Origin of the sequence: Rhizobium sp. BK602, from assembly GCF_014195095.1 — a bacterium.
In the GTDB taxonomy this organism is placed as follows: domain Bacteria; phylum Pseudomonadota; class Alphaproteobacteria; order Rhizobiales; family Rhizobiaceae; genus Rhizobium.
Genome location: NZ_JACIBC010000006.1, coordinates 447,225 through 504,188, shown reverse-complemented (window position 1 = coordinate 504,188; position 56,964 = coordinate 447,225). Strand labels below are relative to the sequence as shown.

Genomic DNA, 56,964 nt, shown 5'->3' with positions numbered 1-56,964 from the left:
AATCCCGACCGCCGACATAGAGGAAACTGCGCCCGTCGAGACTGGATTTTCCGGAAGCTTGCGCCGGCGCCTGCACCTCACGGCTCTCGCGGCCAAAATCCTTCTTCCCCTTACGCGCCATGCATCACCCGTTCGCTGGTTGCTCTCTCGCGCCCGATTCCGTCGAGCGCGAGGCGACCATATTAAACATGAGTTTTGGAGTAAAGTATAAAGTTGAGGATTTTTATCATATTTTGTCGCAGCTACACTGTCGTGCGACAATCAAACTCAATCAGCCGCCATTTCGCCAAGGCGATCCCCCGGTCGCTGAGAAACAGACGAAAACTATCGCCCCGTCACCTGCACTTCTTGGGTGAATGTCCAGCTCGGCTTGCCCCATTCCGGAGGCAATGGCGGGAATGGCGCAGCACGCCGAACGCCGCTGGTAACAGCCTCATCCAGCTCCGGAACGCCGGAACTCCGCGCGACGGAAAGCGACGCCAAATCACCGTTTGCACCGATCGTGAGACGTACGCGTACCGTTATGCCCTTTTCATATTTGGATGACAGACGCACAGCGCGACGAATACGAGACTGAATCTTTCCCGGATAGTTGGCGACGGCTGCGCTACCTGAGCCCATGCGGCTGGCAGCAGACTGCGAGTTGGTGTCAGACTGCGCGGTTTCGGTTCCTTCGACGGACCCCTTCTTCGAATCCTGCTCGTTCTCACCGTTCGAACCCGACTTCGCCTTTGCCACCTTCGGCACCGGCTTCTTGACAACATCCTTTGGTTTGGCGACCGGCTTCGGCTTTTCGACTGGCGCCACGGCCTCCGGCGTCGGCTCGACCGGCTGCACGGCTTCCTCCGGCTGTACCACCGTGGTTTCGGCAGGAGCCTGCGTTGCCAATATCTGCGGCTTGTCGGTGGGCTGGATCGTTTCCGCCATTTCAGTCGGCTGTACGTCCGTCTCTGCCGGCTGAACGGCTTCCGCCTCGACCGGCTGAACGTCCTGCGGCGTGATTTCCGTCGGTTGCACCGTTTCCGGCTGCACCGCCTCTGCCGTCACCTCTTCGGGACGCTGCTCCGGGCTCTCCTCGCCCGCCGCCATCTGATCGGCATCGGAATTGCCGATCATGACGACGCTGACCGTATCACCGGCTTCCTCCTGCGCCTCCTCCGGCGTTGCAACGATTGCCACGAGCAAGATCGCGACGACAGCGGCATGAAACAGAAAAGAACCAGCGCCGGCGAAAGCCAACCGCCCCATACCGCCGGCGACCACCTTCTGCGGTCGGTCAAGCGACGCCTCCATCGGCGGGGGCTCCGCCGTTTCGGCTGGCGCCGGCTCGCTCGGATGCTGCGGAAAGGAGCCGATCTGCGTGAAGCGGCTGTAATGCGACACCGCCTCGGCGGTCGGAGGGCGCGGCAGGCCGTCGAGGCCGGCCAGTTCGTGGCCCGGAAGCACGCTCGGATAGTTGTCATTCAAGCCATCGCCGGAGCGGCGGCGTTCGATGGAAACCTGGGCCGAGCGGCGTGCCATGGTCTCAGCCTTCGAATGGGACGGACAGCTGCGAGCGCGTCGTGAGCGCAGCCTTGCAGGCACCCGCCGCCGGACCGTCGCAGACGGGCGTATCGTTGACGATAATGCGGCTGACGCTCTCGCACTTCACGCCGGGCATATCGAATTGCCGCACCCGCTTCTTGCCGACCGGCAGGTCGCGAAAATCGAGGACGGTGACGCGATCGACCGCATTCTTGTCGTTGAAGAAGGCAAGCTCGAAGGAAATCTTGTTGATCGGCGTCGCCAGCTCGTTTTCGGCGACGAAGGTCATCATGCAGCCCTTCTGCGACGGCGCCAGCGCATTGAGTTCGACCTCAAGCTTCTGTGCGCTCGCAGCCGGCGCGGCAGCCGCCGCATCCTGCGCGAAGGCCGGGATGCAGGATGCCATGGCAAACAGGCCACCAGCGGCAAGCGCCAGAACAGTCTTCGTCAACATCGGCAATCACTCCCGAAATATCTCTTGGCGATCGCGGGCCGAGCAATTGGATGCCGACACGCACCACCGTAAATTTTAAACTTGACTCTAACGGTCTTCTATTGCGTCTTTAGGAAACCATGAGTATGTGAGTCAAGATAAATCTGGCCGGAACAGAGCCGGCCCCCTATGAATTTTCAGACAAAACCAAGCAGATGATTGCTGAGAAAACCCCAACGCAGCGGGTGCCGCCGGCGGCCATACCGCAAATTAGAATGGTCGAGAGCACGGATATTTTCCGCGGCCAGACCGAAATCATGATCAAGCATGAGGGCGTCATCTACCGGATGAAGATCACGCGCCAAGGCAAACTCATTCTCAACAAATAGGCATAGCAGATGACCGAGACGATCCGCCCCACCCCTGCCGCCATCCGCGCCTTTCGCGCCGAGAATGCGAAAATGCGCGAACGCGATATCGCCGCCCGGCTCGGCGTGTCCGAAGCGGCGCTGGTCGCCGCCGAGGTCGGCATTTCCGCCATCCGCATCGACGCCGACGCCAATCGTTTCCTCGAACGCATCGCCTCGCTCGGCGAGGTCATGGCGCTGTCGCGGAACGAAAGCGCCGTGCACGAGAAGATCGGCGTCTATGAGAACATCAAATCGGGCGTGCAGGCCGCCATCGTGCTCGGCGAGAATATCGATCTGCGCATCTTCCCGACGCGCTGGGCGCATGGCTTCGCCGTCACCAAGACGGACGAGGCGCAGACGCGGCTCAGCCTGCAATTCTTCGACAAGGCCGGCAATGCCGTCCACAAGGTGCATCTGCGCCCCGCCTCGAACGTGGAAGCCTATAGCGCCCTGGTCGCCGACCTGCAGCTCGAAGACCAGTCGCAGGATTTTGCCGAGGACTTCTCCGGTTACGACAAGGACGAGATCGACGGCGATGTCAGCCGCGACGAGCTGCGCGATCATTGGAGCCGCATGACGGACACGCATCAGTTCTTCGGCATGCTGAAACGGCTGAAGATCGGCCGGCAGGCGGCGATCCGCGCCGTCGGCGAGGATTATGCCTGGAAGCTCGATGCCGGCGCGGTAGTCGAGATGATGCAGGCCTGCGTCAGCGAAGGCCTGCCGATCATGTGCTTCGTCGCCAATGAAGGCACCGTGCAGATTCATTCCGGCCCGATCTTCAACGTCGCCACCATGGGTCCATGGGTCAACATCATGGACCCGACCTTCCATCTGCACCTGCGCCAGGACCACATCGCCGAGACCTGGGCCGTGCGCAAGCCGACCAAGGATGGCCATGTCACCTCGCTCGAGGCCTACAATGCCAAGGGCGAGATGATCATCCAGTTCTTCGGCAAGCGGAAGGAAGGTTTTGACGAACGCCGCGACTGGCGCGCCATCATCAAAAACCTGACCAGGGCCGACGCCAGCGTCGCCGCCTGAGGATCGAACCATGACGATGTTGAAGAATTTCAAGCGCATCCGGCCGTGGGAGATCGCGCTGACCGCCGTGGTCATGATCCTGCCGCTGGTGCCGGCGAGCCCGATCAAGGGCGGCTACAGCCTGGTGCAGCGCGCCCACGCGGCCGAGACGGCGAAGATCGACACTTCGCGCCTCGTCTCGGTCGGCGGTGACGTCACCGAGATCGTCTACGCGCTTGGCGAAGAAAGCCGGCTGATCGCCCGCGACAGCACCAGCACCTATCCGGACGCGGCGCGCAAGCTGCCGGATATCGGCTATATGCGGGCGCTGTCGCCGGAAGGCATCCTGGCCGTCAATCCCACCGCGATCATCGCCGTCGAGGGCTCCGGCCCGCCGGAAGCGCTTGCCGTGCTGCGCAATGCCAGCCTGCCCTTCGAAACCGTGCCGCAGACCTACGACCGCGACGGTATCCTGAAGAAGATCGACGTCGTCGGCGCTCTGCTCGGCGTGCCGGACAAGGCAAAAGCGCTGGAGCAGAAGGTCGCCGCCGATCTCGACGCCGCCATCGCCAATTCGGAGATACGCCCGCAGGCCGAACGCAAGCGCGTGCTCTTCATCCTCAGCAACCAAAACGGCAAGATCCTCGCCTCCGGCGACAAGACCGCCGCCGACGGCATCATCCAGCTCGCGGGCGCAATTAATGCCGTCTCTGGTTTTTCCGGCTACAAGCCGATGACGGACGAAGCGATCATCGAAGCCAAGCCCGACGTGATCCTGATCATGGATCGCGAAGGCCCGCTGTCGATGAAGAACGACGATCTGCTGAAGCAGCCGGCGATCGCGCTGACGCCAGCCGCCGGCCGCAAGGCGATCGTGCGTATGGATGGCCTGCACCTGCTCGGCTTCGGACCGCGCACGGCCGGCGCCGTGCGTGAGCTGAACGCGGCGATCTACGGAGGCTGACATGGCGCTGAGCGAGGTTGTGCCGGGGCTCAAGCACATATCCTACGGAACCCGCCGCCCGGAGGGCGACCGCACCGCCCTCGCCCTCCTCGTCATCGCCGGCCTCGTCCTCGCCTCCTTCTTCGCCTTCGCCTTCTCGATCACGACCGGCGCCTCGGATGCGTCGATCGTCGACGTCATCGTCAGCCTGGCCGGCAATGGCGCCGACACCGCGCTCAGCAGCCGAGACCGCATCATCATCTTCGACATCCGCCTGCCCCGCGCCATCCTCGGCTTTCTGATCGGCGGCGGCCTTGCCGTCTCCGGCGCGGTCATGCAGGGCCTGTTCCGCAATCCACTGGCCGATCCCGGCCTGATCGGCATTTCCGCCGGCTCCAGCCTCGGCGCCGTCGCCATGATCGTCCTCGGCGCCGGCATCCTTGCACCGGTCGCGCATCTCCTCGGCATCTTCGCCCTGCCGGTCGCCGCCTTCGTCGGCGGCCTCGCGACCACGATGTTCCTCTACAGGGTGGCAACCCGGCACGGACAGACCTCCATCGCCACCATGCTGCTCGCCGGCATCGCCATCGGCTCGCTGGCGCTGGCCGCGACCGGCCTGTTGATCTACATGGCCGACGACCGGCAGCTGCGCGATCTCACCTTCTGGAGCATGGGCTCGCTTGCCGGCGCCACATGGAGCAAGATCGCCGCCGCCGGCCCCATCATCGCCCTCGCCTTGCTGCCGCTGCCCTTCATGGCGCGCGGCCTCAACGCGCTGACGCTCGGCGAGGCCGCCGCCTTCCACATGGGTGTCGCCGTCCAGCGCCTGAAGAACATCGCCATCGTCAGTGTCGCCGCCGTCGTCGGCGCCTCTGTCGCCGTCAGCGGCGGCATCGGTTTCGTCGGCATCATCGTGCCGCATGTCCTGCGCATGGCGATCGGCCCGGACCATCGTTTCCTGCTGCCGGCCTCGGCCCTGCTCGGTGGCTCGCTGCTGCTCATCGCCGACGTGTTCGCCCGCACCGTCGTTTCGCCGGCCGAACTGCCGATCGGCATCATCACCGCCGGCGTCGGCGGACCATTCTTCCTGTGGATGCTGCTCCGGCAGCGCTCGCGCCTCAGCCTGTGAGCCCTAGATGATCGACGTCTCCAACCTCTCCGTCCGGCTTGCCGGCAAGACCGTCGTTCATGACGTCTCCTTCGTCGCCGAGCCCGGAACGCTGACGGCGATCTGCGGACCGAATGGCTCCGGCAAGACGACCATGATGAAGGCGATTTCCGGCGAGCTTGCCTATCTGGGCTCGGTGCGCCTCAACGCAGCGGAAATCAGCAGCCTTCAGCCCTGGCAACTGGCGCAAACGCGCGGCGTGCTGCCGCAGGCAAGCGCCATCTCCTTTCCCTTCACCGTCCGCGAAATCGTCCGCATGGGGCTGACGACCGGGCGCAACCGCCTGCCCGAGCAGGCCGACCGCATCGCCGCCGAGGTGCTGGCCTCCGTCGACCTGCCGGGTTTCGAAGGCCGCTTCTACCAGGAGCTTTCCGGCGGCGAGCAGCAGCGCGTCCAGCTCGCGCGCGTGCTCTGCCAGATTTCCGAGCCGAAGGTCGACGGCAAGCCCTGCTGGCTGTTGCTCGACGAACCGGTTTCCAGCCTCGATATCAGCCATCAGCTGACGATCATGTCGCTGGCCCGGCAATTCTGCCAGCGCGGCGGCGGCGTCATCGCCGTGATGCACGACCTCAACCTGACAGCCCTGTTTGCCGACCGGATGCTGCTGCTCAAGAACGGGCGATTGCAGGCTTCGGGCACGGTCGCGGACGTGCTGACCGATCGCCATCTGGAGGATGTCTTCGGCTGCGCATTGCGGGTCAACCGCGTCCCCGCCGACGGCGCTCCCTTCGTTCTTGCCCATAGTGCACTCGCCGGCTGATTTCCCTTCCTGGCGGGAAATTGGAACCTTTCGTTGCATCGCCGCGTTGAAGAATAGTGATCCAGATCAACCATCTGCGCACGCAAAGGCGCTATGTCTGGCAACATCCGTGACGAACGACGGGCGTATTCTTCAAGCGCCGGCCAGAGACGCAAGGGAGCAAGACCATGGCCACATCCATTTTCCACTCGGCAAAATCCAAACGCAACGGCAGCAACCTGCACGACATCGAAACCAGCATCGAGGAGCAGATCGAGCACCTGCGCGAGGAGATTGCCGCCTTTGCCAAGATCGTCGGCGAAAACAGCGCCAAGCAGAGCAAGACGATGCGGGCGCATGCCGAGTCGGGCTTGGAAGATCTGACCGCACGCGGCGAGGAACTGCTGCGGGAATTGCAGCATGGCTACGCCAGGGGCACGCGCGAAGTGCGCAGGACCGTGCGTCAGCATCCCGTCGCAACGATCGGTGCCGCCGCGGCATTCGGCCTGGTCTTCGCCCTGCTCCTGTCCCGCCGCTAAAGGAGCCGCGATGCTCGCTCCGATCCTCAGCGTGCTTCTGTCGGGCACAGTGAACCGCACCGTTGCGCGCACCAAGCGCAACGGCATTTTTGTCGGCATCGCCGTGCTTCTCATCCTGACCGCCTATGCCTTCGCCCTGATCGCCGCCGCCATCTGGCTGGCGGCGATCTACGGCGCGGCGGTCGCGGCCCTGCTGATTGCCGCCGGCGCATTGCTGCTCGGCCTGATCGTCCTCGTCGTCATGGCGATCCTCAACAAGCAGGAGGAGCGTCGCGCCCGCGAACGCCGCGCGGCGCTGGAATCCGTCGCGGTCGCTGCCCTCGGCCTCATCAAGACCCAACCGTTGCTGACCGCGGCCATCGCCACGGCGCTTTTGTTCGGAAATTTCCAGGGAGCGAAGAAGCGGGACGATTGACGACGCAGCCGTCGTCGCGCCCGCCTTGGGAAAAGGCACAGCCTGCCCCACAGCCCAAAGGCAACGAGCATATTCGGATTAGAACGCGAAAGCCTTGGAGGTCAGCGGCGCGGAAGTGGCGTCCGGGCCGAAATCGGCCTCTCCGGAAATCTGCAACAGTTCCTGCAGACGCTGCCGCGCACGGTTGACGCGGCTCTTGATGGTGCCGACAGCGCAGCCGCAGATTTCGGCGGCCTCTTCATAGGAAAAACCGGAAGCCCCCACGAGAATGATGGCTTCACGCTGATCCGGCGGCAATTGATCCAGCGCCTTGCGGAAATCCTGCAGGTCGAGCGCGCCATATTGCGCGGGATGCGTCGCCATCGATTCCGTGAACAGGCCGTCGCTGTCCTGCACTTCGCGGCCGCTCTTGCGCATCTGGCTGTAGAGTTCGTTGCGCAGGATGGTGAAGAGCCAGGCCTTCATATTGGTGCCCATCTCGAAATGGTCCTGCTTGGCCCAGGCCTTCATGATGGTGTCCTGCACCAGATCGTCGGCGCGGTCGTGGCGGCCGGTCAGCGAGATGGCGAAGGCACGCAGACTGGGCAGGGCAGCCAGGAGTTCGCGCTTGAAGCTCGGTTGCGATTCCATGACGCTTCCCCCTCAGTCGGAGACTTTTGCAGAAGCCAAGCGCTCGGCCTGATCCAGCTTCTCGAGCAAATCGAGGAAGCGATCCGGGATAGCCTCATCCTGCGCCGCGGCATAGAAGGAACGTAGCCGGTTGCCGATCTGATTGTTGGGATCGAGGATATCGATCGCGCGCATCTCGGCCCGCTTGCGATCCGCGTCCTCTTGGTTCTGGGTGGTCATTATCGCCTGCTCGCTTCCGCATTTCTTGCGTTCATGGGTCGGATGCGCTGTCAGCCCTCATCCGGGAGGCCAGTTCGCCTCGTCCACGTCCGCATCCTACCGAATTGGAGGGGATGAAGCCTACTGTTTCATCGGCAATGTAATGCCATTGCCTAAAAAAAGTTCCGGCACAGAGGAACTTTTTTACCAAAATGACGTTTGTTTGTCATTCCAGCTTAGCGGCTGTGTTTCAATTAGGAATTGATAAGAGGCGGGAGCCGTTAATGACCCTTTCCACACGCATTGCGCCGCATCTTCCATATTTGCGCCGCTACTCCCGCGCGCTCACCGGGACACAGACATCGGGTGACGCCTATGTCGCCGCCGTCCTGGAAGCGATCATCTCCGATCTGTCGATCTTTCCGGATACGTCCAACGACCGTGTCGCCCTTTATAAACTCTTTACCAGGCTCTTCGGTTCCTCGGCCATTCAAATCCCCGAGCCGACCTCGCCCTATGCCTGGGAGCAGCGCGCCTCCGTCAATCTGGCGAAAATCTCGCCGGCTGCCCGTCAGGCTTTTCTTCTCGCTTCCGTTGAAAACTTCCGCCTCGGCGAGATCGCCGACATTCTCGACGTCCCGGAGACCGAAGCCATGCATCTGCTCGACAAGGCATCGCAGGAAATTTCGCGCCAGGTCGCGACCGATATCATGATCATCGAAGACGAACCGTTGATCGCCATGGATATCGAGCAGATGGTAGAAAGCCTTGGACATCGGGTCACCGGCATCGCCCGTACGCATGCCGAGGCGGTTGCGCTCTACAACGCCACCAAGCCCAGCATGGTGCTCGCCGATATCCAGCTTGCCGACGGCAGTTCCGGCATCGATGCGGTCAACGACATCCTCAAGACGTCGAGCATTCCGGTTATCTTCATCACAGCCTTCCCTGAGCGCCTGCTGACCGGCGAACGGCCGGAGCCGACCTTCCTGGTGACCAAGCCGTTCAATCCGGACATGGTCAAGGCACTGATCAGCCAGGCGCTTTTCTTCAACGAAACCACAAAGGTGGCCGCCTGAGCCCATTTGGCACTCCGTCTCGGAACAAAAATCGCAACCGAGCGTTCCGGCTGCGCAGGGACGCTTTACCGACTGTTATCGCAAGTAACTATATGAACCGGACCGAGTTCTTCCGGTTGAGAACGCCCTTTCGGCGGGCGTCTCGAAATTCGAGTGAAAGGCAAGCCGGTGAATACGACTGAACCATTACCCGGCGCGCCTTTGAGTTTCGAAGGCAAGGCCGCTATGATGGAGCGGGCGCTCGGCAGCGCCGGCGTATCGATTCTCTTTCAGGATCCGAGCCTTGCAATCCGCTATGCCGAAAACCTGCCCGACCACCTGAAGCCATCCCTTCTCATCGGCGGCACCGATATCCAGCTCTTCGGCCAGAAGGATGGCGAGCATCTGCTGCAATTGAAGCGCGGCGTGCTGGAAAGCGGCAAGCCGGCCAGCGCCGAGGTGGAACTTCCAACCGGCGACGGCGTGCGCATCTACGAGTTGAAGATCGAGCGCATCGGCGGACGCAAACCGCACGGCCTGCTCTCCGTCATCTCCGAGATCACCGAGACCCGCCACCGCGAAAAGGTTCTGAAGTCGCTGTTGCGCGAGCTGTCGCATCGCTCCAAGAACCTGCTGGCGATCATCCAGGGCATCGCCACGCAAACGGCTCGCCATACGCTGTCGATCGACAATTTCCTGATCAAGTTCCGCGGTCGCCTGCAATCCCTGTCGAACTCGCAGGATCTGATCACCGATTCCAGCTGGCGCGGCGCCTACCTGTTCGAACTCGCCGAAAAGCAGTTCGCCCCCTACTGGCCCGATGCCGGCGTGCCGATGCCGATCTATGGCATCAACGCCCATCTGACGCCGAATGCCGCCGTGCATCTCGGCCTCGCGCTGCATGAACTCATCGTCAATTCCGCCTCGCACGGCGCCATATCCGCCGGCGCCACCAGCATCACGCTGAACTGCAAGGAAGCCGAACTCGACGGCAGGAAGGCTATCGAGGTTGCCTGGTCGGAGCGCTTCTTCTTCCCCGCCGATCACGAATTCGAGGATAACAGCTTCAGCCGCACCGTGCTCGAACGCGTGGTGCCGAGTTCGATGAACGGCCGCGCCGACTTTACCATCGGCGACGACAGCATCGCCTATCGCCTGACGATTCCCGAGACCGAATACGAAATCCTGAGACGCCGCTGATACCGTGCGATGAATGCCGCACAACGAAAACAGCCAGTGCGAGGGCGGCGCACTGGCTGCTTTTCACTCATCGGGAGGGGACCGTGAGTAGATGCCCGATGACGATGTTGGGGGCGTGCATCGATTGATGCGCTCATCATCAAGCACTGTCTAAACGGCGGGGCCGGGCCTTGGTTCCATGTTTTTCAAAAAATTTCCGATTTTTTCGTCGCCATATGCCTTCAATGCGGGAAGCAACCGGCCCAGCCCATCGCCATGAAGAATTCAATCCTCTCCGGAAAGCCTCGCTTCAGCAGTAAAAGCTTGGCGAAAAATTCGTTTAAAAACAGATAATTACAAAACAAATACCGACAAGCCGGGAGTTATGGCGGTCACTAGCCCCACTCGCCGCGACCTCTCCAAAAATCCAAAAATTTTACCGTTTGATAAATTTTTTATCCTGAGTTACCGTTCGTATCACTAGCCGTTTACTATAAGAGGGAACTTCAATGGGACGACTGGAAACTGGGATTCATAAGGGCAGGCTGACGCCTGCCGAATATGATGCAAACTTTTCCGATCTTCACCCGCGCCTGAACGATCATGAGGCGCTGGTCGCAGCCGACCGCTGTTATTTCTGCTACGACGCGCCGTGCATGACGGCCTGTCCCACCTCCATCGACATTCCGATGTTCATCCGCCAGATCTCGACCGGCAACCCGATCGGCTCGGCCAAGACGATCTTCGACCAGAACATCCTCGGCGGCATGTGCGCCCGCGTCTGTCCCACCGAACAGCTCTGCGAGCAGGATTGCGTGCGCAACACCGCCGAAGAGCGCCCCGTGGAAATCGGCCGCCTGCAGCGCTACGCGACCGACATAGCGATGGCCGAGAACAAGCAGTTCTATGCCCGCGCCGCCTCCACCGGCAAGAAGATCGCCGTCATCGGCGCCGGCCCAGCCGGCCTTGCCTGCGCCCATCGCCTTGCCGTCAAGGGTCATGAGGTCGTGATCTTCGACGCCCGCGAGAAGGCCGGCGGCCTCAACGAATACGGCATCGCCACCTACAAGGCGGTCGACGGCTTCGCACAGAAGGAAGTCGACTACGTGCTCTCCATCGGCGGCATCGAGGTCAAGAACGGGCAAGCGCTCGGCCGCGATTTCAGCCTTGCCGATCTCTCCCAGCAATATGATGCCGTCTTCCTCGGCCTCGGCCTTGCCGGCGTCAACGCGCTGCGCGCCGAAGGCGAGGATCTCGATGGCGTCGCCGACGCCGTTGCCTATATCGCCGAACTGCGCCAGGCGAGCGACAAGGCCGATATCGCCATCGGCCGCCGTGTCGTTGTTCTCGGCGGCGGCATGACCGCCATCGACGCCGCCGTGCAGGCGAAGCTCCTCGGCGCCGAGGAGGTGACGATCTGTTATCGCCGCGGCAAGGAACACATGAATGCGTCCGAGTACGAGCAGGATCTCGCCGCCTCCAAGGGCGTCATGATCCGGCATTGGCTGGCGCCGAAGCGCATCCTCGACAAGGACGGCAAGGTTGCCGGCATCGAGGTCGAATATACCGAGCTGCGCGACGGCAAGCTCACCGGCACGGGCGATGTCGGCGTCATCGCCGCCGACCAGGTCTTCAAGGCGATCGGCCAGACCTTCGAAGCCTCCGGCCTCGGCGCATTGCGCATGGAAGCCGGCCGCATCGCCATCGACGGCGAAGGCCGCACCTCGCTCGAGGGCGTCTGGGCCGGCGGCGACTGCGTGCTCGGCGGCGACGACCTGACGGTCTCGGCCGTGGCACAGGGTCGCGACGCGGCCGAATCCATCAATCGTGCGCTTGGCTTTGCCGCGCAGCCGGCTGCTGCCGTCGCCTGAAGGGAGAATTGATATGGCTGATCTCCGCAATAATTTCGTCGGCATCAAATCCCCGAACCCGTTCTGGCTGGCCTCCGCGCCGCCGACCGACAAGGCCTACAATGTCGAGCGCGCCTTCAAGGCGGGCTGGGGCGGCGTGGTCTGGAAGACGCTCGGTGAGGAAGGGCCGCCGGTCGTCAACGTCAACGGCCCGCGCTACGGCGCGATCTGGGGCGCCGACCGCCGCCTGCTCGGCTTGAACAATATCGAGCTGATCACCGACCGCGACCTCTACACCAATCTGCGCGAAATGAAGCAGGTGAAGATGAACTGGCCGGATCGCGCCTTGATCGCCTCGATCATGGTGCCTTGCGAGGAACAGGCCTGGAAGGCCATCCTGCCGTTGGTCGAGGAGACCGGCGCCGACGGTATCGAGCTCAACTTCGGCTGTCCGCACGGTATGTCCGAGCGCGGCATGGGCTCCGCGGTTGGACAGGTGCCGGAATATATCGAAATGGTGGTGCGCTGGTGCAAGCAGTACACGCGCATGCCCGTCATCACCAAGCTGACGCCGAATATCACCGACATCCGCAAGCCCGCCCGCGCCGCCAAGGCCGGCGGCACCGACGCTGTGTCGCTGATCAATACGATCAACTCGATCGTGTCAGTCGATCTCGACAATTTCGCGCCGAACCCGACGGTCGGCGGCAAGGGCAGCCACGGCGGCTATTGCGGCCCGGCGGTCAAGCCGATCGCGCTCAACATGGTCGCCGAGATCGCCCGCGATCCCGACACCTACGGCCTGCCGATCTCCGGCATCGGCGGCATCACCACCTGGCGTGACGCGGCCGAATTCCTGGCTCTCGGCGCCGGCAACGTGCAGGTCTGCACCGCCGCCATGACCTACGGCTTCAAGATCGTTCAGGAAATGATCACGGGCCTGTCCGACTGGATGGACGAGAAGGGGCACCGCAGCCTGGACGACGTCACCGGTCGCGCCGTGCCGAACGTCTCCGACTGGCAGTACCTCAACCTCAACTATATCGCCAAGGCCAAGATCGACCAGGATGCCTGCATCAAGTGCGGCCGCTGTCATATCGCCTGCGAGGACACCTCGCACCAGGCGATCACCAATTTCGTCGATGGCGTCAGGCGCTTCGAGGTGATGGAAGAGGAATGCGTCGGCTGCAATCTCTGCGTCAACGTCTGTCCCGTCGAGAACTGCATCACCATGGAAGAACTGCCGGCCGGCAGTCTCGACAAGCGCACCGGCAAGATCGTCGACCCGAACTACGCCAACTGGACGACCCATCCGAACAATCCGATGGCGCGGCAGGCGGCAGAGTAATCCGGGATCATTCGCCATCGCTCAGCTTTCGCATCCATGCTTGACGGCATGGATGCGAAAGACATCTCATAGCCTGCAACGACGACAAAATACCGGGTTACGACCGGCGGATACCAAGCCCGTCGACGAAGAGCTTTTCCAGATAGCGCGCCGCATCCTCGAAGCGCCCCTCGCCCGAATGTTCCTGCCCGAGCACGGCACGCACCTGCACATCGAAGTCCGCATAATGCTGCGTGGTCGACCAGATCGAGAAGATCAGGTGGTAGGGATCGCATTTGGCGATCTTGCCAACCTTGGCCCAGCTGCGGATGACCTCCGCCTTCTCGTCGACCAGGCTCTTCAGCGGGCCCCGGAGTTCGTCCTCGACATGCGGCGCCCCCTGCAGCATCTCATTGGCGAATAGGCGGCTTTCGCGCGGGAAATCGCGGGCCATTTCGAGCTTGCGGCGGATATAGGAGCGGATCTCGCTTTCAGGGTTGCCATTGGCATCGAAGGCGCGCAGCGGTTCGAGCCAGGTGAACAGTACCCGGTCGATCAGCGCCCGATGCATGGCTTCCTTGGTGCGGAAATAGTAGAGCAGATTGGGCTTGGACATGCCGGCGACTTCGGCGATCTGGTCGATCGTGGAGCCGCGAAAGCCATGGACGGAAAAGACGTCCAGCGCGGCCTCGAGTATCACCTCTTCTTTTTCTTCCTGGATGCGGGTACGGCGCTGTGTCCTGGCAGCTCTCGGAATGGCCATGTCTGCTCTGTTTCTCCTTGAAATCCAAGCCTTTCGGCCAATCTCTCATCGCACCCTGCCCACGCTGTAAATTTGGGCAACTGCCTGAAATTTTATCGGGAATTTTCGTGCTTTTCGTCTTGAGCGTCGCCACGGAAGTTGTAATGTTTACCAATCGGTCAAATATCCGTCAGATGTCCCGCAAAGGCAACCGGCGATTTTCCGGGGCGAGAAAAACAAGCAAACGCTCCGGAGGCGACCAACGGGAACAATTGGGCATGCGCTTTGCATGACCCGGCAGAAACAGGTGAGGATTGCATCATGGTGGCAGCGCCAGGAGAAAACATGCGTATCAACGGCGATCGCCTTTGGGACGCGTTGATGGACATGGCGAAAATCGGCCCCGGCATTGCCGGCGGCAACAACCGTCAGACGTTGACGGACGCCGACGCCGAGGGCCGCAGCCTTTTCAGGACATGGTGCGAGGACGCCGGCATGACAGTCGGCGTCGACAGGATGGGCACGATGTTCGCGACACGCGCCGGCACCGACCCGGACGCACTGCCCATCTATGTCGGCTCGCATCTCGACACCCAGCCGACCGGCGGCAAGTATGACGGCGTACTCGGCGTGCTCGGCGCGCTGGAAGTCGTGCGCACGATGAACGACCTCGGCATCAAGACAAAGCATCCTATCGTGGTCACCAACTGGGCCAATGAAGAAGGTGCGCGATTCGCCCCCGCCATGCTCGCTTCCGGCGTCTTCGCCGGCGTGCATACGCTGGACTACGCCTATGGCCGCAAGGACCCGGAGGGTAAAACCTACGGCGAGGAGCTGAAGCGCATCGGCTGGCTCGGCGACGAAGAGGTCGGCGCCCGCAAGATGCATGCCTATTTCGAATATCACATCGAACAGGGCCCGATCCTCGAGGCCGAAGACAAGACCATCGGCGTCGTTACGCACTGTCAGGGCCTGTGGTGGCTGGAATTCACGCTGACCGGCAAGGAAGCGCATACCGGCTCGACGCCGATGAACATGCGCGTCAATGCCGGGCTCGCCATGTCGCGGATCATCGAAATGGTGCAGGACGTCGCCATGGAGAACCAGCCGGGCGCCGTCGGCGGCGTCGGCCAGGTGTTCTTCTCGCCGAACTCACGCAATGTGCTGCCCGGCAAGGTGGTCTTCACCGTCGACATCCGCTCGCCCGACAAGGCGAAGCTCGATCGCATGCGCGCCAAGATCGAGGCCGAAGCGCCCAAGATCTGCGATGCCCTCGGCGTCGGCTGCTCCGTCGAGGCCATCGGTCATTTCGAGCCTGTAACCTTCGACCCGAAGCTCGTCACATCCGTGCGCAACGCCGCCGAGAAGCTCGGCTACAGCCACATGAACATCATCTCCGGTGCCGGCCACGACGCCTGCTGGGCCGCCAAGGTGGCGCCCGCCACCATGGTCATGTGCCCCTGCGTCGGCGGCCTGTCGCACAACGAGGCCGAGGAGATTTCCAAGGAATGGGCGGCCGCCGGCGCGGATGTGCTGTTCCACGCGGTCGTCGAGACGGCGGAGATCGTGGCGTGATGCCAGTCTTTGCCGAGAACCAGAATTTCAAATATCGGGAACAGACACCATGAGCACAGTCATCAAGGGTGGAACCATCGTCACCGCCGACCTGACCTACAAGGCCGATGTCAAGATCGAAGGCGGGAAGATCGTCGAAATCGGGCCGAATCTCTCGGGCAAGGAAGTACTCGATGCCTCCGGGTGTTATGTCATGCCCGGCGGCATCGATCCGCATACCCATCTCGAAATGCCCTTCATGGGCACCTATTCCTCCGACGATTTCGAGAGCGGCACGCGGGCGGCGCTGGCCGGCGGCACGACGATGGTGGTGGATTTCGCGCTGCCCTCGCCCGGCCAGTCACTGCTCGAGGCGCTGACCATGTGGGACAACAAGTCGACGCGGGCGAACTGCGATTACTCCTTCCACATGGCGATCACCTGGTGGGGCGAGCAGGTCTTCAACGAGATGGAGGCCATCGTCCGCGACAAGGGCATCAACACCTTCAAGCACTTCATGGCCTATAAGGGCGCGCTGATGGTGGATGACGACGAGATGTTCTCCTCCTTCCAGCGCTGCGCCGAGTTGGGCGCGCTGCCGCTGGTTCACGCCGAGAACGGCGACGTGGTCGCGCAGATGCAGGCGAAGCTGCTCGCCGAAGGCAATAATGGCCCGGAGGCACATGCCTATTCCCGGCCCGCCGAAGTCGAGGGCGAAGCGACGAACCGCGCCATCATGATCGCCGATATGGCCGGCTCGCCCGTCTACATCGTCCATACCTCCTGCGAACAGGCGCATGAAGCCATCCGCCGCGCCCGCCAGAAGGGCATGCGCGTCTATGGCGAGCCGCTGATCCAGCACCTGACGCTCGATGAGAGCGAATATGCCAACCCGGATTGGGACCATGCCGCCCGCCGCGTCATGTCGCCGCCCTTCCGCAACAAGCAGCATCAGGACAGCCTCTGGGCCGGCCTTGCCTCCGGTTCGCTGCAAGTGGTCGCAACCGACCATTGCGCGTTTACGACCGAGCAGAAGCGCTTCGGCCTCGGCGATTTCACCAAGATCCCGAACGGCACCGGCGGCCTGGAAGACCGCATGCCGATGCTCTGGACCCACGGCGTCAATACCGGCCGCCTGACCATGAACGAGTTCGTGGCGGTGACGTCGACCAACATCGCCAAGATCCTCAACGTCTATCCGAAGAAGGGCGCGATCCTCGTCGGCGCCGATGCCGATATCGTCGTCTGGGACCCAAAGCGTTCGAAGACCATCGCCGCCAAGACCCAGCAGTCGGCGATCGACTACAACGTCTTCGAAGGCAAGGAAGTGACCGGCCTGCCGCGCTATACGCTGACACGCGGCGTCGTCGCCATCGAGGAAGGCACGATCAAGACCAGGGAAGGCCACGGCGAATTCGTCAAGCGCGAGCCCTTCACCGCCGCCAACCGGGCGCTGTCGACCTGGAAAGAGGTCACCGCGCCGCGCAAGGTGCAGCGCAGCGGCATCCCCGCCAGTGGGGTATGACGCTTGGCTCCAGCGCCTCGGCCCATCGGCCGCTCAACGCGGCACATATTGCTCCAGATCCGGCAGCAGGACGACGCTTTCCTGCTCGTTCGGATCGGTGCGGGCGATGACGGCTGTCGCCGGCCGGTCGCTGAGATTGGCGGGAAGATGTGGAACGCCGGCCGGAATATAGAACATCTCGCCCTCGCGGACGATGACATGTTCCTCCAGCCGGTCGCCGAACCAGCAATGCGTCTCGCCGGAAATCGCGTAGATCGCCGTCTCGTGCGAGGCGTGCAGATGCGCCTTGGCGCGGGCGCCGGGCGGGATGGTCAGAAGATGCATGCACAGACCCGTCGAGCCCACTGTCTCGGCGGCGATCCCCTCGAAATAGCTGAAGCCCTGCTTGCCGGCATAGGTGTCGCCGGGCCGCACGACGCGGCAGGTGGGCTTCGATGAAACGCTCATGGCATTGCTCCCCTGAATTTAGCGGCTTCGCGGCGCCCTCGCCGCACGAAGCCAGAGCGATGCCGAACAGGATAACACGCAATCCGCCTCGGCTGCGCGGCGAAAACAGGACTGGCAGGTGTTAATGACGTCATCCGTTCCCTCCGTCGTCTCCGCGCGGAATCTCTGTCTCACCTACGATACGAATGACGGGCCGGTGCATGCGCTGAGCAATGTCGATCTCGATGTGCGCAAGGGTGATTTCGTCTCCTTCATCGGCCCTTCCGGCTGCGGCAAGACCACCTTCCTGCGCGTCATCGCCGATCTCGAGCGCAAGACCTCCGGCGACATCACCGTCAACGGCATGACGCCGGACGAGGCGCGCAAGGCCCGTGCCTACGGCTACGTGTTCCAGGCCGCCGCCCTTTATCCCTGGCGCACCATCGAGAAGAACATCGCGCTGCCGCTGGAAATCATGGGCTATGCCAAGAGCGAGCAGGCCAAGCGCATCGCCCAGACGCTGGATCTCGTCAACCTCACCGGCTTCGAGAAGAAATTCCCCTGGCAGCTTTCCGGCGGCATGCAGCAGCGCGCCTCGATCGCCCGCGCGCTGGCCTTCGATGCCGATCTCCTGCTGATGGACGAACCCTTCGGCGCACTCGACGAAATCGTCCGCGACCATCTCAACGAGCAATTGCTGAAACTCTGGAAGCGAACCAACAAGACCATCTGTTTCGTGACGCATTCGATCCCGGAGGCCGTCTATCTCTCCACCAAGATCGTCGTCATGTCGCCCCGCCCCGGCCGCGTCACCGACGTCATCGAGTCGACGCTCCCAACCGAACGCCCGCTCGACATTCGCGAAACGCCGGAGTTCCTGGAGATCGCCCATCGCGTTCGCGAAGGGTTGAGAGCGGGGCACAGCTATGAGGAATAGGGTGAGCCTCATAGTGTTGCAACTTCCCGCGCAAGGAAGGGCATGACCATGGAGAAGGAGCAATTCTTCAAGCACAAGTTCCTGCCGGTCGTGACCGTTCTGCTTGCGATCCTCATCCTCTGGTATGCCTTCGCCGTCATCCTCAATACGCCGTTCCAGCGCGATCTTGACCGGCGCGGCAACGTCACCTCGACGACGATGGAGTTCATCGGCAAGACGCTCGCCCAGCCGAAGCCGATCCTGCCGGCGCCGCATCAGGTGGCGCAGAACGTGTTCGAAAACACCTTCCTGCGCTCGCTGACCAGCAATCGCAGCCTCGTCTACAATGCCTGGGTGACGCTTTCCTCCACGGCGGTCGGCTTCGTCTTCGGCACGATCCTCGGCATCCTGATCGCGGTCGGCATCGTGCATGTCATCGCGCTCGACCGCAGCCTCATGCCCTGGATCATCGCGTCGCAGACCGTGCCGATCCTGGCGATCGCGCCGATGGTCATCGTCGTGCTGGGCTCCATCGGCATTACCGGCCTCATTCCGAAAGCGCTGGTCTCGACCTATCTGTCGTTCTTTCCGGTCGCCGTCGGCATGGTGAAGGGATTGCGATCGCCGGACACCATGTATCTCGACCTGATGCGCACCTATAATGCCAGCGCCCTGCAGACCTTCTGGAAGCTGCGCGTGCCGGCGTCCGTTCCCTTCCTCTTTACCTCGATGAAGGTCGCCATCGCGGCCAGCCTGACGGGAACGATCGTCGGCGAACTGCCGACCGGCGCGGTTGCCGGCATCGGCGCCAAGCTGCTCGCCGGCTCCTATCAGAGCCTGACGATCGACCTCTGGGCCGTTCTCGTCGCCGGTTCGATATTGGCCGCGCTGCTGATTACCATCGTCAGCATCGCCGCGCGCATCGTCGAGCGCGCGATGGGAGGGAGAACGGCATGAAGGCGCTCCGTTTCTCGTGGCAGGGCGCCCTCTCCCTGCTTCTCTGTCTCGCGGCGGCCTTGACGCTGCCGCTGCTCCCCGCGGATGCCGGCGCGCCGATCAGCAACGGCACCGTCTTCGTCATCTTCATCCTGATTGCCGGCGCAGCCGCCCTTTCCTTCACAGCCCAGTCGGATGCGCTTGGCGCGGCGATCCTCTTCTTCGGCGCGCATGCCGCCGCCTGGCTGCTGCTGTCGGGCATATCGGGCAATGACGGCCAGGCGCTCGCGCCGTTTTTCATCATCATCGCCGCCGCCTGGCTGCTTGCCTGGCGCTGCGTTTCCATCCTGTCGACCATCCGGGCGCAATCGGCCAGCGGCAGCTATCTGCTGCGGCTGCTGATCCCGGCGATCTTCGGCGCCTGGATACTCATCGTCTGGGAGGCGGCGACGCGCGGCGCCGGCATCCCCTTCATCATCCTGCCGCCGCCGAGTGCCATCGGGGCGCGGATCGCCAGCTCCCTTCCGACACTCTGGACCGACGTGCAGCAGACGATCTTCAAATCGGTGCTGAGCGGCTACGTCATCGGCTGCGCCAGCGGCTTCATCGTCGCCATTCTCGCCGACCGTTTCGCATTCCTGCGCCGCGGCCTGCTGCCGATCGGCAATTTCGTCTCGGCGCTGCCGATCATCGGCGTCGCGCCGATCATGGTCATGTGGTTCGGTTTCGACTGGCAGTCCAAGGCCGCCGTCGTCGTCGTCATGACTTTCTTCCCGATGCTGGTGAACACCGTCGCCGGCCTCGCCGCCGCCGGCAACATGGAGCGCGACCTCATGCGCACCTATGCGTCGAGCTATTGGCAGACGCTGTTCAAGCTGCGCCTGCCGGCCGCCGCACCCTTTATTTTCAATGCGCTAAAGATCAACTCGACCTTGGCCATGATCGGTGCCATCGTGGCGGAGTTCTTTGGTACGCCCATGTCGGGCATGGGGTTCCGCATCTCGACCGAAAACGGTCGGCTGAATCTCGACATGGTCTGGGCGGAAATCGCGGTCGCCGCGATTGCGGGGTCCGTCTTCTACGGTATCGTCGCCATTCTGGAGAGAATGACGACGTTCTGGCATCCGTCTATCCGCGGTGGGCAGACGTAATCCAGGGTCCCTCACGGGATCGAGGCATAACTTCAGAGGGAAAAGGGTAAGAACATGAAAAAACTGATGTTCGCATTGATGGCAAGCGCGATGACGCTCGCCGCCGCGCAAACGGCGTCTGCCGCCGACAAGCTGACGCTGCAGCTGAAATGGGTGGCTCAGGGCCAGTTCGGCGGCTATTTCGTCGCCAAGGACAAGGGCTTCTACAAGGAGGAAGGCCTCGACGTCGACATCAAGCCGGGCGGTCCCGATATCGCTCCGGAACAGGTGATCGCCGGTGGGGGCGCCGACGTCATCGTCGACTGGATGGGCGGCGCGCTGGTGGCTCGCGAAAAGGGCGTACCGCTGATCAACATTGCCCAGCCCTTCGAGAAATCCGGCCTGGAAATGATCTGCCCCAAGGACGGTCCGGTGAAGACCGAAAAGGATTTCAAGGGCCATACGCTCGGCGTCTGGTTCTACGGCAACGAATATCCGTTCTTCGCCTGGATGCACAAGCTCGGCCTGAAGACCGACGGCGGCAAGGACGGCGTCAATGTGCTGAAGCAGAGCTTCGACGTGCAGCCGCTGGTCCAGAAGCAGGCCGACTGCATCTCCGTCATGACCTATAACGAATATTGGCAGGCGATCGACGCCGGCTTCAAGGCGGAAGACCTCATCGTCTTCAACTACACCAAGCTCGGCAACGACCTTCTGGAAGACGGCCTCTATGTCAAGGAAGACAAGCTGAAGGACCCGAAATTCAAGGCCGACATGGTGAAATTCGTCCGTGCTTCGATGAAAGGCTGGAAATATGCCGTCGAGCATCCGGACGAAGCCGCCGAGATCGTCATGGACAATGGCGGCCAGGACGAAAACCACCAGAAGCGCATGATGGGCGAAGTCGCCAAGCTGATCGGGAACGGCAAGCTCGACATGAAGCCCTATGATCGGACGGTCGAAGCCTTGCTCAACCAGAAGATCATCACCAAGAAGCCGTCCGGCGCCTACACGCACGACATCACCGATGCCGCGCTGAAATAGTAGTATCGGGCGTCACGAATGCCCTGAAATCGACGAAACGCGCGAGGTTGGCCCCTCGCGCGTATTTTTCATTTTGTAACAGCGGCAATAAAATACTGGCTTTATTCGTGCGTTTGCTCAAAAAGCTGCTGCAATCAACTATCTGAATGCAGACATCACAATGCCGTGATTGATTCATAGTGTTACGCGCACTAGGATCGCGCCGGAAATGGAAATCATTTTCTCGTGATCTTGCAGGATTTGGAAATCGTTCCCACCTAGTGGGGCGAATTGAGGATGAGGGACTTGCAGGCATGACAGACGGATATTGATCCGCCGGGAAAAGCCGGCAGCATGCATCGATCCCCCGTGTTCGCGACGGAAAACAGCGAAATCCCTTTAGCAAATGCCGAACTGGAACCGGACGCATGGCCTTCACGCCGCATAGATTTCTGAGCACGACCGCACTCCTGCTTGCCCTTCTGTCAGCGCCCGCGGCCTTTGCCGAAGAACCCGCCGTGACCGCGCCCAAGCAGAACCTGCCGGCCATCGTCGTCACCCAGGCGCAGATCCGAAAGCTGACCGACAAGGTCGTCGCCACCGGCACGGTGAAAGCCGTTGAGGAAGTCTATATCCAGCCGCAGGTGGACGGGCTTTCGATCCGCTCGCTGAATGCCGATGTCGGCGACAAGGTCGAGGCCAACGGCACGCTCGCCACGCTGAACGACGACGCGCTCGTCCTGCAGAAGAGCCAGATGCAAGCGACGCGCGCCAAGGGCGAGGCAAGCCTTGCCCAGCTGCGCGCGCAGCTCATCGAGGCTCACGCCAATGCCGAGGAGGCGGAACTGGCCCGCGCCCGCGCCGTCGCCATGGGCGCCAAGGGTACGGTGTCGACCTCCTCCGTCGAACAGGCAAATGCGACCGCCGCCGCCAACAAGGCGCGCGTCGCCTCCGCCGAACAGGCGATCGCCGTTGCCGAAGCCGACCTCAAGGTCACCGACAGCCAGATCGCCGACACCGACCTGAAGCTTGCCCGCACTGGCATCAAGACGCCGGTCGCCGGCACCGTCGCCTCGCGCAATGCCCGCATCGGCGCCATCGCCAATGGCAGCGGCGATCCGCTGTTCACCATCATCCGCGACAGCGACCTTGAATTGGTGGTCGACGTTTCCGAAAGCGACATTACCAAGATCACTGTCGGGCAGAAGGCGCTGATCGCGCTTTCCGGCAACCGCGGAAAACTGACCGGCTCCGTCCGCCTGGTTTCACCGATCGTCGATTCCGTCACCCGCCTGGGCGCCGTCCATATCTCCATCGACGATGACGACAAGGCCCGTGCCGGCATGTATGGCAGCGCCGAGATCATCATCCGTGAGGCCCAGGGCGTCGCCCTGCCGCTGACGGCCGTCAACAGCGACGAAAACGGCTCCTCCGCCCGCAAGGTGGAGAACGGCGTCGTCAAATTCATCAATGTCGAGACCGGCATCCAGGACGGCGCCTATGTCGAGATCGTCAAGGGCCTGAAGGACGGCGAGGAGGTCGTGGCCAAGGCCGGCGCCTATGTCCGCGACGGCGATCACATCACACCGGTCAAGCAAGCACCAGAAGCGTCCAACTGAGCGAGAACGGCCCGATGAACTTCTCCGCCTGGTCCATCCGAAACCCGATCGCGCCGCTGCTGGGCTTCTTCCTGCTGATGGTGGTGGGCGCGCACGCCTTCTTCAATCTGCCGATCACCCGTTTCCCGAACATCGACGTGCCGGTCGTCAACGTGACCGTGACGCAGAGCGGCGCCTCGCCCGCCGAACTCGAGATGCAGGTGACGAAGGAGATCGAGGACGCGGTCGCCGGCATCAACGGCATCGACGAGATCCAGTCGACCATCACCGACGGCCAGTCGCAGACCGTCGTCGTCTTCCGCCTGGAAGTGCCGACGCAGCAGGCCGTTCAGGACACCAAGGACGCCATCGACCGTATTCGCGGCAACCTGCCGTCGACCATCGACGAGCCGATCGTCTCCAAGGTCGACGTCGAGGGTCAGGCGATCCAGAGCTTCGCGGTCTCCTCGCCGAACATGACGCTGGAGGAGATGTCCTGGTTCGTGGACGACGTCGTCAAGCGCGCGTTGCAGGGCCAGGCCGGCATCGGTCGCGTCGACCGCTACGGCGGTGCCGACCGCGAAGTGCGCATCGAGCTCGATCCCAACAAGCTGAATGCCTATGGCATCACCGCGCTTTCGGTCAGCCAGCAATTGCGCGGCACCAATATCGACCTCGGCTCCGGCCGCGGCCAGGTGGCGGGCAGCGAACAGGCGATCCGCGTCCTCGGTGACGCCCGCGAGGTCGCCCAGCTCGCCGATACCACCATCGCGCTGACCAACGGCCGCTTCGTCAAGCTTTCCGATCTCGGCGTCATCAAGGACACCTATCAGGAGCCGAAATCCTTCTCGCGCTTCAACAGCGCGCCAGTCGTCACCTTCGGTGTCTTCCGCGCCAAGGGCGCCAGCGAGGTGACCGTCGCCAAGACCGTGGGCGATACGCTGGACAAGGTGCGCGCCGAAAATCCGAATGTCTCGATCGAGCTGATCGACGATGCCGTCTACTACACCTACGGCAACTACGAGGCGGCGATGCATACGCTGCTCGAAGGCGCCATCCTGGCGGTCATCGTCGTTTTCCTGTTCCTCAGGAACTGGCGCGCGACGCTGATCTCGGCCGTCGCCCTGCCGCTCTCGGCAATCCCGACCTTCTGGATCATGAACCAGATCGGCTTCTCGTTGAACCTCGTCAGCTTCCTGGCCTTGACGCTGGCGACCGGCATCCTCGTCGACGACGCCATCGTCGAGATCGAGAACATCGCCCGCCATATCAAGATGGGCAAGACGCCCTATCGCGCCGCGATCGATGCCGCCGACGAAATCGGCCTCGCCGTCATCGCCACCACCTTCACCATCATTGCCGTCTTCGTGCCGGTCTCCTTCATGCCGGGCATTCCGGGCCAGTACTTCATCCAGTTCGGCCTGACCGTCGCCTTCTCGGTGTTCTTCTCGCTGCTGGTCGCGCGTCTGATCACGCCGATGATGGCCGCCTATCTGATGCGCACCGAGGACGCCGTTGACGACCATCACGACAATGACGGCCGTTTCATGCGCGGCTATAGCTGGCTGGTTCGGGTCACGACAAAGAGATGGTATACCCGCTATCCGACATTGCTTGCGGCCTTCGCATTCTCCGTCGCCTCCGTCTTCGCGCTGATCATGTTCGTGCCCGGCAGCTTCATTCCGCCGGACGACTCCTCCCGCATCGTGCTGTCGGCCGAATTGCCGCCGAATGCGCAGCTTTCCGATACCGAACAGGCGACCAATGAAATCTACCGGCGCGTGAAGGGCATCGTTGGTGTCGACAGCGTCTTCGTCCTCGGCGGCGCCTCGCCCAAGGGCGATCTGGAGCTGCGTCGCGCCACGGTGACGCTGACGCTCGGCAAGCTCGACCAGTCGCTCGTCAAGAAGCTCGTCAACGATGTGCTCGGCTCTCTGCCCGTGATCGGCCCCCATCTGCCGAAAGTCACCGTCCACGGCCGCGAGCGGCCGCAATGGGAGGTAGAGAAGGAGGTCTTCGCCAAGCTGCGCTCGATCCCCGACGTCCGCATCACCAAGCTCAACGACCGCGGCGACCGCGACCTGACCTACAACTTCCTGTCCCGCAACGAGAAGGATCTGAACGAGGCCGTCGGCATTCTCGAAGCCAAGCTGCGCACCGATCCCGCCCTTGCCAATGTCAGCGCCGACGGCGCCCTGCCCCGGCCGGAGCTGCAGATCTATCCGCGCAAGGACGAGGCCGCCCGCCTCGGCATCACGCCGCAGATGATTTCCGACACCGTGCGCGTGGCGACCATCGGCGACATCGACGCCTCACTGGCCAAGATCTCGCTCGACGACCGCCAGATCCCGATCCGGGTGCAGGCATCGCTCGGCATGCGCCGCGACCTCGCCGCGATCCGGGCGCTGCGCATCAAGACCGCCTCCGGCGCCTCCGTGCCGATGTCGAGCGTGGCCGATATCGATTATTCGGAAGGCCTGTCCTCGATCAAGCGCAACAACCGCTATCGCGTCGTTGCCATCGGCGCCGACCTGCCGCAGGGCGTGGCGCTCGATACCGCGTCCAGCCACTTCCTCAGCATCGTCAACGATGCCAAGATTCCGGCGACCGTTCATCTGGCGGAAAGCGGCGACACCAAGGTCCAGAAGGAAATGATGCAGAGCTTCGGCAATGCCATGCTGCTCGGCCTCCTGCTGGTGCTGACCGTGCTGATCCTGCTGTTCAAGGATGTGATCCAGCCCTTCACCATTCTGCTGTCGCTGCCGCTGGCGATCGGCGGCGTGGCACTGGCGCTGATCGTGACCGGCAATGCGCTGTCCATGCCCGTCATGATCGGCATTCTGATGCTGATGGGCATCGTCACCAAGAACGCCATCCTGCTGGTCGATTTCGCCATCGAAATGATGCATCACGGCATGCCGAGGCTGGAGGCCGTCATCGAAGCCGGCCGCAAGCGCGCGCGGCCGATCATCATGACCTCGATCGCCATGTCCGCCGGCATGCTGCCGTCGGCGCTCGGTGTCGGTGAAGGCGGATCGTTCCGCGCGCCGATGGCGATCGCAGTGATTGGCGGCATCATCGTTTCCACCGTGCTCAGCCTGGTGGTCGTGCCGTCCTTCTTCCTGATCATGGACGACCTGTCACGCCTGCTCGCCTGGCTCTTCGGCCGCCTCGTCGGCAAGAAGGACGCGAATGACGAGGTTCTGACCAAGGAAAGCCTGGCGGCCGCCGTCGACGAGAACCGCAAGTCGCTCACAGCACTTGAGGAACGCCTCGATGCGGTGGAAGGCAAGGACGCGCCGCAGCGTGGCGGCACGCAGGCCAGGACGAATATCCTGAAACTGCCGCCTTTCGCCGCGGAATAACTATCCGCCGCGGAGGCAGTTTCGATGACGGGGCGGCTCAAAGGCCGCCCTGTTCCTTCAGGAAATTGACGATCGTGCCGACACCGTCGCCGCGCTTCATGTCGGAGAAGACGAAGGGACGGGCCTGGCGCATGCGGGTCGCATCGCGGTCCATAACGTCGAGATCGACATCGACAAAGGGTGCGAGATCCTTCTTGTTGATCACGAGAAGGTCGGACTTGGTGATGCCCGGCCCGCCTTTGCGCGGGATTTCCTCGCCCTGGCAGACCGAGATCACATAGATGGTGATATCGGCAAGATCGGGCGAAAACGTCGCCGCCAGATTGTCGCCGCCGGATTCGATGAAGACGACGTCGAGATCGGGAAGCCGCTCGTTGAGACCGGCAATGGCCTGCAGGTTGATCGTCGCGTCCTCGCGGATGGCGGTGTGCGGGCAGCCGCCGGTCTCGACCCCGACGATGCGGTCGGACGGCAGCGCCTGCATGCGCACCAGCGCCTCGGCATCCTCCGTCGTATAGATGTCGTTGGTGACGACGGCGACGGAATAATCGTCGCGCATCGCCTTGCACAGCTTCTCGGTCAGCGCCGTCTTGCCCGAACCCACAGGCCCGCCGATGCCGACGCGCAAAGGTCCATTTCTCGATTTCATGCTCAAAACTCCGATGGAATGACAGGATACCGAAACGTGCCCCTGCCGCACAGCGGCGAATGACGTAGAAACGGCTCCGAATGCGATATTTCCTTGGCTCCTCGCCTCACGAACGAAAGAGGCGAGTGCCCAAGGTTTCATGACGAAGACTGGCAATGTCGGCCTGAACCGTGGCCGAGCCGAGATCGTCGAGGCTCGATTGCGCGGCCCGCTTCGCGGCGTCGGCGATGACATCCTCCAGCGCCGCCAGGATCGCCACGCCATCCTTCTGCCCGCTGACCCCGAGACGGATACCTGCCGATACCATCTGCGATGCCAGCGCATGCAGGAAAGCCGCGAGCGCCTCCTCCAAGGATATGCCATGGGCGCGTGCGACCGCGCCGACCGCGACGGGATAGGCGGTCTTTGCCGCCAGGATCGAAAAGACCGCATGCGACCAGGCGCCGGCCGCAGACAGGAAGGCTTCGCCGAGCAGCATGGTTTCCTGATGCCGCTCCTTCGAGCCCGCCAGCGCCTCGGCAAGCTCGGCCACCTTAGCCAGCCGCGCCGCATCCTCGCCCACACCATGCGCCTCGGCGAGCAGGACGGCATCGTTCCAGGCGGAGCCATGGCGGATAAGCGCGACGATCCAGTCCCCAAGCCCTGTCGCGTCCTTCACCAGGCCGTCGTGCACGGCACGTTCGAGACCGCCGGAATAGGCGAAGGAGCCGACAGGAAAGGCCGGCGACAACCAGGCCATCAGGCGCAGCAGCGCCTGCAGGTCACGATCGCCCGTTGCTGAAACCCCGGTCATCGCCGCTCAATCGTGCGAATGATCATGATGGTCGTGATGGCCATGTCCATGATCATGGCCGTGCGAATGGCCGCCATGGGCATGATAGGCTCCGCGCGCCGGCTGGAAGGGCTCGCTCACCTCCGTCACCGTGGCGCCCAGCCCCTCCAACATCGAGCGGATGACATGATCGCGCAGGATGAGAATACGCTCCTCCTCGATCTGCGCCGAGAGGTGCCGGTTGCCGAGATGCCAGGCAAGCTCGATCAGATGCCGGCGGTCGCGTGGCCTGATCTCGAACAGCTTTTCCGGGGCGGCAACGATCTCGATCAATTCGCCGTCCTCGCGCACCAGCAAATCGCCATTGGCGAACAGAACCGGCTCCTTCAGATCGAGCATGACCATCTCGCCGTTTTCGAGATGCAGCAGCTTGCGGCGCAAATGCCGCAGATCATGCGGCAGCACGACGCGATCGATGGGATTGGAAGACGGAGTGCCGGCCGGCAGGTAGGAAGTGACGCGTTGCATGACATATCCAATTCAAAGCTTTGTCAGACCATGCAAAATAGTCGCCTTCCACGCAAGAACCAATAAGCCCGCACCTTCTATATCCTGTGACCGTATCGATACTGCTCGACATGATCGGCCACCGCCACGCGCTCTTCCTCGCTCGAACAGCGATGCCAGACATTGTTCATCCATTCGCTTTCGTGGACGATGCGGTTGCGGCCGAGCGCCTTGGCGAGATAGAGCGCCTTGTCGGCGGCGGCATAGGCCGCCTCTTTCCTGCGCTCGCTCCAGAGATCGGCGACGCCGGCCGAAAGGGTGATCTTCACCATTCCCCCGTCGACCGCGATGGCCTGCTCGGCGATCAGCGCCTTCACGCTTTCGATGCGCTCGATACGCCCGGCCATATCGCGGCCATGGACAATGGCGCCGAATTCCTCGCCGCCGAGCCGGGCGACCACGTCCCCGCTTCCGAAAACCCGTGAAAGGGTCTGCGACACCGCGACAATCACCGCGTCGCCCGAAGCGTGTCCGTGGCGATCATTGATCGCCTTGAACCGGTCGAGATCGAAGATCACCAGCGAGGCATTGTCGCGGACGTCCTCCAACGCCTCGGTGAAGGCACGTCGGTTCAGCAGGCCGGACAGCATGTCGGTGCGGCTCAGCCGTTCGAATTCGGCATGGGAGACGGCAAGCTTATGAATGGCGCAACCGGCGAGCAGCGCCAAGGCGGCCGAAACGATGCCGCCGATGAACGATGCGAGCAGAATGCAGAGGCGGATCGCGTCCAGCATCGGCATGGGCAGCAGCCCCAGCCATTGCAATATGGGCAGCATCACCAGAAGAATGGCGACGGACAGAACGATCGCGGCGCAGCTCATCTTCAACGTGAAAGTGTATATCGTACGGCGGCGCTGAAAATCACCCAATTCGGCCTGCAGCGAAATCCATTGCTTCATGCGATTCACCTTCCTCAGCCCAGCATTTCCATGAGGTGAGATAGGGGCCAAGGCGCTTCCAGGCCTTTAATGCAATGATTAAAATGCGACGCATTTCCCAACTTGTGAACGACCAGAAATGACCGCGGAAGCCATATTTCGAATCCAGGGAAATGAGAGCGATTTGCCGGTCCCGACAAGTCGCTGATAATGCTGAACTAGTTTGAAGTCATTGTAAAAACCCCTGAAAACTGGGGGATGCGACATTCCGCGCAACGGCAAGGGCATGACAATATCAGCCAATGATAAAAACCCTGTGGACGGTCGGCGGCCTCCCCGAAGCCCATCGTTCGGATCGCCCTAATCGTAAAGAGCGAGCGACAGCTTCAAAGTCCATGGAAGGGGGTTCCACAGTCCGGTTCGGATACCGCCGGTGCGTAGGGCCGAAGCGGTCCAGGTGTTGCAACCGAACAGGGCGTTGAAATAGCCTTTTGCCTCGAAAAAACGGTCCGAGGCGCCGTAACCCGCGTCGGCGATGGATGATATCTCCCCGCCTCGGCGTTCGAAGCTGTTTGCGATGAAGCCCAGCAGTGCGGTGAACTCGCCCGATCCGACATCGAAGCCACGGACATCAGGATGCTGCTCGGAAATATGTGCTGCAAGGTCGACATGGAGCACTGACCTGTCCAGCGTCAACGCCCGCAGCACCGGCATCGGCTTCAGATCGGCCCAGCTCGGCGTTTCCAGATAGAAGGCCCGGCCTCCCCAGCCGAAGATCAGCCATTCGGCATCCGCCGATGCCATGGGAATGCCGGCCTTTCCGAGAAAGGCGAAAGCAGCGCGGGTCTCATCGTTGAGCGGCACCGCGATATCGGTATGGATCGGGTTGGAAAGCACCAGGATGCGCTGCGTGCCCGCCACCTCGAAAGCGGCCTCGGCGGGCGCGAACAGCGGCCTGGGCACCACCGTTCCGCCCGCCACTGCCAATACGGCCAGCAGCATCAGGCGGAACAGCCAGCGAAAGGCGGCCCGCATCGCTCCTCAGAACAGGAAATAGCGCTGCGCCATCGGCAGCACCGTCGCCGGCTCACAGGTCAGAAGCTCTCCATCGGCACGCACCTCGTAGGTTTCCGGATCGACCTCGATATGCGGCGTCAGGCTGTTGTGGATCATCGACGCCTTGGAGATGCCGCCGCGCGTGTTCTTGACCGCAACCAGGCTCTTGGCGACGCCGAGCCTGCCGGCAAGGCCGGCATCGAGCGAGGCTTGCGAGACGAAGGTGACGGAGGAATTCGTGCGCAGCTTGCCGTGTGCGGCAAACATCGGCCGGTAATGCATCGGCTGCGGCGTCGGGATCGAGGCGTTCGGATCGCCCATGGGCGCCGCCGCGATCGAGCCGCCGAGCAGCACCATTTCCGGCTTCACGCCAAAGAAGGCAGGGTTCCAGATCACCAGATCGGCGCGCTTGCCGACCTCGATCGACCCGAGCTCATGGCTGACGCCATGGGCAATCGCTGGGTTGATCGTATATTTGGCGATGTAGCGCTTGACGCGGAAATTGTCATTGTCGCCGACCTCCTGGACGAGCCGGCCGCGCTGGCGCTTCATCTTGTCGGCGGTCTGCCAGGTCCGGATCGCCACTTCGCCGACACGGCCCATGGCCTGGCTGTCGGAGGAGATGATCGAGAAGGCGCCGATATCGTGCAGGATGTCTTCCGCCGCGATCGTCTCCTTGCGGATGCGGCTTTCGGCGAAAGCGATGTCTTCCGGGATCGACGGCGACAGGTGATGGCAGACCATCAGCATGTCGAGATGCTCGGCGATGGTATTGACCGTATAGGGCCGCGTCGGGTTGGTCGAAGATGGGATGACATTCGACTGGCCGCAGATCTTGATGATGTCGGGCGCATGGCCACCGCCCGCGCCTTCGGTATGAAAGGCATGGATCGTGCGGCCCTTGATGGCGCCGATCGTATCCTCGACGAAGCCGCTTTCATTCAGCGTATCCGTGTGGATCATCACCTGCACGTCATAGGCGTCGGCGACGGAGAGGCAGCAGTCGATCGCCGCCGGCGTCGTGCCCCAATCCTCATGCAGCTTCAAGGAAGAAGCGCCGGCCAGCACCATTTCCTCGATGGCGGCCGGCAGCGACGCATTCCCCTTGCCGGCAAGCGCGAGGTTCATGGGAAAGGCATCGAAGCTTTCGATCATCCGCTCGATATGCCAGGCACCGGTGCAGGTGGTGGCGAGCGTGCCATGCGCCGGGCCGGAGCCGCCGCCGAGCATGGTGGTCACGCCGCTCATCAGTGCCTCTTCGATCTGCTGCGGGCAGATGAAGTGGATATGAGCGTCCATGCCCCCCGCGGTCACGATCTTGCCTTCACCGGCGATGATTTCCGTCGAGGGCCCGATGATGATGGTGATCCCCGGCTGCGTATCCGGATTGCCGGCCTTGCCGATCGCGGCGATGCGGCCATCCTTCAGGCCGATATCCGCCTTGACGATACCCCAGTGATCGACGATCAGCGCGTTGGTGATGACGGTATCGACGGCGCCGTTCGCCCGCGTCACCTGGCTCTGCCCCATGCCGTCGCGAATGACCTTGCCGCCGCCGAACTTCACCTCCTCGCCATAGGTGGTGAAATCCTTCTCCACCTCGATGAAGAGCTCGGTATCGGCAAGCCGCACCCTGTCGCCGGTGGTCGGCCCGAACATGTTGGCATAGGCGGCGCGGGAGATTTTGTAGGGCATGAATCAGGCTCCTAGGGAGGAAAGAATGGGGGGCTCGCCGGCAATGCGCCTGAGGCGGCCAAGAGAAACATAAAAATCGACCAGCCGCTTCTCCGCGGCGAAGGGATGACCGTCCCAACCGGTATGGCTGAAGCCGGTGACGGCGATGTCGTCGTCGGGATAGAGCAGCATCAGCGCGCCGATCGCGACCAGCCCGCTGCTCGGCACGACATAAGACCCCGGTTCATGCGCTGAAAGCGCCTCATCGACGCGCTCATGAACGGATTGGTCGATTACGACATGACGCTTGCCGGTCGCGCGGCAGAAGGCGGTGAACTGGTCGGTGTAATCGTCGCAGAAATCGTCGAGCTCCGGATGCGACAGGGCAAGCGAGGTACGCAAGGCCGCGAACTTGACAGGATCGCGCACGCTCCAGATCTCCGAAGCGGCCGCAACCGGCGGGCTCTTGCGCCATTCGGCGGAACCGAGCATGGCGCGGGCGGGCCTGCCCGTATTGCAGACCGCAACGATATCGGTGCGGCTGCCGCCGGCGCCGAAGGAACGGCAATCGTTGAAACGCACGACGGTATCGGCGGCGTCGATCTCGCTCGCCACCCCTTCCGCGATCTCGCCGTTGCCGACGATCATGATCCTGCGTTTCCCGCTCACGGTGCGATCTCCCGGCAAACCTTAGAGCTTGCCCATGACCTGCTGGCGGAAGCCGTAGACCTCACGCTTGCCGGAAAGCGGGATCAGCGTCACCGAACGCGTCTGGCCCGGCTCGAAGCGCACGGCGGTTCCCGCGGGAATGTCGAGCCGCATGCCCCGTGCCTTGTCGCGGTCGAAGGACAGCCCCCCGTTCGTTTCGGCGAAATGATAATGGCTGCCCACCTGCACCGGCCGGTCGCCGGTATTGGAGACATCCAGCGTCACGGTAGAGGCGCCGACGTTGAGTTCGATATCGCCGCTTGCGGCAATGATTTCGCCTGGGATCATGATCTTTCTCCTCTGCCCGTCGTTCAGCGGATCGGCTCGTGCACGGTTACCAGCTTCGTTCCGTCCGGGAACGTCGCCTCGACCTGCACGTCGTGGATCATCTCGGCAATACCCTCCATCACCTGATCGCGGGTGATGACATGGGCGCCGGCCTCCATGAGCTCGGCCACCGGGCGGCCGTCGCGCGCGCCTTCGACGACGAAATCGGTGATCAGCGCGATGGCTTCGGGATGATTGAGCTTGACGCCGCGCTCCAGCCGCCGCCGCGCCACCATCGCCGCCATGGAAATCAGCAGCTTGTCTTTTTCTCTCGGAGTGAGGTTCATCGCCTACCTATATGATTGTTTGGTTTTGCATGATCTTGTCCAAAAATCGCTTCACACTTTTCGGGATCATGCCGGAACTACAGATTCCAGACTTTCGGCACAGGCGCTCCATTGCGCAAGGCGGAAATGACCGGGATCAGGATTTTTCTAAGGGCGAAGCCATCGGCGGCCGCAAGCCGGACCACCAGCTTGTCGCGCCATTGGCTGACGCCGCCCATATGCCCTTCAACGCGCGGCCGCACCTGGGCAAGATAGGTTTCCGCCAACGGCCCGGCATAAAACAGCGTCGCAAAAGCAACCTGGCCGCCGAGCACGGCGTGTTCCATGGTCAAAGCCGCGACATCGCCGTCGAGCCTCAATTCTTCGGCATGGATGAGCCGTCCGGCCCGACGGATGCGCCAGCGGTCGCGGAACAGCCCCTGCGCCATCGCCTCGCCCATGGCCTTGCGTCCGAGCAGGATCGCTTCAACAGCGAGGAATTCGGCCGTGTCGTCAAGCTCGACATCGAGCCTGCGCGACAGCGAGGCACGATCGAACAGGATCGTCTCCTGCGGCAGCCAATCCACCCGCGCCCCGGCGCCGACCTTGATGACGGTCTCCACTTCCGCGGTGCCGGCCGCAGCCTTGTAGATCTTCTCGCAGGCCTGGGTGGTCACGTCGATGCGTGTACCCGGCCCTGCGACGACGCTCCAATCCATCCGGTCTCCGCCGGTCAGGCCGCCGGCGGTGTTGATGATGACCGCTTCCATGGAATTGTCGAAGGTTTCCGGCAGCCTGATTTTCGCCGATCCCTCCTGGAAAAGCTCGGCAAGGCGTGTGCGGCCGCCAAGCGCCTTGGCCGCCAGATGGCCGCGCCCGCGCGCCCTCTGCGGTCTCGTGCTCGCCGCTGCCATCGTCATTGCGTTTCTCCACACATTGCATCCTGCCGATGCCGGATCATTGAAACCCGACAGGCAATAAAGGCAAGCAATTTCTATGCCTTATGCCCCGCCCCCGGAATGCCGACGCCGATCAGCGCGCTTTCGCCGCTATTTTCGCCAGACGATGAAAAGAAAGGCATCCGCCCTCAAACGGTGAGGTGCCGGCGGGCCTCCGGCGTGTCCAGCGTCTCGGCCAGCCCCTCATGCACGATCTCGCCGCGATCCATGATATAGACGTAATCGGCAAGTTCGCGGCAGAAATCGAGATATTGCTCGACCAGCAGGATCGCCATGCCGGTGGAATCCCTAAGATAACGGATCGCCCGGCCGATATCCTTGATGATCGACGGCTGGATGCCCTCGGTCGGCTCGTCCAGCACCAGTATCTTCGGCCGCGTCACCATCGCCCGCCCAATCGCCAATTGCTGCTGCTGGCCGCCGGAGAGATCGCCGCCGCGCCGCGACAGCATGGATTTCAGCACCGGAAACAGGCTGTAGATATCGTCGGGAATGTTGCGGTCGCGGCGGGACACGGGCGCAAAGCCGGTCTCCAGGTTTTCCTTGACCGTCAGCAGCGGAAAGATCTCGCGCCCCTGCGGCACATAGCCGATGCCTTGCTTGGCCCGCGCGAAGGGCGCCATGCCGTTCAGCGTGACCCCATTGAAGGCAACCGTGCCTGCCGACAGCGCATGCTGGCCGGTGACGGCGCGCAGCAGCGAGCTCTTGCCGACGCCATTGCGTCCGAGCACGCAGGTGATCTTGCCCATCTCCGCCTTGATGGAGATGCCGCGCAGCGCCTGGGCGGCGCCATAATGCAGATTTGCGTTTTCGACTGTCAGCATCTCAATTCTCTTCCTTTTCCCTCAAGCCCCCTCACCCTAACCCTCTCCCCGAGGGGAGAGGGGCTCTCCTCACCCACAAATATCACCTACCGCCCCAGATAATTCTCGATCACCTTCGGATCGCTGCTGACGAAATCGATAGAGCCCTCGGCCAGCACCGAGCCTTCCGCCAGACACGTCACCTTGACGCCGAGATCGCGGATGAAGCCCATGTCGTGCTCCACCACCACTACGGAACGCGTCTTGGCGATCTCCTTCAGCAGTACCGCGGTCTCCGCCGTCTCGGCATCGGTCATGCCGGCAACGGGCTCGTCGACCAAAAGCAGCTTCGGCTCCTGCGCCAGCAGCATGCCGATCTCCAGCCATTGCTTCTGCCCATGCGAGAGATTGGCCGCCAGCTCGTCGCGGCGATGCGACAGACGCACCGTTTCCAATATCTCCTCGATGCGATCGCGATCTTCCGGCGTCAGCCGGTAGAACAGCGTCGCGAAGACGCCGCGCTTGCGGTTGAGCGCCAGTTCGAGATTGTCCCAGACCGTATGGCTTTCGAAGACGGTCGGCTTCTGAAATTTGCGGCCGATGCCGAGCTGGGCGATATCGGCCTCGTCCTTCTTCGTCAGATCGACCTGGCCGTTGAAGAACACCTCGCCCTCGTCGGGCCGTGTCTTGCCGGTGATGATGTCCATCATCGTCGTCTTGCCGGCGCCGTTCGGGCCGATGATGGCGCGAAGCTCACCCGGTTCGATGACGATCGACAGCGAATTCAGCGCCTTGAAGCCGTCGAAGGAGACGGAGACGTTGTTGAGATAGAGCATGCTGTTGGGCTTGATGTCGGGGATCATGGCCTCACTCCGCCGCCTGTATGGTCTTGCTGGCCTCGGTTTCCTCGGCGCTAGGCTTCACCGGAGTCGGCTTGCGCCTGCCGCCGATATATTGCGCGATCGTGCCGACGATGCCCTTGGGCAGGAACAGCGTCACCGCGACGAACAACCCACCGAGCGCGAAGAGCCAGAATTCCGGGAACAGGCCGGTGAAGATCGTCTTGCCGCCATTGACGAGAATGGCGCCGATGATCGGGCCGATCAGCGTCGCCCGGCCGCCGACCGCCGTCCAGATGACCACTTCGATGGAATTGGCGGGCGCGAATTCACCGGGATTGATGATGCCGATCTGCGGCACGTAGAGGGCGCCCGCAATCCCCGCCATCATTGCCGAGACGACGAAGACGAAGAGCTTCATGTGCTCGACCCGGTAGCCCAGGAAGCGCGTGCGGCTTTCGGCATCGCGCACGCCGACAAGCACCTTGCCGAACTTCGAACGCACGATGGCCGAAGACAGCATCAGCGCCAGCGCCAGGAACAGCGCCGTCAGGGCGAACAGCGCGGCGCGCGTGCCGTCGGCCTGGATGTTGAAGCCGAGGATGTCCTTGAAATCGGTCAGGCCATTATTGCCGCCGAAACCCATGTCGTTGCGGAAGAAGGCGAGCAGCAGCGCATAGGTCATCGCCTGCGTGATGATCGACAGATAGACGCCGTTGACGCGAGAGCGGAAGGCGAACCAGCCGAAGATGAAGGCGAGCAGGCCAGGGGCCGCCAGCACCATGATCATCGCGAACCAGAAATGATCGAAGCCGTACCAGAACCAGGGCAGCTCCTTCCAGTTCAGGAAGACCATGAAATCCGGCAGAAGGGGATTGCCATAGGTGCCGCGCGAGCCGATCTGCCGCATCAGATACATGCCCATCGCATAGCCGCCAAGTGCGAAGAAGGCGCCGTGGCCGAGCGAGAGGATACCGCAATAGCCCCAGACGAGATCGAGCGCCAGGGCGAGCAGCGCATAGGTCAGATACTTGCCGAACAGCGACATCAGATAGGTCGGCACATGCAGCGCGCTGGTTTCCGGCAACAACAGGTTCGACAGCGGCACGAGGAAAGCGATCGCAATCAATATCGCGATGGCGATGCTGATGCGGCGGTCGAGCGAGCGGAGGAGAAAGGCCGTGATCATGCTTCCACCGCCCTTCCCTTGAGGGCGAAGAGCCCACGCGGACGTTTCTGGATGAAGAGGATAATGAGGACGAGAACCAGGATCTTGCCGAGCACAGCGCCCGCATAGGGTTCGAGGAACTTGTTGAGAATGCCGAGCGAGAAGGCGCCGACCAGCGTGCCCCAGAGATTGCCGACGCCACCGAACACCACGACCATGAAACTGTCGATGATGTAGCTCTGGCCGAGGTTCGGCGAGACGTTATCGATCTGCGAGAGCGCAACGCCTGCCATGCCGGCGATGCCGGAGCCGAGCGCAAAGGTGAAGGCATCGACCCAGGGCGTGCGAATGCCCATCGAGGAGGCCATACGCCGGTTCTGCGTCACCGCCCGCATCTGCAGGCCGAAGGCCGAGCGCTTGAGCAGCAGCAGCAAGGCAACGAAGACGCCGAGTGCAAAAACGATGATCCAGAGACGGTTCCAGGTGATCGAGAGATAGCCGATATCGAAGGAGCCGGACATCCAGGAGGGATTGCCCACCTCCTGATTGGTCGGTCCGAAGATCGAGCGCACCGCCTGCTGCAGGATCAGCGAAATGCCCCAGGTGGCGAGCAGCGTTTCCAGCGGCCGGCCATAGAGAAAGCGGATGACGCCACGCTCAATGACCAGGCCGACAGCACCGGTCACCAGAAACGCCACCGGCAGGGCGATCGCCAGCGACCAGTCGAACAGCTCGGGATAACGGGAACGGATGACGCTCTGCACCATGAAGGTGGAATAGGCGCCGAGCATCACCATCTCGCCATGCGCCATGTTGATGATGCCCATGACACCGAAGGTAATCGCAAGGCCGATGGCGGCCAGCAGCAGCACCGAGCCGAGCGACAGACCGTACCAGACGTTCTGCGCCGCATCCCAGATCGCCAATTGATCCTGAATGCCGGCAATGGCGGCGGCGATATCGGGCTTGAGGCTGTCATCGACGGAAACCGAGGAGAGGATGCCGATGGCGTCGCGCCCGCCTTCGTTTTTGATCGTCTCGATCGCCGCCTTCTTTTGCTCCAGAGGGCGATCGGAACCGAGCACGGCAACGGCGCGGGCTCTTTCGAGAACACCGCGGATTTCACTATCCTTTTCGCCCTGGAGCGCCGCTTCGAGCGCCTCCAGCGAATCCGCGCTCGGCGCCTTCAGCACCGATTGCGCGGCCTCGAGCCGGACGCCTCGATCCGGGCTCATCAGCGTCAGCCCGCCGAGTGCCGCACGAACCGAGCGGCGCAGATTGTTGTTGATCTTGATCTTGCCGAGATTGGCCTTGGCTTCCTGACCGACCGTCTGCCCCGTGAGCGGATCGGTCAGGGCCATCCCGTCGCCGGAGGATTTCGCGATGAAGACCTGATTATCGGATTTGCGGACATAGAGATCCCCATCCGAAAATGCCTGCAGGGCCGGCACCACTTTGGGATCGCCGGTCTTTGCCAGGTTTTTGACGATCTCGTCGGCCTGCTGGAAATTCGCCGGGCCGAGCGCATTGATGAGACCATGCGCATCCTCCTGGGCGTGCAGCGCCGTGGCGGTCACCACCAGCATCAGGCAAAAGCCGGCCACCAGGGCCAGGATCGTGCGGTAAATGAATGTGTCGAACATCGCGCTTGTCCCCTCAAGCTGCCGCGGGCAAAGGAGCATGCCCGCGGCGGTCTTGCTTCAAATCGGCGGAACTCAGGAACCTTTGCCGCCGCATTTGCCGGTGGAAACGTTGAAGTTGCCGCAGTTCAGCGGCATGCGCCAATCCGAGATCAGGTCCTTGCTGTCGGGCAGATAGTTGGACCACTCCTTGCCGACCACGGCAGGGGTCTGCGACACGACGTCGAACTGGCCGTTCTCCTGCACTTCGCCGATCAGCACCGGCTTGGTGATGTAGTGGTTCGGCATCATGGTGGCGTAGCCGCCGGTGAGGTTCGGAACGGAAACGCCGACCAGCGCATCGATGACCTTGTCCGGGTCTGTGCTGCCGGCCTTTTCGACAGCCTTCACCCACATGTTGAAGCCGATATAGGCAGCTTCCATCGGGTCGTTGGTGACGCGCTTGTCGTTCTTGGTATAGGCGTGCCACTCCTTGATGAATTCGGCATTGGCCGGCGTGTCGACGGACTGGAAGTAGTTCCAGGCGGCGAGATGTCCGACCAGCGGCTTGGTGTCGACACCGGCCAGCTCTTCTTCACCGACCGAGAAGGCGACGACCGGGATATCCTCGGCCTTGACGCCCTGGTTGCCGAGTTCCTTGTAGAAGGGAACATTGGCGTCGCCATTGATGGTGGAAACGACGGCGGTCTTCTTGCCGGCCGCGCCGAAGGCCTTGATCTTCGAGACTTCCGTCTGCCAGTCGGAGAAGCCGAACGGCGTGTAGTTGATGATGATGTCTTCGTCCTTGACGCCCTTGGACTTCAGATAGGCTTCGAGGATCTTGTTGGTCGTGCGCGGATAGACATAGTCCGTGCCTTCGAGCACCCAGCGCTGCACGCCTTCATTCTGCATCAGGTAATCGACGGCGGGAATCGCCTGCTGGTTCGGCGCCGCACCCGTGTAGAAGACGTTGCGCTCAGACTCCTCGCCTTCGAACTGGACCGGATAGAACAGGATCGAATTCAGTTCCTTGAAGACCGGCAGGACCGACTTGCGCGATACCGAGGTCCAGCAGCCGAAGACGGCCGAAACCTTGTCCTTCTGGATCAGCTCGCGCGCCTTTTCGGCGAAGAGCGGCCAGTCGGAAGCCGGATCGACGACGACGGGCTCAAGCTTCTTGCCGAGAACGCCGCCCTTCTTGTTCTGCTCGTCGATGAGCATCAACATGGCATCCTTCAGCGTCGTTTCCGAAATCGCCATGGTGCCGGAAAGCGAATGCAGGACGCCGACCTTGATGGTGTCGTCGGCGGCAAACGCCCCGTGGAATGCGGTCGTCGACATGATGGCGCCAAGCAGCGCGCTAGAGACGAGAGTCTTGAATTTCATCCGTAGTTCCCCTCTTTTTGTCTACCGCAACGGTCCGTAAAACCAACATCGACCGTTGCCTGACCCGACTATCCGGCAGCGCCAGGGGAAACCACATACGTAATATGACGTAGGAGCCGGGGCGAAATGTGCAGCATATGCGCATCACACGCCCTTAAGGACCGCGCCGATCCGTGTTACCACATGGATCAGACTTGCCGGATTGTATCGGCCGGATCGTCATGAGCAGGACTGCTGAAGGGTAAGCATGGCCGCGCGGCAACGCATCATTCCAGTGAGACGCGAATACAATCGCTGGGTCGCGAACCAGACGCTGGAAGACTATGCCCTGCGCTTCACCGCCAAGAGCGCCCGGCAATTCTCCTCGCAGCGCATCTCGCAGACGGCGATCGGCGCCATTTCCTTCCTGGCGCTGGAGGCGATCGGCGGCGCCATCACGCTCTCCTACGGCACCACCAACGCCTTTTACGCCATCATCGTCGCCAGCCTCGCCATGCTGGCGATCGGCCTGCCGATCAGCCGCTACGCCATTCGTCATGGCGTCGACATCGACCTGCTGACGCGCGGCGCGAGCTTCGGCTATATCGGCTCGACCATCACCTCGCTGATCTATGCCAGCTTCACCTTCATGCTGTTCGCGATCGAGGCATCGATCATGTCGGGCGCGCTGGAGCTGACGCTCGGCATCCCCCTGTGGATCGGCTACATCGTCAGCGCGGTCATGGTCATTCCGCTGGTGACGCACGGCGTCAGTCTGATCAGCCGGTTTCAATTGCTGACCCAGCCCTTCTGGATCGTCCTCAACATCCTGCCCTTCGTCTTCATCGCCTTTTCCGACTGGGGCAAATTCGATCTCTGGCGGGCCTTCGCCGGCATCCATCATGCCGCGAGCATGCCGGGCACGGCCGCACCCTTCAATCTGGTGGAGTTCGGCGCGGCCTCCGCCGTCATCCTGGCGCTGATGTCGCAGATCGGCGAGCAGGCCGACTTCCTGCGCTTCCTGCCGCCGGAAGGCCACCGCAAATGGCGGCATCGCCTGGTGATCTTCCTTGCCGGTCCGGGCTGGGTGATCATCGGCGCGCCGAAGCTTCTGGCCGGCTCCTTCCTCGTCGTCCTGACGCTGAGCTCCGGCGTGCCGGCGGATCGCGCCGCCGACCCCGCACAAATGTATCTCACCGCCTTCGGCTACATGATCCCCTGGCACAATGCTGCGCTGCTCTTGATGGCGGCCTTCGTCATGGTCTCGCAGTTGAAGATCAACGTGATGAACGCCTATGCCGGCTCGCTCGCCTGGTCGAACTTCTTCTCGCGGCTGACGCATAGCCATCCCGGCCGCGTCATATGGCTCGTCTTCAATGTCGCCATCGCGCTGCTGTTGATGGAACTCGGCATCTACAAGCTGCTCGAAGAGACGCTCGGCATCTTCTCGATCATCGCCATGGCCTGGCTCTGCACCATCTCCGCTGACCTCTTCATCAACAAGCCGCTCGGCCTTGCCCCGCCCGGCATCGAATTCAAGCGTGCCCATCTCTACGACATCAACCCGGTAGGCCTCGGCGCCATGGCGCTCTCCGCGACGATCTCCCTCATCGCCCATTTCGGCGCCTTCGGTGCCGTCGCCGCCTCGCTCGCCCCCTATATCACCCTGATCGTCGCGCTCATCGCCTCGCCGGCCATCGCCTGGGCCACCAAGGGCAAGTTCTATCTCGCCCGCAAGCCGCGCCAGAGCTGGAAGAGCCTGACCACCATCACCTGCTCGGTCTGCGAGCACCCGTTCGAACCGGAGGACATGGCCTGGTGCCCGGCCTATGCCGCGCCGATCTGTTCCCTCTGCTGCTCGCTCGACAGCCGCTGCCACGACATGTGCAAGCCGAAGGCACGGCTGAACACGCAGGTCGGCACCGTCGCCAAGACCTTGCTGCCGGAGAGCATCGTCGCAAGGCTCGCCACGCGTCTCGGCCGCTACGGCATCGCGGTGGCCGTGGCGCTAACGGCCGTCGGCGCCATCCTGGCGATGATCGCGCATCAGGTGGGCGCCGCCTCACCGGAGACGGCGCAAGTGGTCGATCGCACGATCCTCATCGTCTTCTTCGTCTTTGCCGTCATCGCCGGCGTCGTCTGCTGGTTCTATGTGCTCGCCCATGACAGCCGCGTCGTCGCCGAGGAGGAATCCTCACGCCAGAACACGCTTCTCTTGAAGGAGATCGCCGCCCACAAGAAGACGGACGCCGCATTGCAGAGCGCCAAGGAGGCGGCCGAAGCCGCCAACCGCGCCAAAAGCCGCTATGTCGTCGGCCTCAGCCACGAACTGCGCACGCCGCTGAACGCCGTACTCGGCTATGCCCAGATCCTCGAACGCGACGAGACCATTCCGGCCCCCAGGCAATCATCCCTGAAGGTCATTCGCCGCAGCGCCGAGCATCTCTCCGGCCTGATCGACGGGCTGCTGGATATTTCCAAGATCGAGGCCGGGCGCCTGCAGGTCTATTCCAACGAGATCAACATCCAGGATTTCCTCGACCAGATCGTCGACATGTTCCGCCCGCAGGCGCAGGCCAAGGGGCTCGCCTTCATCCACGAACGCTCCGCCGCCCTGCCTGACTATGTCCGCACCGACGAGAAGCGCCTGCGCCAGATCCTCGTCAACCTGCTCTCCAACGCCATCAAATTCACCGATGCCGGCAACGTCCGCTTCGAGGTCGGCTATCGCAGCCAGGTCGCGACCTTCACCGTCGCCGACACCGGCCGCGGGATCGCCGAGAAGGACATCACCCGCATCTACGAACCCTTCCAGCGTGGCGAGGCCGACAGCATCCGCCCGATGCCCGGTCTCGGCCTTGGCCTCACCATCACGCAGCTGCTGACCAACACGCTCGGCGGCGAGATCGCCGTTGCCAGCGAGAAGGACAAGGGCTCGACCTTCCGGGTGCGCCTGATGCTGTCGGCGGTCATACGGCCGATGAAGCCGCCGGCGCAGGAGCAGCGGGTGGCCGGCTACGAAGGCCCGCGCCGCACTATCGTCGTCGTCGACGACAATGAGGATCATCGCGAGCTGATGCGCGAGGTGCTGTCGCCGCTCGACTTCATCGTGCTGACGGCGGCCGGCGGGCCTGATTGCCTGACGCTGATCGAGGGGATCAAGCCGGACCTTTTCCTGGTCGATATTTCCATGCCCGGCATGAATGGCTGGCAGCTCGTCTCACGTCTCAGGGAAAACGGGCAGACGGCGCCGATCCTGATGCTGTCGGCCAATATCGGCGACGGCGCGGCTGCCGCCGATAGCGACGACAGCCATAACGACGCCATCGCAAAGCCGGTCGACATCCGCCAGCTTCACGACAAGCTCGCCCTGCATCTCGGCCTGAAATGGGTCTATGCCGATGCCTCCGCGCCAGCCCTGCCGAAACCGCCGCCGCCGTTGAAGAGTCCAGGGACAGAGCATGTGCGTGAGTTGATGCGCCTTGCCGAGATAGGCTATGTCAGGGGCATCGAGGCGAAACTTGCGGACCTCGCGAAGCTGGATGAAAATCAACCTTTCACCGACGCCTTGCGCACCCATGTCCAGGCTTTCGATCTCGACGGCTTCCTGAATGTCCTGCGCAAATTCGACACTGAAAAGGTAGAACCGATTGGCTGAGCTCGCCCTTCCCCGCGATATAGTCCTGCTGGTGGACGACTCGCCCGAGGCGCTCGGCTTCCTCACCGACGCGCTCGAGCAATCGGGCTTCTCCGTGCTGATCGCCACCTCTGGCGCGGCGGCGCTGAACATCGTCGAGCGTATCACCCCGGACCTGATCCTGCTCGATGCCGTCATGCCGTCGATGGACGGTTTCGAAACCTGCCGGCGGCTGAAGGCCAATGCCGGCATCGCCCAGACCCCCGTCGTCTTCATGACCGGCCTGACCGAGACCGAGCATGTGGTGCATGCGCTGGAATCGGGCGGCGTCGACTATCTCACCAAGCCGATCAATGTCGACGAGTTGCGCGCCCGCATCCGCGTCCATCTGCGCAATGCCCGCTCCGCCCAGAGCGCCCGCGTCGCGCTCGATGCGGCCGGCCGGCATCTGCTGGCGGTCAAGGGCAATGGCGCGATCCATTGGTCGACGCCGCAGGCAACCCGCCTCATCAACGCCGCCACCGGCAGCGATGACGGGCTGGAGCTAGCCTCGCGGCACATCGCCGCCTTCATGCGTGACCGAGACCGCGTGGGGACGGCACGCGACAATCCGATCTCCATCAACAATGGCGGACAGGCGGCCCTGCAATTCGCCTTCCTCGGCGCCATCGGCCCGGATGAATATCTCTTCCGGCTGACCGCCACCAATCAGCGCGCCGACGACGGCATCCTGCGGCAGCATTTCGCGCTGACCCAGCGTGAATCCGAAGTGCTGCTCTGGATCGCCAAAGGCAAATCAAACCGCGATATCGGCGAGATTCTCGGCCTCTCCGCCCGCACGGTGAACAAGCATCTGGAACAGATCTACGTGAAGCTCGGCGTCGAAAACCGGGCTTCGGCCGCCGTCAAGGCGGCGCATGTGCTGCATGAGGTGTGACGCCCGCTCGACAGGAAGCCGCGTCAGACCACCCGGTCCGGCGGCTCGCGCCCTGCAAAAAAAGCGGTGATATTGTCCACCACCTTCATGCCCATGGCGGTGCGCGTCTCCTCCGTCGCGCTGCCGAGATGCGGCAACAGCACGACATTTTCCATCGCCTTCAACCGCTCAGGCACGCTCGGCTCCGTCTCATAGACGTCGAGGCCGGCGCCCCGGATGATGCCCTGTTCCAGCGCCGCGATCAGTGCCGCCTCGTCGACGACATCGCCACGGGCCGTGTTGATCAGGAATGCTTGCCGCTTCATCGCCGCAAAACGGTCGGCATTCATCAGATGACGGTTTTCCGCGCCGCCGGGGCAATGCAGCGACACGAAATCGGAGACGGCAAGCACCTCCTCGATCGTCGGCAATTGCATTGCGCCGTAACGGGCTGCCTCCATCGGATCGATGGCGGAGCGATTGTAGAAAACGACATCCATGCCGAAGCCGAAATGGCAGCGCTGTGCGAATGCCCTGCCGATACGGCCGAAACCGATGATCCCCACGGTCTTGCCCGTAACCTTCGTGCCGATCAGATGCGTCGGCCGCCAGCCGCTCCATTGGCCGGCCCGCAGCTCGCGTTCCCCTTCCCCGCCACGACGGGCGACAGACAGCAGCAGCAACATGGCGATATCGGCGGTGCAATCGGTCAAAACGCCCGGCGTATTGGTGACGACGATGCCCTTCGCCTTGGCGGCGGCGATATCGATATGATTGAAGCCGACGCCGAAATTGCCGAGGATCTTCGTTCTGATCGCATCGCCCTCGAAAAGCGTTGATGGCAGCCTGTCGGAAACGGTCGGCAGCACGGCGTCGAAGGTCAGCAGCGCCTCTCGCAATTGCCCTGGATCGAGGGCGGCGTCGCTCGTGTTGAGCACCACATCGAAACGCTCGGACAGGACAGCTTCCACCGCCGACGGCCAGCGCCGGGTCACGAGAATGCGGGGTCTGGTCATGCTTTGTCATCCTCCTGCCAAGACAAATGAGATCTAAAGCAATTCCAGGAAAAGTGCGTAGCGGTTTTCCGTCCGGAATTGCGTAAAAACAAAGGGATAGAGCGTTTTCGCGATTCGAAGAAAAGCGGAAATGCTCTAAAGCATGACCGACGCAAAGGAAATGCCGGCATCCATACTCCAAAACGGAGAAGCCCGGCCGATGGCCGGGCTTCGCATTGGGGACGCGTCGCCGAAAACCGGCGCGGCGGCGATTACTTCGAGATTTCGTCGTAACCGTACTTGCCGTCGGCACCCTTGGACCACTTGTACATGACGTAGTCCGGACGGGTGATGTCGCCCTTTTCGTTGAAGCCGAGTTCGCCGATGGCGGTCTTGTACGGACCCTTTGCCTTCATTGCGTCTGCAACAGCCGTCGGATCGTTGGAGCCGGCAGCCTTGGCGGCGGCGGCAATCACCTGCAGGGCGGCATAGGAGTAGAGCGTGTAGCCTTCCGGCTCGTAGCCGGCGGCACGGAACTTCGCGACGAGATCGGCGGAAGCCGGGTTCTTGCGCGGGTCCGGCGCGAAGGTCATCAGCGTGCCGTCGACGGCGTCGCCAGCGATCGAAGCCAGTTCGTTCGAGACGATACCGTCACCCGACATGAAGTGAGCCTTGACGCCCTGGTCGGCCATCTGACGCATGATCAGGCCGGCTTCGGTGTGCAGACCACCGTAATAGACGAAATCGACGCCAGCCTGCTTCATCTTGGCGATGAGAGCCGAGTAGTCCTTGTCGCCGGGGGTGATGCCTTCATAGAGCACTTCCTTCACGCCGTCGGCGTTGAGGTTCTTCTTGGTTTCGTCGGCCAGACCCTGACCATAGGGGGTCTTGTCATGGACGACGGCAACCTTGGCGCCCTTGAAATTGTCGGCGATGTACTTGCCGGCAACAGCACCCTGCTGGTCGTCACGGCCGCAGGTACGGAAGGTGTTCCACAGGCCGCGTTCGGTGAAGTTCGGGTTGGTCGAAGCCGGCGTGATCTGCAGGATACCGTTTTCGGCATAGACTTCGGAAGCCGGGATGGAAACGCCCGAGTTGAAGTGACCGACCACGAACTTGACGCCGTCCGCAACGAACTTGTTGGCGACCGAAACACCCTGCTTGGCGTCGGAAACGTCGTCGCCGAGTTCGATCTTGACCTTTTCGCCATTGATGCCGCCGGCGGCATTGATATCCGCGGCTGCCTGCTCGGCACCCTTCTGGAGCTGCGCGCCAAAGGCAGCGTTCGGGCCCGTCAACGGACCGCCGACGCCGACGATGATGTCAGCCTTCGCAATGCCGCTGAAAGCGATCATCGCCGACAGAGCCACGGCCGACATGAGATACTTCTTCATATTGTTACTCCCAATTTTTTAAGCGGGTTCCGTTTGCTCGCCCTGCGCAATACCCACCAACCATCGCGCCGGTATTTTTATTTCGAAGTCCGGAAAGTACGATCGCCAAATAATCGAGCATTTCCAGCCCTGTGTACAAACTGTGCCTAGTTTCGGCGCGCTGTCAATTCTTCTTCTTCCACGAAAAGGCAGAGGTCTTTTCATAGAGCCAGTAATAATTGTTCACCATCTGGTCGGTGCGGCGGAAACGATATCCAGCCGTGGCGAAGATCAGCAGAAGAACCACGTCGAGAATATAGTTGGAAAGGTCGAACACCGGTCCGTCGAACAGCGCATGATGCAGAAATTGCAGGCCAAGACCGACCAGGAAGGTATAGATGACCGCCAGCGCATAGGAATCCCAGCTGGACGCCACGGCGCGGCCGGCGCGCCAGGCCGTCCAGAAACCCAGGATCACGATCAGCACGCGGATAACCAGGCGTCCGCCGGTATCGCTATCGATGAAAAGTCCCTGCATATCAAATTCTCCGCGAAACGGGGCTCAATGGTGGCCGCCTTCGAGATAGGCCGAACGCACTTCCGGATTGGCCAGCAGCTCCTTGCCGGTGCCGCTCATCGTCACCCGGCCGTTGACCATGACATAGGCCCGGTCGGAAAGCTTCAGCGCGGCAAAAGCATTCTGCTCGACCAGGAACACCGTCAGGCCCTGGGTCTGGTTCAGAACCTTGATGGCCTCGAAAATACCCTTGACGATCAGGGGCGCGAGACCCAGCGACGGTTCATCGAGCAGGAGCAGCTTCGGGCGCGCCATCAGCGCGCGGCCGATCGACAGCATCTGCTGCTCGCCGCCCGACAGCGTGCCGCCGCGCTGCGACTGGCGCTCCTTCAGGCGCGGGAAAAGCGCGAAGATCTTCTCGACGTCCTCGTTGAAATATTTGAGCTTGTCGAGGCTCGCGCCCATCTGCAGATTCTCATAGACCGTCATGCGCGGGAAGATGCGACGCCCTTCCGGCGACTGCGCGATACGCAGCCGGGCAATCTCGTGCGTCGGCATATGGGTGATATCGCGACCATCGAAAATCACGGAACCGGTACGCGCCTGCGGGCTGCCGCAGATCGTCATCATCAGGGTCGACTTGCCGGCGCCGTTGGCACCGATCAGGCTGACGATTTCGCCGCTGTTGACTTCGACATTGACGCCGGCAAGGGCACGGATGTTGCCGTAATAGGTTTCGACACCATCAACTTTCAGAAGCGGTTGCCCCGTCATCAGTTTTCGCCCTCTTGGAGGTGCTCGACTTCGGCAATCACCTCTTCCACTTCTTCATCTTCGACACCGAGATAGGCCGCGATCACCTTGGGATCGTTCTTGACCTCGTCCGGCGTCCCATCGGAAATCTTCTGCCCGTATTCGAGCACGACGACATGGTCGGAGATTTGCATGACCACCGACATGTCATGCTCGATCAGCAGGATCGAGGTGTCGGCATCCTTGCGGATGCTGCGCAGGAACTCGTTCAACACCAGCGATTCACGCGGGTTGAGACCGGCGGCCGGCTCATCCAGGCATAGAAGCTCCGGACCGGTGCACATGGCGCGCGCGATTTCCAGGCGGCGCTGGGCACCGTAGGAGAGATCGCCTGCCGGATCGTCGGCGCGATCGATGAGATCGGCCTTCTCCAGCCAGAAACGTGCCAGCTCGATCGCATTCTTGGCCTCGGCACGGTATTTGCCGATTCCAAGCAGACCCAGCACCGTATAGCCAGAGGCCCGCATCAGCTTGTTGTGCTGGGCCACCAGCAGGTTTTCGAGCACGGTCAGGCCCGAAAACAGGCGGATATTCTGGAAGGTACGCGCCACCTTGGCTTCGCGGGTGATGCGGAAATCCGGCAGCCGCTCGAGCAGATATTGCTTGCCGCTCTTCTGGTTGAGCGTGATCATCCCCATCGTCGGCTTGTAGAAACCGGTGATGCAGTTGAAAACCGTCGTCTTGCCGGCACCGTTCGGCCCGATCAGCGCGGTGATATCGCCGCGCTTGGCTTCGAAGGAAAAGTCGTTGATGGCCATCAGGCCGCCGAAGCGCATCGAGAGATGCTCGACCTTCAGCAGGATGTCGTCCGGGGTTGCGGTCACAGCGTTCATCAGCCGTGGCCCTCCTTGATAAAGCTGCCTGACACCGCTTTTCGCTCCTTGAGGAAGGCGGTCGGCTCACGGGTGCCGACGAAGCCGCGCGGCTTGATGATCATGACGACCACCATGGCGAGACCGAAGATCAGCATGCGGTAGAGTTCGGGGGTGAAGTCGGCACCGAAGAACAATTTGAGGAAATCCATGTCGCGCAGCAGTTCCGTGCCGCCGATCATGGCGATCGCGGCGATGGCGATACCCTTCAGCGAGCCCATACCGCCGAGAACGACGATGGCGAGGATCACGGCCGATTCCAGGAACACGAAGGATTCCGGCGACACGAAGCCCTGACGCGCTGCGAAGAACGAGCCGGCGAAGCCGCCGAACATCGCACCGGTGGCGAAAGCCGTCAGCTTGGTCGTCACCGTGTTGATGCCGAGCGAGCGGCAGGCGATCTCATCCTCGCGCAAGGCTTCCCAGGCGCGGCCGATCGGCATGCGGCGCAGCCGGATCGTCACATAGGCCGTCAGCATGCAAAGCGCCAGGATGACGTAGAACAGGAAGATCTTGTACCAGGCCGACGACATCGGCAGGCCGAGAGTCCGGATGATATTGTGCGGGTCCTTGAGATCGAAGGTATAGAGACCGAACAACGACGCCTTGGTGATGTTGGAGACACCGAAGGTGCCCTTGGTCACATCCGTCCAGTTGATGAGCACAAGGCGGATGATTTCCCCGAAGGCCAGCGTCACGATGGCGAGGTAATCACCACGCAGGCGCAGCACGGGAAAACCGAGGATCATGCCCCAGAGCGCCGCCAGGATGCCGGACAGGGGCAGGAGCAACCAGAAGGACAGGCCGAAATGCGCCGATAGCAGCGCATAGGAATAGGCGCCGACCGCATAGAAGGCGACATAGCCGAGGTCGAGCAGGCCGGCGAGACCGACGACGATGTTCAGCCCCCAGGCCAGCATCACATAGATCAGGATCTGGATGCCGAAATTGTCGACATAGGTCAGCGATCCCTGCGGACCGAAAAGCGCCACCGCCAGTATCGGATAGACGAGCAGGAAGGCCAGCGCCATCTTGTTGAAATTCTTCGAGACGAAACCCGGCTCGGCGGCAACCGGCGCCGCTTTCGCCTTGGCTTCCTTGATCGCATCGAGCTGCGGCCGCACGAAAACCGTCATGACGAAACGGCCAACGGTCGCGATCGCAACGATGGATGCCAACAGGCCCCAGCGCTGGACGATCACCAGCTGGTTGTCCATGTTCTGCTCGGTCTTCAGACCGATATAGAGCACGAACATTCCGAAGGAGATGAGCGCTGTCCAGAAGGCGTCGATAAGTCCCTTCCGGACAAGGCCGGGCGCGGTCTTGCCTGCAACGAAGTTTGAATTTGCCATGGCCTTATACCTTCTCGACTTCCGGCCGTCCGAGGATACCCGTCGGCTTGAAGATCAACACGTAGGCCAGGATGCCGTAGGTCGCCACATCCTTATACGCGATAGCGAAATTGCCCGACCAGAACGACTCGATGAAACCGATCATCAATCCACCGAGCACGGCGCCCGGAAGCGAGCCGATCCCGCCGAGGACGGCTGCCGTGAATGCCTTGACGCCGGGGGTGAAGCCGTCGGCAAAATTGGCGACGCCATAATACATCAGATACATCGTGCCAGCGACGGCCGCGAGCGCCGCACCCATGATGAAGGTGACGGAGATGGTGCGGTCGACATTGATGCCGAGCAGCGCCGCCATCTTGCGATCCTGTTCGGTGGCGCGCTGGGCGCGGCCAAGCGCCGTCTTGTTGACCAGATACCAGAAGGCGGCAAGCAGAACGACCGTGATGACGAAGATGATGATCTGCTTCAGCGACAGCGAAACGCCGCCGAAATTGTAGACATCGCTCACCATGGACGGGATCGGCTTGTTGCGCGGGCCCTGGGCAACCTGGATGAAGTTCGACAGCACGATCGACATGCCGATCGCCGTGATCAGCGGCGCCAGTCGGAACGAACCCCGCAGGGGCCTGTAGGCGATACGCTCGATCACCCAGTTCCACAGGCTCGTCATCAGCATGGCGACGATGAGCATGACCAGCAGCAGAATCGCCACCGGCAGACCGGCGAAGAGCGATACCAGAACCAGATATGTGATGAGAGCAGCGAAACCGCCAAGCATGAAAACATCACCATGGGCAAAGTTGATCATGCCGATGATGCCATAAACCATGGTGTAACCGATGGCGATCAGGCCATAAATGGACCCGAGAGTCAGCCCGTTGAGGAGCTGCTGGATAAAATAATCCATATGTTCATTTCCCCTGGATACGGAGTCTGTCGACCGCATCTCTTATTGGTTTGAGCGCCCCTTGAGAGGGGTGCCGTGGGGGCGATTCCATACTGTTTTCGAAGGAAATGTGAAGCCAAAAAGGCATGAAATTGACAAATTCTTTTCAATTTGCCGTGCGATGACGCATTTCGAGCCAAAAATGATAGAAAAACGGCATATTCTGGCTCAAAAATAGCCAGGACGGCCCGCTGGATTATCCAAGCCGAAAATATCTTCTCAGAAACGAGCCGCCACGGAGGCTCGCTCCCTGCCGATCGCGATCATGCGTTCAGTCGGCGAAACCCGCCGTCAAGGCAAACTCGCGGCCCATCTCCATCAGCTCCTCGAACACGCTGCCGGCATAGGAGCGCGGCACGATGATCTCGAAACGATCCGGACCGGTTCGCGCGAGATTGGCGCCGACATGGCAGCACAGCATATTGGCCGACTGCCCTTCGGCGAAGGCCTGCGGATAGAGGTCGACCGCCACGCATTTCGCCAGGATCCGGCGAATGCTCGGGCCGGACAGGCGCAATATTACGCGGCCGTCGCTCTGCTCGAAAAAGGAGATACGGGCCGGGTCGAGCAGGGCAAGATCGCGAGCCAGGCTCTCGGCTCCGAGCGTTTCGGATACCGCCAGCCATTCCCCCGGCCCGGCCTGGCGCACGGAAATATCGGGCATGGCCTTGAGCGCCGCCAAGGCCCAATCCTCCCATCCTCCGTGGCCAAGCACGGAAAAGATGACCGGGCGGCGGACGACGGCGAGATGATTCGGGTTGGGTGCGGCCTCAAAGCCGGAAATATGATCTTCCAGCACATGCCTGTTCTGATACGCGACGCTCATCGGTGCCTCACCCCTGCAGCTTCTTGTTGTCGGGATCGACGAAGACCGGATGACAGACTTCGGCCGGAACCTCCTCGCCGCGCAATCCGTCCCAGACGATCACATGTTCGCCAAGCCGCTCCCGGCCGGATTTGAGGAAAGCAAGCCCTATGGAATGGCCGAGCACCGGCGAGAAGCAGGCGGAGGACACATGCCCCTGGTCATTCGCCGTCGACGGTTTGGCGCCCTCTTTCAGGAGATGCGCGCCCGCCCGGATGTCCTTGACGGGATCGATCGGCTTCAGGCCGACGAGCTGTCCGCGATCCGCGGCGGTGAGACCGAAACGGGTCGAAAGCCGCTTGCCGACGAAATCCGGCTTCTGCGTCGCCATCATTCGGCCGAGGCCGACGTCGTCGGGCGTCGTGCGGCCGTCGAGCTCATTGTGGGTGACATGCCCCTTCTCGATGCGCAGCACGTTCAGCGCCTCGACACCGTAGGCGCAAATGCCTTGCGCCTTGCCCGCCTCCATGATCGCATCCGCCACCGCCTCGCCATAGCCGGCGGGAACGGCAAGTTCATAGGCAAGCTCCCCGGAAAAAGAGATACGGAACAACCGCGCTTTCAACCCGCCCTTCAGCATGACCTCCGAGGCAGAGAGGAAGGGGAAGAACGCGTCGGATAGATCGTCCTCGACGATCTGCTCCAGAACCAGCCGCGCCTTCGGCCCGGCAATCGCCATCTGCGCCCATTGATCCGACGAAGAGACGAAACGCACGTCGAGCTGCGGCCACAGGGTCTGGGCGCAGAACTCCATATGCGCCATAGCCTCGCCCGCCATCGCCGTGGTCGTCGTCAGGAAGAAATGGTCCGGCGTGAGGCGGCTCACCGTGCCGTCGTCGAAAACCATCCCGTCCTCGCGCAGCATCAGCCCGTAGCGTGCCTTGCCGATCGGCAGCTTCAGGAAGGCGTTGGAATAGAGCCTGTTGAGGAATTCCGCCGCATCCCTGCCGAAGACCTCGATCTTGCCGAGCGTGGAGACATCGCAAAGGCCGACATTGGACCGGACATTGAGCACCTCGCGATCGACGCTGTCGCGCCAGCTCCTTTCGCCTGGGCGCGCAAACCAGGCCGAGCGATACCAAAGGCCGGATTCGACGAAGACAGCGCCATTCCTCTTCGCCCAGCCGTGCAGCGGCGATTCCCGGACCGGCTTGGCATGCTTGTCGCGCGACGTGCCCGCCATGGCGCCGAACGAGACAGGCGTGTAGAAGGGCCGGAAGGTCGTGGTGCCGACGGCGGCCGGGCTGACGCCGCGCATGCCGGCGATGATCCCTGCGGCATTCACATTGCCGAGCTTGCCCTGGTCTGTCGCCATGCCGCTGGTCGTATAGCGCTTGGCATGCTCGGCATGACCGAAGCCTTCGCGCAGCGCTAGACCCAGATCCTTGGTATGGACGTCGTTCTGGAAATCGACGAAGGCCTTGTCCCTGGCGCCGGGCAGATGCCAGATCGCCGCGAAGGACGGATCGTAGTCGCCCTCGACCTCGGGCATCTCGGCCGCATGCACCTTGTGGCCAAGGCTTTCGATCACCAGCCGTGCCTTGGCCGCGCCATCGGCAAGGCAGCCCGAGACGCTTTCGACGCCCGCGGCCGCGCCGGCGATCTCCAGCGCCCCGCCGACCGTCGGCGCCAGGAAGGCCTGCTTCTCGTCCGACCAGACCGGCTTTGCGCCGCGCTGGCAGGCGAGATGGATGATCGGCGACCAGCCGCCCGACATCGCCAGCGCATCACAGGCCACGAACTCGTCCAGCCCGCCGCGATCGGCGATGACGCCGCTGATGCGATGCCGGCCCTTCGTGGCTTGCACGGTGCCGCCATGGATAACCCGCACGCCCTCGGGAGCCACATCGCCGGACGCACCGCGCGTATCGATGATGGCCGCTATCTCGACGCCTTCCGCCGCCAGATCCAGCGCCGTGCGGTAGCCGGAACCCCCATTGGTGAACACCGCCACCTTCTGTCCGGCAACAACACCGTAACGATTGAGATAGCTGCGCATCGCGCCCGCCATCATCACGCCCGGCCTGTCATTGCCGCCGAAGACCAGCGGCCGCTCCTCGGCGCCGGTCGCCAGGATGGCGCGCTTGGCGGCGATGCGCCACAGGCGCTCGACCGGCAGATCGGACGGGGGCATAGCCACATGCTTCTGCACCTTTTCCACCGCGCCGAAGACATTGTCGTCATACCAGCCGAAGATGGTGGTGCGCGGCATCAGCGTGACATGCGCAAACCCCTGAAGCTCCTCCAGCGCCGCCTGCACGAAGGCGTCCGCCGCGACATCGCCGATGGACAGTCTCTCCGACAGCAGCGAGCCGCCAAGACGAAACCCTTCGTCGGCGAGAATGACGCGCAGCCCGGCGCGCGCGGCCGTCAGCGCCGCCATCAATCCGGCCGGGCCGGAACCGATCACCAGCAGGTCGCAATGCGCCCAGGCTTTTTCATAGCGGTCCGGGTCGGGCTGCATCGCCGCCTTGCCGAGACCAGCGGCACGGCGGATCAGCGGCTCGTAGACCTTCTCCCAGAAGGCGGCCGGCCACATGAAGGTCTTGTAGTAGAAGCCGGCAGCGAGGAAGGGCGAAAGCAACCCGTTGATCGAGGCAAAATCATATTTCAGCGACGGCCAGCGGTTCTGACTGACCGCGCTCAGGCCTTGATAGAGCTCGGCGACGGTCGCCCGCGTGTTCGGCTCGGCACGCCCATCCTTGCCGACGGTCACCAGGGCATTGGGTTCGGCCGAACCGGCGGTGAGGATGCCGCGCGGCCGGTGATATTTGAAACTGCGACCCACCAGGAGCTGGTCATTGGCGAGAAGAGCGGAGGCGAGCGTATCGCCCTCCAGCCCCTTGATCTCCTTGCCGTCGAAGGTGAACGAAAGCGGCCGGCTGCGGTTGACCAGACCGCCGGCGGAAAGACGATAGGCCGTCATTGCGCCGCCTCCCGCGCCTTGTCGGCGGCATCGGTGACGGAAAAGACCTCGTGGGTGACATTGCTGCGCTCGACGACGAGCCATCGGCGGCAGCCGGCCGCATGATGCCAATATTCGGAAATGCGCCCGCGTTCATTGTCGCGAATGAAGACATAGCGATGCCAGTCCTCGTCCGGCGCCGACGGTGCCGGGCGAGTGACGGCGGCGCCGCGGATGGTGAATTCTTCCTTCGGGCGCGTGCCGCAATGCGGGCAGGTGATCAAGCTTGCCATCGGTATCGTGCCCTCAATGCAGGTTCGGCTGCGGCCCCTTGCCGCTTTCATCGATCGCAAAACCGCGCTCGAAGCGGTCGAGGCGCATGAGGCGGCTGACCTCGTGGCTCTCGCCCTTGGCGATCAGATGCGCGAAGCAGAAACCGGAGGCCGGTGTCGCCTTGAAGCCACCATAGTTCCAGCCGCAGTTCAGATAGAGATTGTCGATCGGCGTGCGGTCGATGATCGGCGAGCCGTCCATGCTCATATCCATGACCCCGCCCCAGGTGCGCAACACGCGAAGGCGCGACAGGCCGGGGATCAGCGACACCCCCTCCTCCATCGTATGCTCGACGGTCGCGAGATTGCCGCGCTGCGCATAAGAACTGTAGTAGTCGATATCGGCGCCGAAGACCAAGCCGCCCTTGTCGGATTGCGAAATGTAGAAATGCCCGGCCCCATAGGTGATGACATGGTCGATCACCGGCTTCAGACCTTCGGAAACGAAAGCCTGTAGCACATGGGTTTCGATCGGCAGCTCCAGATCCGCCATTCGGCCGAGAATGGAGGTATGGCCGGCCGCCGCCAGCGCCAGCTTGTTGCAGCCGATGAAGCCGCGCGTCGTTTCGACGCCCGTCACGCTGCCGCCCTCGTCACGACGAATACCGACCACCTCGCATTGCTGGATGAGATCGACGCCGCGGCTGTCGGCGCCGCGCGCATAGCCCCAGGCGACGGCATCGTGGCGCGCCGTGCCGCCACGCCGCTGCAGCAACCCGCCAAGGATCGGGAAGCGGCCATGCTCGAAATTGAGATAGGGCATCATCCGCCGGACCTGCTCGCGATCGAGAAGCTCCGCGTCGACCCCGTGCATGCGCATGGCGTTGCCACGGCGGGCATAGGCGTCGCGCTGGCCGTCGGAATGGAAAAGGTTCAGAACCCCGCGCTGGGAGACCATGGCATTATAGTTGAAATCCTGCTCCAGCCCTTCCCAGAGCTGCATGGAAAACTCGTAGAAGGGCTCGTTGCCCGGCAGCAGATAGTTGGAGCGGATGATCGTGGTGTTGCGGCCGGCATTGCCGGAACCGAGATAGCTCTTTTCCAGGACGGCGACATTGGTGATGCCGAACTCCTTGGCGAGATAATAGGCCGTCGCCAGTCCATGGCCGCCACCGCCGACAATGATGACGTCGTAATGCG

At 62.4% G+C, this 56,964-nt stretch carries 53 protein-coding genes and 1 pseudogene (2 of these 54 running past the window's edge); 21 read left to right on the top strand and 33 right to left on the bottom strand.

Features of this window, described 5'->3' with window-relative positions; genetic code table 11:
• The 3 genes from FHX11_RS21595 to FHX11_RS21585 all read right to left on the bottom strand — a co-directional run.
• A protein-coding gene (locus FHX11_RS21595; protein WP_184360476.1) for a DUF2325 domain-containing protein crosses the window boundary here: on the bottom strand, positions 1-121 show its 5' end (the start). It extends 278 nt beyond the left edge of the window; only the first 121 of its 399 coding nucleotides appear in the window; its start codon is at positions 119-121; the stop codon falls past the left edge of the window.
• A 203-nt stretch (positions 122-324) separates the two neighbouring features.
• Complete coding sequence (locus tag FHX11_RS21590; RefSeq protein ID WP_184360473.1) at positions 325-1,521, bottom strand: energy transducer TonB; 1,197 nt, start codon at positions 1,519-1,521, stop codon at positions 325-327.
• A gap of 4 nt (positions 1,522-1,525) precedes the next feature.
• Positions 1,526-1,978 carry a hypothetical protein gene (locus tag FHX11_RS21585; RefSeq protein WP_184360470.1) on the bottom strand — a complete coding sequence of 151 codons (453 nt, stop codon included), beginning with the start codon at positions 1,976-1,978 and terminating at the stop codon, positions 1,526-1,528.
• 194 nt (positions 1,979-2,172) lie between these two features.
• Between FHX11_RS21585 and FHX11_RS21580 the strand changes: the two genes are divergently transcribed.
• The 7 genes from FHX11_RS21580 (at position 2,173) to FHX11_RS21550 (ending at position 7,194) form a co-directional block, all read left to right on the top strand.
• Entirely contained in the window at positions 2,173-2,346 is a 174-nt protein-coding gene (locus FHX11_RS21580; protein ID WP_184360468.1) for a hemin uptake protein HemP, read from the top strand.
• Between the two features lie 9 nt (positions 2,347-2,355).
• Positions 2,356-3,411: a ChuX/HutX family heme-like substrate-binding protein gene (locus tag FHX11_RS21575; RefSeq protein ID WP_184360465.1), complete on the top strand. Its 1,056-nt coding sequence runs from the start codon at positions 2,356-2,358 to the stop codon at positions 3,409-3,411.
• 10 nt (positions 3,412-3,421) lie between these two features.
• Positions 3,422-4,354, top strand: coding sequence for a hemin ABC transporter substrate-binding protein (locus tag FHX11_RS21570; RefSeq protein ID WP_184360462.1), 933 nt, complete (start codon positions 3,422-3,424; stop codon positions 4,352-4,354).
• A 1-nt stretch (position 4,355) separates the two neighbouring features.
• Positions 4,356-5,462 (top strand): iron ABC transporter permease, encoded by a 1,107-nt coding sequence (locus FHX11_RS21565; protein ID WP_184360459.1) that lies wholly within the window; start codon positions 4,356-4,358, stop codon positions 5,460-5,462.
• Between the two features lie 7 nt (positions 5,463-5,469).
• Positions 5,470-6,261: a heme ABC transporter ATP-binding protein gene (locus FHX11_RS21560; RefSeq protein WP_184360456.1), complete on the top strand. Its 792-nt coding sequence runs from the start codon at positions 5,470-5,472 to the stop codon at positions 6,259-6,261.
• Between the two features lie 167 nt (positions 6,262-6,428).
• The gene (locus FHX11_RS21555) at positions 6,429-6,779 is read left to right on the top strand and encodes a DUF883 family protein (protein WP_184360453.1); all 351 of its coding nucleotides are present in this window, start codon (positions 6,429-6,431) and stop codon (positions 6,777-6,779) included.
• A 10-nt stretch (positions 6,780-6,789) separates the two neighbouring features.
• Positions 6,790-7,194 carry a hypothetical protein gene (locus tag FHX11_RS21550; protein WP_184360450.1) on the top strand — a complete coding sequence of 135 codons (405 nt, stop codon included), beginning with the start codon at positions 6,790-6,792 and terminating at the stop codon, positions 7,192-7,194.
• Between the two features lie 78 nt (positions 7,195-7,272).
• Here FHX11_RS21550 and FHX11_RS21545 read toward each other — a convergent pair whose 3' ends face one another.
• Together FHX11_RS21545 and FHX11_RS21540 are read right to left on the bottom strand one after the other, a co-directional pair.
• On the bottom strand, positions 7,273-7,824 hold the full coding sequence (locus tag FHX11_RS21545; RefSeq protein WP_184360447.1) for an RNA polymerase sigma factor: 552 nt from the start codon (positions 7,822-7,824) through the stop codon (positions 7,273-7,275).
• Between the two features lie 12 nt (positions 7,825-7,836).
• Entirely contained in the window at positions 7,837-8,043 is a 207-nt protein-coding gene (locus FHX11_RS21540; RefSeq protein ID WP_184360444.1) for a NepR family anti-sigma factor, read from the bottom strand.
• Between the two features lie 263 nt (positions 8,044-8,306).
• Here FHX11_RS21540 and FHX11_RS21535 point away from each other — a divergent pair, with 263 nt between their 5' ends.
• The 4 genes from FHX11_RS21535 to preA all read left to right on the top strand — a co-directional run bounded on the left by FHX11_RS21535 (position 8,307) and on the right by preA (position 13,457).
• Entirely contained in the window at positions 8,307-9,101 is a 795-nt protein-coding gene (locus tag FHX11_RS21535; protein ID WP_184360441.1) for a response regulator, read from the top strand.
• 225 nt (positions 9,102-9,326) lie between these two features.
• The gene (locus tag FHX11_RS21530) at positions 9,327-10,280 is read left to right on the top strand and encodes a sensor histidine kinase (RefSeq protein ID WP_184360707.1); all 954 of its coding nucleotides are present in this window, start codon (positions 9,327-9,329) and stop codon (positions 10,278-10,280) included.
• A gap of 488 nt (positions 10,281-10,768) precedes the next feature.
• The gene (locus FHX11_RS21525; protein WP_184360439.1) at positions 10,769-12,130 is read left to right on the top strand and encodes an NAD(P)-dependent oxidoreductase; all 1,362 of its coding nucleotides are present in this window, start codon (positions 10,769-10,771) and stop codon (positions 12,128-12,130) included.
• A 13-nt stretch (positions 12,131-12,143) separates the two neighbouring features.
• Positions 12,144-13,457 (top strand): NAD-dependent dihydropyrimidine dehydrogenase subunit PreA, encoded by a 1,314-nt coding sequence (preA, locus tag FHX11_RS21520; RefSeq protein WP_184360436.1) that lies wholly within the window; start codon positions 12,144-12,146, stop codon positions 13,455-13,457.
• 97 nt (positions 13,458-13,554) lie between these two features.
• Here the strand turns inward: preA and FHX11_RS21515 are convergent, their stop codons facing one another.
• Positions 13,555-14,199, bottom strand: a complete 645-nt coding sequence (locus FHX11_RS21515) for a TetR family transcriptional regulator C-terminal domain-containing protein (protein ID WP_184360432.1) — start codon at positions 14,197-14,199, stop codon at positions 13,555-13,557.
• Between the two features lie 300 nt (positions 14,200-14,499).
• Between FHX11_RS21515 and FHX11_RS21510 the strand changes: the two genes are divergently transcribed.
• Entirely contained in the window at positions 14,500-15,753 is a 1,254-nt protein-coding gene (locus FHX11_RS21510) for a Zn-dependent hydrolase (RefSeq protein WP_184360429.1), read from the top strand.
• Positions 15,754-15,802: 49 nt separating this feature from the next.
• Positions 15,803-17,257, top strand: coding sequence for a dihydropyrimidinase (gene hydA, locus FHX11_RS21505; protein WP_184360426.1), 1,455 nt, complete (start codon positions 15,803-15,805; stop codon positions 17,255-17,257).
• 33 nt (positions 17,258-17,290) lie between these two features.
• Here hydA and FHX11_RS21500 read toward each other — a convergent pair whose 3' ends face one another.
• Positions 17,291-17,704, bottom strand: a complete 414-nt coding sequence (locus FHX11_RS21500) for a cupin domain-containing protein (RefSeq protein WP_184360423.1) — start codon at positions 17,702-17,704, stop codon at positions 17,291-17,293.
• Positions 17,705-17,828: 124 nt separating this feature from the next.
• Between FHX11_RS21500 and FHX11_RS21495 the strand changes: the two genes are divergently transcribed.
• The 6 genes from FHX11_RS21495 to FHX11_RS21470 all read left to right on the top strand — a co-directional run bounded on the left by FHX11_RS21495 (position 17,829) and on the right by FHX11_RS21470 (position 26,651).
• On the top strand, positions 17,829-18,620 hold the full coding sequence (locus FHX11_RS21495) for an ABC transporter ATP-binding protein (protein WP_184360420.1): 792 nt from the start codon (positions 17,829-17,831) through the stop codon (positions 18,618-18,620).
• A gap of 48 nt (positions 18,621-18,668) precedes the next feature.
• Positions 18,669-19,556 carry an ABC transporter permease gene (locus FHX11_RS21490; RefSeq protein WP_184360704.1) on the top strand — a complete coding sequence of 296 codons (888 nt, stop codon included), beginning with the start codon at positions 18,669-18,671 and terminating at the stop codon, positions 19,554-19,556.
• Positions 19,553-20,686: an ABC transporter permease gene (locus tag FHX11_RS21485; protein WP_184360418.1), complete on the top strand. Its 1,134-nt coding sequence runs from the start codon at positions 19,553-19,555 to the stop codon at positions 20,684-20,686. Before FHX11_RS21490 ends, FHX11_RS21485 begins: the two co-directional genes overlap by 4 nt.
• 54 nt (positions 20,687-20,740) lie before the next feature.
• Positions 20,741-21,709 (top strand): ABC transporter substrate-binding protein, encoded by a 969-nt coding sequence (locus FHX11_RS21480; RefSeq protein WP_184360415.1) that lies wholly within the window; start codon positions 20,741-20,743, stop codon positions 21,707-21,709.
• Between the two features lie 407 nt (positions 21,710-22,116).
• Complete coding sequence (locus FHX11_RS21475) at positions 22,117-23,307, top strand: efflux RND transporter periplasmic adaptor subunit (protein WP_184360411.1); 1,191 nt, start codon at positions 22,117-22,119, stop codon at positions 23,305-23,307.
• Positions 23,308-23,321: 14 nt separating this feature from the next.
• The gene (locus tag FHX11_RS21470) at positions 23,322-26,651 is read left to right on the top strand and encodes an efflux RND transporter permease subunit (RefSeq protein WP_184360408.1); all 3,330 of its coding nucleotides are present in this window, start codon (positions 23,322-23,324) and stop codon (positions 26,649-26,651) included.
• A gap of 37 nt (positions 26,652-26,688) precedes the next feature.
• Here FHX11_RS21470 and ureG read toward each other — a convergent pair whose 3' ends face one another.
• The 15 genes and pseudogenes from ureG to urtA form a co-directional block, all read right to left on the bottom strand.
• A complete protein-coding gene (gene ureG / locus FHX11_RS21465) occupies positions 26,689-27,300 on the bottom strand; it encodes an urease accessory protein UreG (protein ID WP_184360405.1) in 612 nt (203 codons plus the stop codon).
• 106 nt (positions 27,301-27,406) lie between these two features.
• Positions 27,407-28,093: an urease accessory protein UreF gene (locus FHX11_RS21460; RefSeq protein WP_184360402.1), complete on the bottom strand. Its 687-nt coding sequence runs from the start codon at positions 28,091-28,093 to the stop codon at positions 27,407-27,409.
• 6 nt (positions 28,094-28,099) lie between these two features.
• On the bottom strand, positions 28,100-28,600 hold the full coding sequence (ureE, locus tag FHX11_RS21455; RefSeq protein WP_184360399.1) for an urease accessory protein UreE: 501 nt from the start codon (positions 28,598-28,600) through the stop codon (positions 28,100-28,102).
• Positions 28,601-28,677: 77 nt separating this feature from the next.
• Positions 28,678-29,538 (bottom strand): GGDEF domain-containing protein, encoded by an 861-nt coding sequence (locus tag FHX11_RS21450; protein WP_184360396.1) that lies wholly within the window; start codon positions 29,536-29,538, stop codon positions 28,678-28,680.
• A gap of 339 nt (positions 29,539-29,877) precedes the next feature.
• Positions 29,878-30,552: a TIGR02117 family protein gene (locus FHX11_RS21445; RefSeq protein WP_184360393.1), complete on the bottom strand. Its 675-nt coding sequence runs from the start codon at positions 30,550-30,552 to the stop codon at positions 29,878-29,880.
• Between the two features lie 6 nt (positions 30,553-30,558).
• Positions 30,559-32,268 (bottom strand): urease subunit alpha, encoded by a 1,710-nt coding sequence (ureC, locus tag FHX11_RS21440; RefSeq protein ID WP_184360390.1) that lies wholly within the window; start codon positions 32,266-32,268, stop codon positions 30,559-30,561.
• 3 nt (positions 32,269-32,271) lie between these two features.
• Positions 32,272-32,895: a Urease operon accessory protein gene (locus tag FHX11_RS21435; protein WP_184360701.1), complete on the bottom strand. Its 624-nt coding sequence runs from the start codon at positions 32,893-32,895 to the stop codon at positions 32,272-32,274.
• Between the two features lie 42 nt (positions 32,896-32,937).
• A complete protein-coding gene (locus tag FHX11_RS21430; RefSeq protein ID WP_184360387.1) occupies positions 32,938-33,243 on the bottom strand; it encodes an urease subunit beta in 306 nt (101 codons plus the stop codon).
• 23 nt (positions 33,244-33,266) lie between these two features.
• Positions 33,267-33,569, bottom strand: coding sequence for an urease subunit gamma (locus FHX11_RS21425; protein ID WP_034503828.1), 303 nt, complete (start codon positions 33,567-33,569; stop codon positions 33,267-33,269).
• A 77-nt stretch (positions 33,570-33,646) separates the two neighbouring features.
• A complete protein-coding gene (locus FHX11_RS21420) occupies positions 33,647-34,468 on the bottom strand; it encodes an urease accessory protein UreD (protein ID WP_184360384.1) in 822 nt (273 codons plus the stop codon).
• A gap of 167 nt (positions 34,469-34,635) precedes the next feature.
• A complete protein-coding gene (gene urtE, locus FHX11_RS21415; protein WP_184360383.1) occupies positions 34,636-35,331 on the bottom strand; it encodes an urea ABC transporter ATP-binding subunit UrtE in 696 nt (231 codons plus the stop codon).
• 86 nt (positions 35,332-35,417) lie between these two features.
• Positions 35,418-36,173: an urea ABC transporter ATP-binding protein UrtD gene (gene urtD / locus FHX11_RS21410; RefSeq protein ID WP_184360380.1), complete on the bottom strand. Its 756-nt coding sequence runs from the start codon at positions 36,171-36,173 to the stop codon at positions 35,418-35,420.
• Positions 36,174-36,246: 73 nt separating this feature from the next.
• Positions 36,247-37,338: pseudogene (gene urtC, locus FHX11_RS21405) on the bottom strand (urea ABC transporter permease subunit UrtC); the annotation flags it as partial.
• Positions 37,335-38,903, bottom strand: coding sequence for an urea ABC transporter permease subunit UrtB (gene urtB, locus FHX11_RS21400; RefSeq protein ID WP_246781110.1), 1,569 nt, complete (start codon positions 38,901-38,903; stop codon positions 37,335-37,337). The pseudogene urtC and the gene urtB, both read right to left, overlap by 4 nt.
• A 129-nt stretch (positions 38,904-39,032) precedes the next feature.
• On the bottom strand, positions 39,033-40,322 hold the full coding sequence (gene urtA / locus FHX11_RS21395; RefSeq protein WP_184360371.1) for an urea ABC transporter substrate-binding protein: 1,290 nt from the start codon (positions 40,320-40,322) through the stop codon (positions 39,033-39,035).
• A gap of 247 nt (positions 40,323-40,569) precedes the next feature.
• Here urtA and FHX11_RS21390 point away from each other — a divergent pair, with 247 nt between their 5' ends.
• Both FHX11_RS21390 and FHX11_RS21385 read left to right on the top strand, forming a co-directional pair.
• Positions 40,570-43,959, top strand: a complete 3,390-nt coding sequence (locus FHX11_RS21390) for an ATP-binding protein (RefSeq protein WP_184360368.1) — start codon at positions 40,570-40,572, stop codon at positions 43,957-43,959.
• Positions 43,952-44,875: a response regulator transcription factor gene (locus tag FHX11_RS21385; protein WP_184360365.1), complete on the top strand. Its 924-nt coding sequence runs from the start codon at positions 43,952-43,954 to the stop codon at positions 44,873-44,875. Before FHX11_RS21390 ends, FHX11_RS21385 begins: the two co-directional genes overlap by 8 nt.
• A 23-nt stretch (positions 44,876-44,898) precedes the next feature.
• Here the strand turns inward: FHX11_RS21385 and FHX11_RS21380 are convergent, their stop codons facing one another.
• The 11 genes from FHX11_RS21380 to FHX11_RS21330 all read right to left on the bottom strand — a co-directional run.
• Positions 44,899-45,870 (bottom strand): D-glycerate dehydrogenase, encoded by a 972-nt coding sequence (locus tag FHX11_RS21380; RefSeq protein ID WP_184360362.1) that lies wholly within the window; start codon positions 45,868-45,870, stop codon positions 44,899-44,901.
• 251 nt (positions 45,871-46,121) lie between these two features.
• Positions 46,122-47,243: a branched-chain amino acid ABC transporter substrate-binding protein gene (locus FHX11_RS21375; protein WP_184360359.1), complete on the bottom strand. Its 1,122-nt coding sequence runs from the start codon at positions 47,241-47,243 to the stop codon at positions 46,122-46,124.
• A gap of 163 nt (positions 47,244-47,406) precedes the next feature.
• Positions 47,407-47,760, bottom strand: coding sequence for a DUF6867 family protein (locus FHX11_RS21370; protein WP_184360355.1), 354 nt, complete (start codon positions 47,758-47,760; stop codon positions 47,407-47,409).
• 24 nt (positions 47,761-47,784) lie between these two features.
• On the bottom strand, positions 47,785-48,513 hold the full coding sequence (locus tag FHX11_RS21365; protein ID WP_184360352.1) for an ABC transporter ATP-binding protein: 729 nt from the start codon (positions 48,511-48,513) through the stop codon (positions 47,785-47,787).
• Positions 48,513-49,385: an ABC transporter ATP-binding protein gene (locus tag FHX11_RS21360; protein ID WP_184360350.1), complete on the bottom strand. Its 873-nt coding sequence runs from the start codon at positions 49,383-49,385 to the stop codon at positions 48,513-48,515. Before FHX11_RS21360 ends, FHX11_RS21365 begins: the two co-directional genes overlap by 1 nt.
• Positions 49,385-50,776, bottom strand: a complete 1,392-nt coding sequence (gene livM / locus FHX11_RS21355) for a high-affinity branched-chain amino acid ABC transporter permease LivM (RefSeq protein WP_184360348.1) — start codon at positions 50,774-50,776, stop codon at positions 49,385-49,387. The genes FHX11_RS21360 and livM overlap by 1 nt, the downstream gene beginning before the upstream one ends.
• A 4-nt stretch (positions 50,777-50,780) precedes the next feature.
• Entirely contained in the window at positions 50,781-51,683 is a 903-nt protein-coding gene (locus FHX11_RS21350; protein WP_184360345.1) for a branched-chain amino acid ABC transporter permease, read from the bottom strand.
• A 310-nt stretch (positions 51,684-51,993) separates the two neighbouring features.
• Positions 51,994-52,548 carry a sarcosine oxidase subunit gamma family protein gene (locus tag FHX11_RS21345; RefSeq protein ID WP_184360342.1) on the bottom strand — a complete coding sequence of 185 codons (555 nt, stop codon included), beginning with the start codon at positions 52,546-52,548 and terminating at the stop codon, positions 51,994-51,996.
• Between the two features lie 7 nt (positions 52,549-52,555).
• A complete protein-coding gene (locus FHX11_RS21340) occupies positions 52,556-55,513 on the bottom strand; it encodes a sarcosine oxidase subunit alpha family protein (RefSeq protein WP_184360339.1) in 2,958 nt (985 codons plus the stop codon).
• Positions 55,510-55,785, bottom strand: coding sequence for a sarcosine oxidase subunit delta (locus FHX11_RS21335; protein WP_184360336.1), 276 nt, complete (start codon positions 55,783-55,785; stop codon positions 55,510-55,512). The genes FHX11_RS21340 and FHX11_RS21335 overlap by 4 nt, the downstream gene beginning before the upstream one ends.
• 13 nt (positions 55,786-55,798) lie before the next feature.
• Positions 55,799-56,964, bottom strand: partial view of a sarcosine oxidase subunit beta family protein gene (locus FHX11_RS21330; RefSeq protein ID WP_184360333.1) — the 3' portion only. 88 nt of this gene lie beyond the right edge of the window; the window shows 1,166 of its 1,254 coding nt (coding positions 89-1,254); its start codon lies off the right edge, out of view; its stop codon occupies positions 55,799-55,801.

What these genes read in the sequence shown, in the direction of transcription:
- FHX11_RS21420 (WP_184360384.1), bottom strand. Translation starts at nt 34,468, where the DNA reads ATGACGATGGCAGCGGCGAGCACGAGACCGCAGAGGGCGCGCGGGCGC.
- FHX11_RS21540 (WP_184360444.1), bottom strand. Translation starts at nt 8,043, where the DNA reads ATGACCACCCAGAACCAAGAGGACGCGGATCGCAAGCGGGCCGAGATG.
- FHX11_RS21425 (WP_034503828.1), bottom strand. Translation starts at nt 33,569, where the DNA reads ATGAACCTCACTCCGAGAGAAAAAGACAAGCTGCTGATTTCCATGGCG.
- FHX11_RS21335 (WP_184360336.1), bottom strand. Translation starts at nt 55,785, where the DNA reads ATGGCAAGCTTGATCACCTGCCCGCATTGCGGCACGCGCCCGAAGGAA.
- FHX11_RS21545 (WP_184360447.1), bottom strand. Translation starts at nt 7,824, where the DNA reads ATGGAATCGCAACCGAGCTTCAAGCGCGAACTCCTGGCTGCCCTGCCC.
- FHX11_RS21360 (WP_184360350.1), bottom strand. Translation starts at nt 49,385, where the DNA reads ATGAACGCTGTGACCGCAACCCCGGACGACATCCTGCTGAAGGTCGAG.
- FHX11_RS21460 (WP_184360402.1), bottom strand. Translation starts at nt 28,093, where the DNA reads ATGACCGGGGTTTCAGCAACGGGCGATCGTGACCTGCAGGCGCTGCTG.
- FHX11_RS21375 (WP_184360359.1), bottom strand. Translation starts at nt 47,243, where the DNA reads ATGAAGAAGTATCTCATGTCGGCCGTGGCTCTGTCGGCGATGATCGCT.
- FHX11_RS21480 (WP_184360415.1), top strand. Translation starts at nt 20,741, where the DNA reads ATGAAAAAACTGATGTTCGCATTGATGGCAAGCGCGATGACGCTCGCC.
- ureG (WP_184360405.1), bottom strand. Translation starts at nt 27,300, where the DNA reads ATGAAATCGAGAAATGGACCTTTGCGCGTCGGCATCGGCGGGCCTGTG.
- FHX11_RS21500 (WP_184360423.1), bottom strand. Translation starts at nt 17,704, where the DNA reads ATGAGCGTTTCATCGAAGCCCACCTGCCGCGTCGTGCGGCCCGGCGAC.
- FHX11_RS21490 (WP_184360704.1), top strand. Translation starts at nt 18,669, where the DNA reads ATGGAGAAGGAGCAATTCTTCAAGCACAAGTTCCTGCCGGTCGTGACC.
- urtE (WP_184360383.1), bottom strand. Translation starts at nt 35,331, where the DNA reads ATGCTGACAGTCGAAAACGCAAATCTGCATTATGGCGCCGCCCAGGCG.
- FHX11_RS21370 (WP_184360355.1), bottom strand. Translation starts at nt 47,760, where the DNA reads ATGCAGGGACTTTTCATCGATAGCGATACCGGCGGACGCCTGGTTATC.
- FHX11_RS21585 (WP_184360470.1), bottom strand. Translation starts at nt 1,978, where the DNA reads ATGTTGACGAAGACTGTTCTGGCGCTTGCCGCTGGTGGCCTGTTTGCC.
- urtB (WP_246781110.1), bottom strand. Translation starts at nt 38,903, where the DNA reads ATGCTGGTGGTGACCGCCACGGCGCTGCACGCCCAGGAGGATGCGCAT.
- FHX11_RS21485 (WP_184360418.1), top strand. Translation starts at nt 19,553, where the DNA reads ATGAAGGCGCTCCGTTTCTCGTGGCAGGGCGCCCTCTCCCTGCTTCTC.
- FHX11_RS21525 (WP_184360439.1), top strand. Translation starts at nt 10,769, where the DNA reads ATGGGACGACTGGAAACTGGGATTCATAAGGGCAGGCTGACGCCTGCC.
- livM (WP_184360348.1), bottom strand. Translation starts at nt 50,776, where the DNA reads ATGGCAAATTCAAACTTCGTTGCAGGCAAGACCGCGCCCGGCCTTGTC.
- FHX11_RS21340 (WP_184360339.1), bottom strand. Translation starts at nt 55,513, where the DNA reads ATGACGGCCTATCGTCTTTCCGCCGGCGGTCTGGTCAACCGCAGCCGG.
- FHX11_RS21560 (WP_184360456.1), top strand. Translation starts at nt 5,470, where the DNA reads ATGATCGACGTCTCCAACCTCTCCGTCCGGCTTGCCGGCAAGACCGTC.
- FHX11_RS21430 (WP_184360387.1), bottom strand. Translation starts at nt 33,243, where the DNA reads ATGATCCCAGGCGAAATCATTGCCGCAAGCGGCGATATCGAACTCAAC.
- FHX11_RS21570 (WP_184360462.1), top strand. Translation starts at nt 3,422, where the DNA reads ATGACGATGTTGAAGAATTTCAAGCGCATCCGGCCGTGGGAGATCGCG.
- preA (WP_184360436.1), top strand. Translation starts at nt 12,144, where the DNA reads ATGGCTGATCTCCGCAATAATTTCGTCGGCATCAAATCCCCGAACCCG.
- FHX11_RS21380 (WP_184360362.1), bottom strand. Translation starts at nt 45,870, where the DNA reads ATGACCAGACCCCGCATTCTCGTGACCCGGCGCTGGCCGTCGGCGGTG.
- FHX11_RS21445 (WP_184360393.1), bottom strand. Translation starts at nt 30,552, where the DNA reads ATGCGGGCCGCCTTTCGCTGGCTGTTCCGCCTGATGCTGCTGGCCGTA.
- FHX11_RS21575 (WP_184360465.1), top strand. Translation starts at nt 2,356, where the DNA reads ATGACCGAGACGATCCGCCCCACCCCTGCCGCCATCCGCGCCTTTCGC.
- urtD (WP_184360380.1), bottom strand. Translation starts at nt 36,173, where the DNA reads ATGATCCCCGACATCAAGCCCAACAGCATGCTCTATCTCAACAACGTC.
- FHX11_RS21590 (WP_184360473.1), bottom strand. Translation starts at nt 1,521, where the DNA reads ATGGCACGCCGCTCGGCCCAGGTTTCCATCGAACGCCGCCGCTCCGGC.
- FHX11_RS21515 (WP_184360432.1), bottom strand. Translation starts at nt 14,199, where the DNA reads ATGGCCATTCCGAGAGCTGCCAGGACACAGCGCCGTACCCGCATCCAG.
- FHX11_RS21345 (WP_184360342.1), bottom strand. Translation starts at nt 52,548, where the DNA reads ATGAGCGTCGCGTATCAGAACAGGCATGTGCTGGAAGATCATATTTCC.
- ureC (WP_184360390.1), bottom strand. Translation starts at nt 32,268, where the DNA reads ATGCCCTACAAAATCTCCCGCGCCGCCTATGCCAACATGTTCGGGCCG.
- ureE (WP_184360399.1), bottom strand. Translation starts at nt 28,600, where the DNA reads ATGCAACGCGTCACTTCCTACCTGCCGGCCGGCACTCCGTCTTCCAAT.
- FHX11_RS21510 (WP_184360429.1), top strand. Translation starts at nt 14,500, where the DNA reads ATGGTGGCAGCGCCAGGAGAAAACATGCGTATCAACGGCGATCGCCTT.
- FHX11_RS21365 (WP_184360352.1), bottom strand. Translation starts at nt 48,513, where the DNA reads ATGACGGGGCAACCGCTTCTGAAAGTTGATGGTGTCGAAACCTATTAC.
- FHX11_RS21530 (WP_184360707.1), top strand. Translation starts at nt 9,327, where the DNA reads ATGATGGAGCGGGCGCTCGGCAGCGCCGGCGTATCGATTCTCTTTCAG.
- FHX11_RS21555 (WP_184360453.1), top strand. Translation starts at nt 6,429, where the DNA reads ATGGCCACATCCATTTTCCACTCGGCAAAATCCAAACGCAACGGCAGC.
- FHX11_RS21565 (WP_184360459.1), top strand. Translation starts at nt 4,356, where the DNA reads ATGGCGCTGAGCGAGGTTGTGCCGGGGCTCAAGCACATATCCTACGGA.
- FHX11_RS21390 (WP_184360368.1), top strand. Translation starts at nt 40,570, where the DNA reads ATGGCCGCGCGGCAACGCATCATTCCAGTGAGACGCGAATACAATCGC.
- FHX11_RS21475 (WP_184360411.1), top strand. Translation starts at nt 22,117, where the DNA reads ATGGCCTTCACGCCGCATAGATTTCTGAGCACGACCGCACTCCTGCTT.
- FHX11_RS21580 (WP_184360468.1), top strand. Translation starts at nt 2,173, where the DNA reads ATGATTGCTGAGAAAACCCCAACGCAGCGGGTGCCGCCGGCGGCCATA.
- FHX11_RS21535 (WP_184360441.1), top strand. Translation starts at nt 8,307, where the DNA reads ATGACCCTTTCCACACGCATTGCGCCGCATCTTCCATATTTGCGCCGC.
- FHX11_RS21495 (WP_184360420.1), top strand. Translation starts at nt 17,829, where the DNA reads ATGACGTCATCCGTTCCCTCCGTCGTCTCCGCGCGGAATCTCTGTCTC.
- hydA (WP_184360426.1), top strand. Translation starts at nt 15,803, where the DNA reads ATGAGCACAGTCATCAAGGGTGGAACCATCGTCACCGCCGACCTGACC.
- FHX11_RS21435 (WP_184360701.1), bottom strand. Translation starts at nt 32,895, where the DNA reads ATGATCGTCGGCAACGGCGAGATCGCGGAAGGGGTGGCGAGCGAGATC.
- urtA (WP_184360371.1), bottom strand. Translation starts at nt 40,322, where the DNA reads ATGAAATTCAAGACTCTCGTCTCTAGCGCGCTGCTTGGCGCCATCATG.
- FHX11_RS21350 (WP_184360345.1), bottom strand. Translation starts at nt 51,683, where the DNA reads ATGGATTATTTTATCCAGCAGCTCCTCAACGGGCTGACTCTCGGGTCC.
- FHX11_RS21450 (WP_184360396.1), bottom strand. Translation starts at nt 29,538, where the DNA reads ATGAAGCAATGGATTTCGCTGCAGGCCGAATTGGGTGATTTTCAGCGC.
- FHX11_RS21470 (WP_184360408.1), top strand. Translation starts at nt 23,322, where the DNA reads ATGAACTTCTCCGCCTGGTCCATCCGAAACCCGATCGCGCCGCTGCTG.
- FHX11_RS21550 (WP_184360450.1), top strand. Translation starts at nt 6,790, where the DNA reads ATGCTCGCTCCGATCCTCAGCGTGCTTCTGTCGGGCACAGTGAACCGC.